Source organism: Phenylobacterium sp. P4_E10 (assembly GCF_056401675.1).
In genome coordinates this window covers 172,663-229,273 of sequence record NZ_JBFUIW010000006.1, presented here as the reverse complement: position 1 = coordinate 229,273, position 56,611 = coordinate 172,663, and the positions used below count along the sequence as shown (strand labels likewise).

The 56,611-nt window shown below is 67.9% G+C and carries 48 protein-coding genes and 1 pseudogene (2 of these 49 running past the window's edge); 30 read left to right on the top strand and 19 right to left on the bottom strand.

Annotated features, from left to right (window positions below; all coding sequences use genetic code 11):
• The 4 genes in view from flgH to flgF are tightly spaced (at most 14 nt apart) and all read right to left on the bottom strand, a layout consistent with a single transcriptional unit that may run on beyond the window.
• Positions 1-355 carry the beginning of a flagellar basal body L-ring protein FlgH gene (gene flgH / locus AC1DQJ_RS09590; protein WP_477602592.1) on the bottom strand. Its footprint begins 377 nt before the window's first position, so the window shows 355 of its 732 coding nt (coding positions 1-355); its start codon is at positions 353-355; the stop codon falls past the left edge of the window.
• 12 nt (positions 356-367) lie between these two features.
• Positions 368-1,108 (bottom strand): flagellar basal body P-ring formation chaperone FlgA, encoded by a 741-nt coding sequence (flgA, locus tag AC1DQJ_RS09585; protein WP_477602590.1) that lies wholly within the window; start codon positions 1,106-1,108, stop codon positions 368-370.
• A 2-nt stretch (positions 1,109-1,110) separates the two neighbouring features.
• Positions 1,111-1,899 carry a flagellar basal-body rod protein FlgG gene (flgG, locus tag AC1DQJ_RS09580; protein WP_477602588.1) on the bottom strand — a complete coding sequence of 263 codons (789 nt, stop codon included), beginning with the start codon at positions 1,897-1,899 and terminating at the stop codon, positions 1,111-1,113.
• A 14-nt stretch (positions 1,900-1,913) separates the two neighbouring features.
• Positions 1,914-2,651: a flagellar basal-body rod protein FlgF gene (gene flgF, locus AC1DQJ_RS09575; RefSeq protein ID WP_477602586.1), complete on the bottom strand. Its 738-nt coding sequence runs from the start codon at positions 2,649-2,651 to the stop codon at positions 1,914-1,916.
• A 216-nt stretch (positions 2,652-2,867) separates the two neighbouring features.
• Between flgF and AC1DQJ_RS09570 the strand changes: the two genes are divergently transcribed.
• The 5 genes from AC1DQJ_RS09570 to AC1DQJ_RS09550 all read left to right on the top strand — a co-directional run bounded on the left by AC1DQJ_RS09570 (position 2,868) and on the right by AC1DQJ_RS09550 (position 8,796).
• Positions 2,868-3,452, top strand: coding sequence for a flagellar basal body-associated FliL family protein (locus AC1DQJ_RS09570; RefSeq protein ID WP_477602584.1), 585 nt, complete (start codon positions 2,868-2,870; stop codon positions 3,450-3,452).
• 75 nt (positions 3,453-3,527) lie between these two features.
• A complete protein-coding gene (gene fliM / locus AC1DQJ_RS09565; protein ID WP_477602712.1) occupies positions 3,528-4,574 on the top strand; it encodes a flagellar motor switch protein FliM in 1,047 nt (348 codons plus the stop codon).
• Entirely contained in the window at positions 4,571-5,080 is a 510-nt protein-coding gene (locus AC1DQJ_RS09560; protein WP_477602582.1) for a DUF6468 domain-containing protein, read from the top strand. The genes fliM and AC1DQJ_RS09560 overlap by 4 nt, the downstream gene beginning before the upstream one ends.
• The gene (locus tag AC1DQJ_RS09555; RefSeq protein ID WP_477602580.1) at positions 5,077-5,874 is read left to right on the top strand and encodes a MotE family protein; all 798 of its coding nucleotides are present in this window, start codon (positions 5,077-5,079) and stop codon (positions 5,872-5,874) included. Before AC1DQJ_RS09560 ends, AC1DQJ_RS09555 begins: the two co-directional genes overlap by 4 nt.
• A gap of 3 nt (positions 5,875-5,877) precedes the next feature.
• Positions 5,878-8,796, top strand: coding sequence for a tetratricopeptide repeat protein (locus AC1DQJ_RS09550; protein ID WP_477602578.1), 2,919 nt, complete (start codon positions 5,878-5,880; stop codon positions 8,794-8,796).
• Between the two features lie 129 nt (positions 8,797-8,925).
• Here the strand turns inward: AC1DQJ_RS09550 and fliP are convergent, their stop codons facing one another.
• Together fliP and AC1DQJ_RS09540 are read right to left on the bottom strand one after the other, a co-directional pair.
• Positions 8,926-9,723 carry a flagellar type III secretion system pore protein FliP gene (fliP, locus tag AC1DQJ_RS09545; protein WP_477602576.1) on the bottom strand — a complete coding sequence of 266 codons (798 nt, stop codon included), beginning with the start codon at positions 9,721-9,723 and terminating at the stop codon, positions 8,926-8,928.
• Positions 9,724-10,012, bottom strand: a pseudogene (locus AC1DQJ_RS09540) (flagellar biosynthetic protein FliO).
• A gap of 104 nt (positions 10,013-10,116) precedes the next feature.
• Here AC1DQJ_RS09540 and flgB point away from each other — a divergent pair.
• The 10 genes from flgB (at position 10,117) to AC1DQJ_RS09490 (ending at position 18,971) form a co-directional block, all read left to right on the top strand.
• Complete coding sequence (gene flgB, locus AC1DQJ_RS09535; RefSeq protein WP_477602574.1) at positions 10,117-10,533, top strand: flagellar basal body rod protein FlgB; 417 nt, start codon at positions 10,117-10,119, stop codon at positions 10,531-10,533.
• An 11-nt stretch (positions 10,534-10,544) separates the two neighbouring features.
• Complete coding sequence (flgC, locus tag AC1DQJ_RS09530) at positions 10,545-10,964, top strand: flagellar basal body rod protein FlgC (RefSeq protein WP_477602572.1); 420 nt, start codon at positions 10,545-10,547, stop codon at positions 10,962-10,964.
• Between the two features lie 11 nt (positions 10,965-10,975).
• Positions 10,976-11,284 (top strand): flagellar hook-basal body complex protein FliE, encoded by a 309-nt coding sequence (fliE, locus tag AC1DQJ_RS09525; protein WP_477602570.1) that lies wholly within the window; start codon positions 10,976-10,978, stop codon positions 11,282-11,284.
• A gap of 57 nt (positions 11,285-11,341) precedes the next feature.
• On the top strand, positions 11,342-12,109 hold the full coding sequence (locus AC1DQJ_RS09520; protein WP_477602568.1) for an ATP-binding cassette domain-containing protein: 768 nt from the start codon (positions 11,342-11,344) through the stop codon (positions 12,107-12,109).
• Positions 12,106-13,650, top strand: a complete 1,545-nt coding sequence (locus AC1DQJ_RS09515) for a glycine betaine ABC transporter substrate-binding protein (RefSeq protein WP_477602566.1) — start codon at positions 12,106-12,108, stop codon at positions 13,648-13,650. Before AC1DQJ_RS09520 ends, AC1DQJ_RS09515 begins: the two co-directional genes overlap by 4 nt.
• A gap of 76 nt (positions 13,651-13,726) precedes the next feature.
• On the top strand, positions 13,727-13,990 hold the full coding sequence (fliQ, locus tag AC1DQJ_RS09510) for a flagellar biosynthesis protein FliQ (protein ID WP_183773444.1): 264 nt from the start codon (positions 13,727-13,729) through the stop codon (positions 13,988-13,990).
• A gap of 19 nt (positions 13,991-14,009) precedes the next feature.
• The gene (fliR, locus tag AC1DQJ_RS09505) at positions 14,010-14,765 is read left to right on the top strand and encodes a flagellar biosynthetic protein FliR (protein WP_477602564.1); all 756 of its coding nucleotides are present in this window, start codon (positions 14,010-14,012) and stop codon (positions 14,763-14,765) included.
• A 3-nt stretch (positions 14,766-14,768) separates the two neighbouring features.
• Positions 14,769-15,854: a flagellar biosynthesis protein FlhB gene (gene flhB / locus AC1DQJ_RS09500; protein ID WP_477602562.1), complete on the top strand. Its 1,086-nt coding sequence runs from the start codon at positions 14,769-14,771 to the stop codon at positions 15,852-15,854.
• A gap of 74 nt (positions 15,855-15,928) precedes the next feature.
• Positions 15,929-17,995, top strand: a complete 2,067-nt coding sequence (gene cckA / locus AC1DQJ_RS09495) for a cell cycle histidine kinase CckA (protein ID WP_477602710.1) — start codon at positions 15,929-15,931, stop codon at positions 17,993-17,995.
• Between the two features lie 49 nt (positions 17,996-18,044).
• Positions 18,045-18,971 (top strand): mechanosensitive ion channel family protein, encoded by a 927-nt coding sequence (locus AC1DQJ_RS09490; protein ID WP_477602560.1) that lies wholly within the window; start codon positions 18,045-18,047, stop codon positions 18,969-18,971.
• Here AC1DQJ_RS09490 and AC1DQJ_RS09485 read toward each other — a convergent pair.
• Together AC1DQJ_RS09485 and AC1DQJ_RS09480 are read right to left on the bottom strand one after the other, a co-directional pair.
• Positions 18,952-20,169 carry a BaiN/RdsA family NAD(P)/FAD-dependent oxidoreductase gene (locus AC1DQJ_RS09485; protein WP_477602558.1) on the bottom strand — a complete coding sequence of 406 codons (1,218 nt, stop codon included), beginning with the start codon at positions 20,167-20,169 and terminating at the stop codon, positions 18,952-18,954. The two genes, AC1DQJ_RS09490 and AC1DQJ_RS09485, sit on opposite strands and share 20 nt — an antisense overlap.
• Before the next feature lie 40 nt (positions 20,170-20,209).
• Positions 20,210-20,593, bottom strand: coding sequence for a hypothetical protein (locus AC1DQJ_RS09480; RefSeq protein ID WP_477602556.1), 384 nt, complete (start codon positions 20,591-20,593; stop codon positions 20,210-20,212).
• Between the two features lie 160 nt (positions 20,594-20,753).
• Here AC1DQJ_RS09480 and AC1DQJ_RS09475 point away from each other — a divergent pair, with 160 nt between their 5' ends.
• From AC1DQJ_RS09475 to AC1DQJ_RS09465, 3 genes are all read left to right on the top strand, one after another.
• The gene (locus AC1DQJ_RS09475) at positions 20,754-22,673 is read left to right on the top strand and encodes a DEAD/DEAH box helicase (protein ID WP_477602554.1); all 1,920 of its coding nucleotides are present in this window, start codon (positions 20,754-20,756) and stop codon (positions 22,671-22,673) included.
• 122 nt (positions 22,674-22,795) lie between these two features.
• A complete protein-coding gene (locus AC1DQJ_RS09470; RefSeq protein ID WP_477602552.1) occupies positions 22,796-23,527 on the top strand; it encodes a TVP38/TMEM64 family protein in 732 nt (243 codons plus the stop codon).
• 58 nt (positions 23,528-23,585) lie between these two features.
• Entirely contained in the window at positions 23,586-24,602 is a 1,017-nt protein-coding gene (locus tag AC1DQJ_RS09465) for an NADP-dependent oxidoreductase (protein ID WP_477602550.1), read from the top strand.
• A gap of 5 nt (positions 24,603-24,607) precedes the next feature.
• On the opposite strand, the gene AC1DQJ_RS09460 is transcribed toward AC1DQJ_RS09465, so the two are convergent.
• Both AC1DQJ_RS09460 and AC1DQJ_RS09455 read right to left on the bottom strand, forming a co-directional pair.
• Positions 24,608-26,239 (bottom strand): acyl-CoA synthetase, encoded by a 1,632-nt coding sequence (locus tag AC1DQJ_RS09460; RefSeq protein ID WP_477602548.1) that lies wholly within the window; start codon positions 26,237-26,239, stop codon positions 24,608-24,610.
• Between the two features lie 83 nt (positions 26,240-26,322).
• Positions 26,323-27,333: a fatty acid desaturase gene (locus AC1DQJ_RS09455; RefSeq protein ID WP_477602546.1), complete on the bottom strand. Its 1,011-nt coding sequence runs from the start codon at positions 27,331-27,333 to the stop codon at positions 26,323-26,325.
• A 190-nt stretch (positions 27,334-27,523) separates the two neighbouring features.
• On the opposite strand from AC1DQJ_RS09455, the gene AC1DQJ_RS09450 reads away from it, so the two are divergent.
• The 3 genes from AC1DQJ_RS09450 to AC1DQJ_RS09440 are packed head-to-tail and all read left to right on the top strand — an operon-like array spanning position 27,524 to position 33,105.
• Positions 27,524-29,383 carry a DUF885 domain-containing protein gene (locus AC1DQJ_RS09450; protein ID WP_477602544.1) on the top strand — a complete coding sequence of 620 codons (1,860 nt, stop codon included), beginning with the start codon at positions 27,524-27,526 and terminating at the stop codon, positions 29,381-29,383.
• A gap of 46 nt (positions 29,384-29,429) precedes the next feature.
• Entirely contained in the window at positions 29,430-31,241 is a 1,812-nt protein-coding gene (locus AC1DQJ_RS09445; protein ID WP_477602542.1) for a DUF885 domain-containing protein, read from the top strand.
• Between the two features lie 25 nt (positions 31,242-31,266).
• Positions 31,267-33,105 carry a DUF885 domain-containing protein gene (locus tag AC1DQJ_RS09440; protein WP_477602540.1) on the top strand — a complete coding sequence of 613 codons (1,839 nt, stop codon included), beginning with the start codon at positions 31,267-31,269 and terminating at the stop codon, positions 33,103-33,105.
• 54 nt (positions 33,106-33,159) lie between these two features.
• Here the strand turns inward: AC1DQJ_RS09440 and AC1DQJ_RS09435 are convergent, their stop codons facing one another.
• The gene (locus AC1DQJ_RS09435; protein ID WP_477602539.1) at positions 33,160-34,776 is read right to left on the bottom strand and encodes an EAL domain-containing protein; all 1,617 of its coding nucleotides are present in this window, start codon (positions 34,774-34,776) and stop codon (positions 33,160-33,162) included.
• 104 nt (positions 34,777-34,880) lie between these two features.
• Here AC1DQJ_RS09435 and AC1DQJ_RS09430 point away from each other — a divergent pair, with 104 nt between their 5' ends.
• Complete coding sequence (locus AC1DQJ_RS09430) at positions 34,881-35,378, top strand: NUDIX hydrolase (protein WP_477602537.1); 498 nt, start codon at positions 34,881-34,883, stop codon at positions 35,376-35,378.
• A gap of 66 nt (positions 35,379-35,444) precedes the next feature.
• A complete protein-coding gene (locus AC1DQJ_RS09425; RefSeq protein WP_477602535.1) occupies positions 35,445-36,530 on the top strand; it encodes a phosphatidylinositol-specific phospholipase C1-like protein in 1,086 nt (361 codons plus the stop codon).
• Here AC1DQJ_RS09425 and AC1DQJ_RS09420 read toward each other — a convergent pair.
• On the bottom strand, positions 36,527-36,928 hold the full coding sequence (locus tag AC1DQJ_RS09420) for a GFA family protein (RefSeq protein ID WP_477602533.1): 402 nt from the start codon (positions 36,926-36,928) through the stop codon (positions 36,527-36,529). The two genes, AC1DQJ_RS09425 and AC1DQJ_RS09420, sit on opposite strands and share 4 nt — an antisense overlap.
• A 96-nt stretch (positions 36,929-37,024) precedes the next feature.
• Here AC1DQJ_RS09420 and AC1DQJ_RS09415 point away from each other — a divergent pair, with 96 nt between their 5' ends.
• The 3 genes from AC1DQJ_RS09415 (at position 37,025) to AC1DQJ_RS09405 (ending at position 38,517) form a co-directional block, all read left to right on the top strand.
• Entirely contained in the window at positions 37,025-37,165 is a 141-nt protein-coding gene (locus AC1DQJ_RS09415) for a hypothetical protein (RefSeq protein WP_477602531.1), read from the top strand.
• 66 nt (positions 37,166-37,231) lie between these two features.
• Complete coding sequence (locus tag AC1DQJ_RS09410; RefSeq protein ID WP_477602529.1) at positions 37,232-37,381, top strand: hypothetical protein; 150 nt, start codon at positions 37,232-37,234, stop codon at positions 37,379-37,381.
• Positions 37,382-37,464: 83 nt separating this feature from the next.
• On the top strand, positions 37,465-38,517 hold the full coding sequence (locus AC1DQJ_RS09405; RefSeq protein WP_477602527.1) for an alpha/beta fold hydrolase: 1,053 nt from the start codon (positions 37,465-37,467) through the stop codon (positions 38,515-38,517).
• A gap of 3 nt (positions 38,518-38,520) precedes the next feature.
• Here the strand turns inward: AC1DQJ_RS09405 and AC1DQJ_RS09400 are convergent, their stop codons facing one another.
• From AC1DQJ_RS09400 to AC1DQJ_RS09390, 3 genes are all read right to left on the bottom strand, one after another.
• Positions 38,521-39,795 (bottom strand): dicarboxylate/amino acid:cation symporter, encoded by a 1,275-nt coding sequence (locus AC1DQJ_RS09400; RefSeq protein WP_477602525.1) that lies wholly within the window; start codon positions 39,793-39,795, stop codon positions 38,521-38,523.
• A gap of 89 nt (positions 39,796-39,884) precedes the next feature.
• On the bottom strand, positions 39,885-40,787 hold the full coding sequence (locus AC1DQJ_RS09395) for an aminoglycoside phosphotransferase family protein (protein ID WP_477602523.1): 903 nt from the start codon (positions 40,785-40,787) through the stop codon (positions 39,885-39,887).
• A gap of 11 nt (positions 40,788-40,798) precedes the next feature.
• Complete coding sequence (locus AC1DQJ_RS09390; protein WP_477602708.1) at positions 40,799-42,430, bottom strand: putative 2OG-Fe(II) oxygenase; 1,632 nt, start codon at positions 42,428-42,430, stop codon at positions 40,799-40,801.
• Positions 42,431-42,654: 224 nt separating this feature from the next.
• Here AC1DQJ_RS09390 and AC1DQJ_RS09385 point away from each other — a divergent pair, with 224 nt between their 5' ends.
• Positions 42,655-45,648, top strand: coding sequence for a TonB-dependent receptor domain-containing protein (locus AC1DQJ_RS09385; protein ID WP_477602521.1), 2,994 nt, complete (start codon positions 42,655-42,657; stop codon positions 45,646-45,648).
• Positions 45,649-45,825: 177 nt separating this feature from the next.
• Here the strand turns inward: AC1DQJ_RS09385 and AC1DQJ_RS09380 are convergent, their stop codons facing one another.
• The 4 genes from AC1DQJ_RS09380 to AC1DQJ_RS09365 all read right to left on the bottom strand — a co-directional run bounded on the left by AC1DQJ_RS09380 (position 45,826) and on the right by AC1DQJ_RS09365 (position 51,902).
• Positions 45,826-48,603, bottom strand: a complete 2,778-nt coding sequence (locus AC1DQJ_RS09380) for a M14 family metallopeptidase (protein WP_477602519.1) — start codon at positions 48,601-48,603, stop codon at positions 45,826-45,828.
• Positions 48,604-48,797: 194 nt separating this feature from the next.
• Positions 48,798-50,288 carry an amidohydrolase gene (locus tag AC1DQJ_RS09375; RefSeq protein ID WP_477602517.1) on the bottom strand — a complete coding sequence of 497 codons (1,491 nt, stop codon included), beginning with the start codon at positions 50,286-50,288 and terminating at the stop codon, positions 48,798-48,800.
• Between the two features lie 68 nt (positions 50,289-50,356).
• The gene (locus tag AC1DQJ_RS09370) at positions 50,357-51,376 is read right to left on the bottom strand and encodes a FecR family protein (RefSeq protein ID WP_477602515.1); all 1,020 of its coding nucleotides are present in this window, start codon (positions 51,374-51,376) and stop codon (positions 50,357-50,359) included.
• Positions 51,339-51,902, bottom strand: coding sequence for an RNA polymerase sigma factor (locus AC1DQJ_RS09365; protein WP_477602513.1), 564 nt, complete (start codon positions 51,900-51,902; stop codon positions 51,339-51,341). The genes AC1DQJ_RS09370 and AC1DQJ_RS09365 overlap by 38 nt, the downstream gene beginning before the upstream one ends.
• Before the next feature lie 294 nt (positions 51,903-52,196).
• Between AC1DQJ_RS09365 and AC1DQJ_RS09360 the strand changes: the two genes are divergently transcribed.
• From AC1DQJ_RS09360 to alaS, 3 genes are all read left to right on the top strand, one after another.
• Positions 52,197-54,644 carry a TonB-dependent receptor gene (locus tag AC1DQJ_RS09360; protein ID WP_477602511.1) on the top strand — a complete coding sequence of 816 codons (2,448 nt, stop codon included), beginning with the start codon at positions 52,197-52,199 and terminating at the stop codon, positions 54,642-54,644.
• A gap of 163 nt (positions 54,645-54,807) precedes the next feature.
• The gene (gene recA / locus AC1DQJ_RS09355) at positions 54,808-55,881 is read left to right on the top strand and encodes a recombinase RecA (protein ID WP_477602509.1); all 1,074 of its coding nucleotides are present in this window, start codon (positions 54,808-54,810) and stop codon (positions 55,879-55,881) included.
• A 250-nt stretch (positions 55,882-56,131) separates the two neighbouring features.
• Positions 56,132-56,611 carry the 5' portion of an alanine--tRNA ligase gene (gene alaS / locus AC1DQJ_RS09350; RefSeq protein WP_477602507.1) on the top strand. The gene runs 2,160 nt beyond the window's last position, so the window shows 480 of its 2,640 coding nt (coding positions 1-480); its start codon is at positions 56,132-56,134; its stop codon lies off the right edge, out of view.

Here is a 56,611-nt window from a genome sequence, read left to right as displayed (position 1 = left end):
CTTCCAGGCCGAAGAAGTTGTCGACCCCGGCGCTCATCCCGGCCGTGCGGCTGCTGGTCGAGGCGTTCCGGGTCTGGGCGCTGTCGTCGATGTCGATCTGGACGGTCAGGATGTCGCCGACCCGGTTGGCGCGCTGGTCGATGAAGAAGGCGCGGGCGCCCGAGCGCCACAGCGAGTTGGCCGAGGCGGCGCTGGGTGGCGGCTCGCGCGCGGAGGTGAAGGTCGGTTGGTCGTGGCCCATCAGCGTGGCTGGATAGCCGGCCGGCGCGAGCTCGGGCCCGACCACCGCGTCCCTGACGGTCGAGCAGGCGGCCAGCGGGGCCAGGGCGAGAACGGCGAGAAGCGTAAGGCGCATGGGCGGGGTTCCCTAACGAAGCGCGTACTGAGTGCGGGGCAGGGCCTTGAGCTGGTCGGCGGCGGGGCCGACCAGCGCCTGTCCCGGGCCGCTGGCGACGGCCTGGATGAGTTTCTTGGAAGTGGTGTTCAGGACCGGCAGGGTGTCGCCGAGGCCGGCGGCGGCCATGGCCTTGCCCTGCAGGGACAGCGAGATGCCGCCGTCCTCGTAGATGACGGTGATCAGGTCGCCGGACTTGATGACCTGCGGAGCCGAGACGTCGCGGGCCGAGACGCTCGTCCCGGCGCGCAGCGGGCGCTTGGCGGCCAGGCCGATGATCGCCTCGGCGTCGTTCGGCGCATCGGCGGGAGCGGCGGCGGCCTTGCCCCAGACCAGGTCCTGCGGCTGCACGATCTCGCCGGCCGACAGGCTGCGGGCGTAGGTCAGCACCTCGACATTGCCGCGCGCGGTGGGGCTGGCGACCGTCGCGCTCGCCTCGCCGCGCACCACGATCCGGCGGAAGCCCTCGGCGTTGGCCCAGTCCAGCCCTGCGCGCCGGGCCATGCCCTGCACGGCCAGCGCGTCCAGCACGGTGGAGGCGCCTGGCCTGGCCGCCACCGGCGTCTTGCCGGCCGCGCCGGCGCCGTCGAACAGGTCGGAGAGGGTGATCATGCCGTCGGTGTCGACGGGCTCGGCCTTCAGCGTCACCACCTGGGCCGCCAGGGCGGGGGAGGCGATGAGCGCGGCGGCCGCGGCGATCAGGAGGCGCTTCATGATCAGGACCGGATGTTGCTGGCGGTGCGCAGCATTTCGTCGGCGGAGGTGATGACCTTCGAGTTCATCTCGTACGCCCGCTGCGCCACGATCAGAGCGGTGATTTCGCTCACCGCGTCGACGTTGGAGGCTTCGGTGTAGCCCTGGTTCAGGACGCCGATCCCGTCCGTGCCGGGAATGCCGACGGTCGGCGCGCCCGAGGCGGCGCTTTCCTTCAGCAGGTTGTCGCCAATGGCGTCGAGGCCGGCCTCGTTGACGAAGGTCGCCAGTTCCAGGTTGCCGATCACGTCCTGGGCGGTCTGGCCGGCGCGAACCGCCTGCACCTGGCCGCTCTTGGAGATGGTGATGTCGGTGGCGTCGGTGGGAATGGTGATCGCCGGCTCGATCAGGTAGCCGTCCTCGGTGACGAGCTGGCCCTGGTCGTTGGGCGAGAAGTTGCCGGCGCGGGTGTAGGCGATCTCGCCGGTCGGCATCATCACCTGGAAGTAGCCGCGGCCGGAGATCGCCAGGTCGAGCTTGCCGCCGGTGGCGGTCAAGTTGCCCTGCTGGGTGACCCGGTAGACCGAGCCGGCCTTCACGCCGCCGCCGACCTGCACCCCGGTCGGCACCACATTGCCCTGGTCCGACGACTGCGCCCCGGCCCGCTCGATGGTCTGGTAGAGCAGATCCTGGAACTCCGCCCGCTGCTTCTTGAAGCCGACGGTGTTCATGTTGGCGATGTTGTTCGAGATGACCTCGACGTTCAGCTGCTGGGCGGCCATGCCGGTCGCGGCGGTGCGAAGCGCTTGCATCGACTAGACTTTCCTTAGTTCAGCTTGCCCATCCGCTCGATCGAGCGGCGGGAGAGTTCAGAGTTGGCGTCCATCATCTTGGCCATGGACTCATAGGCGCGGGTGACCTCGATCATCTTGGTGATCTCGGTGATCGGCTTGACGTTCGAGCCTTCCAACATCCCCTGGCGGATCACGGACTCGGCGGCCGCCTGAGGCTGGGCGTTGGAGGTGTTGCGGTAGCGGTTGTCTCCGACCTTCTCGAGCACCGAGAGCTCGGTGAACTTCGACAGGCCGATCTTGCCGAGCCGCTCGCTGCCCTGGCTGACCGTGCCGTCCTGGGCGATGGTCACCGCGCCCAGCTTGGGGTCGATGACGATCTCGCCGCCGCCTTCGTCGAGCAGCGGGTTGTCGTCCTCGCTGACCAGCTGGCCGTCCTGGTTCATGTGAAAGCGGCCGTCGCGGGTGTACTGCTCGCCGTCGGCCGTACGGATGCGGAAGAAGCCGTCGCCTTCGATGCCCAGGTCGAAGGTCGCGCCGGTCGAGCGCAGGGTTCCCTGGCCGAAGTCGCGGCCGACGCTGCGGTCGATGACGAACTTCACCGGGCGCGGCGCGCCGGCGGTGTGGGCCGGGGCCTTTGGCTCGGTCTCGACCATCAGGCTTTCGACCTTGAACCCGGTGGTGTCGATGTTCGCGATGTTGTTGGCCACGATGTCCATCTCGCGGCGCAAGGTCATCTGGCGCGAGAGTCCGACGTAGAGGGCGTTGTCCATGCGAGCGCTAAACCTGCGGCGTTTTCGTCACCGGTTTGGCTGCAAGGATCGGGCCAGTCTGAAAGCTCAATAAAAACAGCAAACAATAAGGTTAACGGCCACTGGTCGGCGGAAATTGCCCGGCATGAAAATCGCGCTCGTTAACACCTGTTAAAAACTTGTCCTTAACCATGCCTGGGCCATGAGACGGAGTAAGATTCTAAGGAGCGCGCGCGCGTGGCCAAGGACAAGGTGAAGGAAGCCCCCGACGGCGACGCCGAAGGCGAAGACGGCGAGGGCGGGCCCGCCAAGAAGAAGTTCACCCCGAAGATGATGATCATCGCGGGGGTCGCGGCGCTGCTCGTCCTGGGCGGCGGCGGGACCGGTGCGTTCTTCCTGCTGAAGCCCAAGCCGGACGCTGCTCACGCCGAGAAGGCTGAGAAGAAGAAGGAAAAGAAGGGCGAGAAGAAGGGCGAGGGCGAGAAGCTGGTCGGCGAGGTCCGCGAAGGCCCGGACGGCATCCTGTTCTACACGATGCCCAGCGTCGTCGTGAACATGCAGACCGCCGATGGCCGCACGACCTTCCTGAAACTCAAGCTGACGCTCGAAGTGCCTGACCAGGCCACGGTCGACCTGCTGGAGCCGAACATGCCCAGGCTCCAGGACATGTTCCAGACCTTCCTGCGCGAGCTGCGCCCCGAGGACCTGCAGGGTTCGCAGGGCTCCTACCAGCTGCGCATGGAGATCCAGCGCCGGGTCAACCTGGTGATCGCGCCGTCGAAGGTGAACGCCGTCCTGATCGAGGAGATGCTGATCAACTAGGGCCGCAAGGTCCTGGTCGATGCGTGACCCATGGAAGACGAAGAACCCCAGATCATCGGCGGGATGCAGGGCGCGATGAACCCCGACGATCCTGCCACATGGCAGAACCCAGACGCCAAGGTCGAGGGGCTGATCGGGTCCGAGCGCATCCTGAATCAGGATGAAATCGACAGCCTGCTCGGCTTCGATCTCTCTGAGGAGGAAGCCGCCGAACGCTCGGGCATCCGGGCGATCATCAATTCCGCGCTGGTCTCCTACGAACGCCTGCCGATGCTGGAGATCGTCTTCGACCGCCTGGTGCGGTTGATGACCACCTCCCTGCGGAACTTCACCTCCGACAACGTCGAGGTCAGCCTCGACAACATCTCGTCGATCCGCTTCGGCGACTACCTGAACTCGATCCCGCTGCCGGCCATCCTCTCGGTCTTCAAGGCCGAGGAGCTGGAGAACTACGGCCTGCTGACGGTCGACTCCAACCTGATCTACTCGATCGTCGACGTGCTGCTGGGCGGACGCCGTGGCACCGCGGCCATGCGGATCGAGGGGCGTCCCTACACCACCATCGAACGCGTGCTGGTCCAGCGGATGGTCGAGGTCGTGCTGGCCGACGCCCGCGCGGCCTTCGAGCCGCTCACCCCGGTGACCTTCACCCTCGACCGGTTGGAAACCAATCCGCGCTTTGCCGCCATCGCCCGTCCGGCCAACGCCGCCATCCTGGTGAAGCTGCGCATCGACATGGAAGACCGCGGCGGCCGCATCGAGCTGCTGCTGCCCTACGCCACGCTCGAACCGATCCGCAAAATGCTGCTGCAGCAGTTCATGGGCGAGAAGTTCGGCCGCGACAACATTTGGGAAAGCCACCTGGCGACCGAGCTCTGGACCACCCAGCTCGATGTCCGGGCCGTGCTCGACGAACAGCAGCTCTCGCTGCGCGAAGTCCTCGACCTGAAAGTCGGCGACACCTTGCTGCTGAACGCGACTCCCGACAGCCAGGTAGAGCTTCGCGCCGGCGCGATCCCGCTCACTCGGGGCCGCATGGGCCGACGCAACCACCACATCGCCGTGCGTGTGGACGGCCCGCTGTCGCCCCACGCCAAGAAAGCCATTTCGAGGTTCAAATGAGCGTCATCGCCATCGGCATGAACCTGATGCTGGCGGGGCTTCTGGTCGTGGCCCTGATCATGGGCCAGCGGCTGAACGCCCGCCTCAAGGCGCTGCGCGAGAGCCATGAGGGCTTCGCACGGGCGGTGGCCGATCTGGACGCCGCCGCGGCCCGCGCCGAACAGGGCCTGGCCGACCTGCGCGCCGCCACCGACGAGGCGCACGACGCCCTGGCCGACCGGATCGAGAAGGCTCGCGCCCTGACCGCCAAGCTCGACCGCCAACTGCAGTCCGCCCCGGCCCCGAGCGCCGCACGGCCCGGCACGGTGTCGGAAACCGATGTCGAGCGGGTCACCCATCGCCTCGGCAGCCTGCTGTCGGCCGCCCGCGAACCGCGCCCCGAACGTGAGGCTCCGCCCCGCCGTGAGCCGCCCGCGCCCCGCGCTCGGCCGGCCCTCGACGACGACCTCTTTGACCAGCCCACTGAGCGTCCCTCGCTCCGCGCCCGCCTGGGAGCCCGCCGATGAGAAACATGCCCCGCATCCTGCCCCTGGTGGGGGTCGCCATCGTCGGCGTCATCGGGCTGAACGCGCTTGCGGGCGCCGAAACCCTGCCCGACCTGGTCTCGGGCGCGCGCGCCTTCGCCGAGGAAACCGCCAAGGGCGTCAAGGCGCCCGCCGCGAAGGCGGCCTCCGCCGAGGGCAAGGACGCCGCGGCCACGGTCCCGAACCTGCCGCCGGCGGCCAAGCCGGCCGCCATCTGTGCGCCGACCGCCGCCGAGCTCGCCAAGGAAGCGGGCCTCTCGCCCGCCGAGCTGCAGGTGCTGCAGAGCCTGGGCGCGCGACGCGGCCAGCTCGACAAGCGTGAAGAAGACCTCGACGTGCAGCTGGCCCTGATGGCCGCGGCCGAAGCCAAGCTCGACGCCAAGATCAAGGCGCTGACCGGCATGAAGGGCGACATCGCCAAGCTGATGGTCGACGCCGACGCCAAGGAGCAGGCCGAGATCGACCGCCTGGTGAAGGTGTTCGAGATCATGAAGCCGAAGGACGCCGCGCCGCGCATGGTGCTGCTCGACGACTCCGTGCGCCTGCCGGTCGCGGCCAAGATGAAGGAACGCGCGCTGTCGCCGATCCTCGCCAACATGCCGCCGGCCGAGGCCAAGCGTTTGACCGAGGCGCTCGCCCGTCGCTTCACCGAGGTCAGGAAGGTCGCCGCCGCCGCCGAGGCCATCGCCCCGACGGCTCCGGCCGCCGGCGCGAGGCCGCCTGCTCAGGCTGCTGCGGCTCCGCCCAAGGCGGCTCCCCCAGCCAAGGCCGGGTAGTCGATGAAACTGCGTCAGGCCCTTCGGTCGAGCGTCGCGGCGATCACCATCGTCAGCGTCGCCGCGCCCGCGGGTCTGGCGGCGCCGGCGGCCCAGGTCGCGCCGCGCGGCGGACTGCAGGTGCAGGTCGCCCAGGCCAAGGACTTCTCGCGCATCGAGTTCTCCGGCGCTCGCGGCGTCGCACGTCGTAACGGCCAGACCCTGGTCCTGCAGTTCAACACCGCCGCCTCGCCCGACATCTCGCGCCTGCGGGTCTCGCCGCCGCGCTGGCTGAAATCGGCCGAGACACGCCGCGCCGGGGGCGGTCTCGAGCTGGTCCTGACCCTCGCCGACAACGCCGACGCCCGGGTTGGAAATGCTGACGGCGCGACCTACGTCAATCTGTTCGAAAAGCCGCCGGCGCCGGCCGCCACGGCGATCGCCGAAGCGCCGCCGCCCGTCGCCGCTCCGGTCGCGCCCCGCGCCAATCCGGTTCCGGCCGGCGGCGTGGTGCAGATGGCCGTCCAGCTTGGCGCCGGCCAGGTCCAGTTGAGCTTCCCGTGGGCCAATCCGGCCGGCGCTTCGGTGTTCCGTCGCGGCGGCGCGGTCTGGGTGGTGTTCGACGCCCCGGCCTCGATCGATGTCTCGCGCGCGCCGCGCGGCCTGCGCCAGATCGGCGGGGTCACCACCCATCGCGGCAATGACTACGCCGCCGTGCGGATCGAATCTCCGCCCAACACGCCGGTGTTTGCTGTCGCCCAAGGCTCGACCTGGACCGTCATCCTCGGCCCTGGCGCCCAGGTGCAGCCGGCCGCCCAGATCCGTGTGGTCCGCGATCAGGCCGGCGGCCCGGCCGGTCTGAAGGCCGCGGTCTCCGGCGCCACCAGGGTCGTGCGCGTGGCCGATCCGGTGGTCGGCGACACGCTGTCGGTCGTCACCGCGCTCGGCCCCGCCAAGGGCCTGCCCTCGCGCCGCGAATATGTGCAGATGGCGCTGTTGCCGTCCGCCCAGGGGCTGGCGGCGGAGTCCTATATCGAAGACCTGGCGATGAGCCAGGACGGCGATCTGGTCCAGATCGGCCGCCCCACGGGACTGACCTTGTCCCCGGCCTCGGCCGCGGTCGAGCGGGTCGAGGCGACGCTCGGCGCGCCGCAGCCGGCCAGCTTGCCGGGGCTGATCGACTACCAGAACTGGCCCAAGACCGGCTCGGGGGGCTTCCTCACCCGCTACAACGCCCTGCTGTCGGCCGCCAACGAGGAGGCCGCGACCGGCCGCGACGCGCCGGTGGCCGCGCGCATGGCGCTGGCCCGCTTCCTGGTGGGTTCCGAACTGTCATTCGAGGCGATCGGCGTGCTCAACGAGGCCGCCCGCCGCAGCCCGGCGATCATGGAGGACCCGGAGTTCCGCGGCCTGCGTGGCATCGCCCGGGTCATGGCGCGCCGCTACAAGGAAGCCGAAGCCGACTTCTCCGCGCCGATCCTGGCCGACGATCCGTCCGCCGCCCTTTGGCGTTCCTACATCGCCGCGCAACTGGCCCAATGGCCCGAGGCGCGCACCCAGTTCGGCGCCGGGGCCGAGGCCTTCAGCCGCTTCTCGCCGGTCTGGAAGGCCCGCTTCGCCCGCTCCGACGCCCTGGCCGCCCTGGCGCTGGGCGATGTCAGCGGCGCCGAGGCGCGCATCAAGCTGGCGCTGATGGACAAGACCGATCCGATGGAGGAGCTGGCCACCCGCATGGTCCAGGCCCAGGTGGTCGAGGCCCTTGGCCACAAGGACCGCGCCTTGCGCATCTATGCCGCTGTCGCCGGCGCGCCGACTGAATCCCTGGCCGCGCCCGCCACCCTGCGGGCCACCAAGATCCGGCTCGACACCGGCAAGATCACCCCGGTCCAGGCGGCCAACGTGTTCGCGGGCCTGCGCTATCGCTGGCGCGGCGACGCCACCGAACTGGAAACCATCCGCGCCCTCGGCCACCTCTATCTGAGCCAGGGACGATATCGCGAAGCGCTCGAGGCCCTGCGCGGGGCCGGCAATCGCATGCCCGATCTCCCCGAGGCGCTGCAGCTGCAGGCCGACCTCGCCGCCGCCTTCCGCGGCCTGTTCCTCGACGGCGCCGCCGATGGGCTGGAGCCGGTGCAGGCCCTGGCGATGTTCTACGATTTCCGCGAGCTGACCCCGCTGGGCGCCGATGGCGACCTGATGGTCCGCAAGCTGGTCCGCCGGCTGGTCGATGTCGACCTGCTCGACCAGGCCGCCGAGCTGCTGAAGTACCAGGCCGAGAACCGGCTGGACGGCGTGCCGCGCGCCCAGGTCTCGACCGACCTGGCGCTGATCTACCTGATGGACCGGCAGCCCGAGAAGGCTCTGATCGCCATCAACAGCTCGCGAACCACGGTCCTGCCCAGCACGCTGAACGCCGAGCGGCGGGTGGTCGAGGCCCGCGCCCTGACCGGCCTTGGCCGCTACGATCACGCCCTCGAAGTGCTGGAGCGCGACACCGGCCGCGAGGCTCAGGACGCCCGAGCCGATGTTTTCTGGAAGCAGAAGAATTGGGCGGCGGCCGGCGGCCTCTATGAGAAGGGGCTTGGCGATCGCTGGAAACAGCAAGGCCCGCTGAGCGCCGATGACGAGGGCAAGCTGCTGCGCACCGGCGTAGCCTACAGCCTGGCCGGCGACGACGCCGCCCTGGCCCGTCTTCAGCAGCGCTATTCAGGCTTCTACGACCAGGCCCGCAATCCAGACGCCCTGCGCGTCGCCTTGACCGGCGTGCAATCGGGACAGCTGAACGTCGGCGACTTCGGCCGCGTCACCGCCGACAACGAAGCCTTCGCCGGCTGGGTCGCCAAGATGAAGGTTCGCTTCCGCGAGAAGCCGGCCCCCGTCGGCCCGGCCAAGCCGCCGACCGCCAAGCAGGCCCAGGCCGTAGCGCCCGCGCGCGGCGACTGATGACAGACAGTTGCTCCCCCATCGGGGGAGCTGTCAGCCGAATGGCTGACTGAGGGCGCTTTCAGAGCCTGCTGCTTGAGAGCCGTCCGCCGATTTACCTCCCCCAGGAGGGGAGGACCTTGTCGTCCGTCAGCCCCCGCCGGCGCCGCGCTGGAAGCTCTCGACCAGGCTGCCGGCCACCAGCCGCCAGCCGTCGACCAGCACGAAGAAGATGAGCTTGAAGGGCAGGGACACCACCACCGGCGGCAGCATCATCATACCCATGCTCATCAGCACGCTGGCCACCACCAGGTCGATGACCAGGAACGGGATGAACAGCAGGAAGCCGATCTCGAAGGCGCGCTTCAGCTCCGAGATCATGAAGGCCGGGGTGACGACGCTGAGCGGGGTGTCCTGGGCCGTGGCGGGGCGCTCGATCTTCGAGAGCCGGATGAACAGCGCCAGATCCTCCTGGTCGACCTGACCCAGCATGAAGGTCTTCACCGGAGCGGCCGAGGCGTCGAACGCCGCCGGCAGCTCCATCTGCTGGTCCATCAGCGGCTTGATGCCTTCGTCGTAGGACTTCTGGAACGTCGGGCCCATGACGATGGCGGTCAGGAACAGGGCCAGGCTGATCAGCACCGCGTTGGGCGGGCTCTGCTGCAGGCCGAGCGCCGTGCGCAACAGGCCCAGCACCACCACGATCCGCACGAAGGACGTGGTCATGATCACGATCGAGGGGGCCAGCGACAGCACGGTCAGCAGGCCGACCATCTGCACCACGCGCTCGGAAAGGCCCGCGCCGGTGCCGAGGTCGATATTGATCGCCTGGGCGGCTGCCACGGCCGGGAACACCATCGCCGCTATCGTGGCCAGGACCGAAAGTCCGGCGGCCCGCCGCCAGTCTTCGGCGCGTAGGTGGAAGAGGGCGGTGAAAACCTTACGCATCTACGGGCGCCTTGGGCTTGCGGGCGGATTTTGCGGCGGCGTGCGACAGCAGTTGGCCTTCGCCCAGCAGGAGGAGCTTCTCTTCCCCATCAAATGACACCACGACCAGTCGTCGCGACGGGTCCAGAATCAGCGTCTCGACCACCGACAGCCGCCGCAGCTTGCGGGTCGGGGTCAGGCGGGCCAAGGCGTCCGGCCCGAACCGGCGCAGCGCTACGGCCCCCAGGCCGACGAGCCCCAGGGTGAGCGCCAGGGCGAAGACGGCGCGGAGGAAATCGGTCAGTTCCATCGGATGTTCGAAAGGGGTGGGGCGCGACTCGTGCGCCAGCCTTCCCCGTGTGCGCCGCAGGGTCTTAAGACGCGGTTAACCCTGTTTGTTCACCATCTTCAGCTATGAACCTGAACGAGATTCCGTTGTTCGCGATGCTCAAGGGGCGCTTCAGTCACCTGAACGAGCGACAACGCCTAATCTCTCAGAACGTCGCGAACTCCGACACGCCGGGCTACACGCCGGGCGACCTCAAGCCCTACACCTTCGAGGCCCAGGTCAAGGCGGCGCAGGCCGGCGGAGCTTCGGCCCAGGCGGTCACCCAGCCGGGCCACATGACCCCGGCGTCGAGCCGCCGCAGCCCGTACAAGACGGTCAAGGCCAAGGACTCCGAGACCACGCTCGACGGCAACTCCGTCGTGCTCGAGGAGGAGATGCTGAAGATGACCGAGGCGCGGATGAACTACGACGCGGCGATCGGCTTCTACCAAAAATCCATGGGCATGCTGCGGCTGGCCAGCCGCGCGCCCGGCCGCGGCTAAGGGGCGAGTAGATGGCTGACATCAAGCCCATGACCGGCGCCACCCAGGCGATCGCTGCGACCGCACTGCGGGCCCAGCAGGCCCGCATGCGGGTCATCGCCGAGAACATGGCCAACGCCAACTCGGTGTCGCGCCAGCCGGGCGGCGATCCCTACCGCCGCCAAATTCCAGTGTTCACGCCGTACAAGACCGACGCCGGCCAGGGCGTGCGGGTGGCGCGCGTCGAACCGGACCGCAAGGACTTCCGCAGCGTCTACGACCCCAGCCATCCGTCGGCGGACGACAAGGGCTACGTGAAGCTGCCCAATGTCGACACCCTGATCGAGACGCTCGACATGAAGGAGGCCCAACGGGCCTACGAAGCCAACCTCAACGTCATCGAGACGGCGCGGGCCATGGAGCAGCGCACCATCGATATCCTCAAGAAATAGGGGATTAGGTCATGATGACCGCTCTCGCCGCCGCCAAAGCCTACGCGGCGACCCAGAACAGCGCTCCCATCAAACCGCCGTCGGCGGGGCAAGAGGAGGGCGGGCTCGATTTCGGCTCCATGGTCAAGTCGGCCATGAACGACGTGATGAGCAACACCAAGAAGGCCGAACACCAGATCGCCGCCCAGGTCGCCGGCAAGGCCGAGCTGATCGACGTGGTCACCGCCATCTCGGCGGCCGAGGCCAGCCTGGAGACGGTGATGGCCGTCCGCGACCAGGTGATCAACGCCTACCAGGAAATCATGCGGATGCCGATCTGACGGGGGCGCGGGGCGAGCGGGGGTTTCCCTTCCACCTCGCCGTGTTACGGCTAGAGCATGTCGGCGATCGAGCTTTCGAAAATCGAGAAGCGGTTCGGAGCCCACGCGGCGCTGGCCGGCGTCGACCTTTCGATCGAGCCCGGCGAGTTCGTGGCGCTGGTCGGTCCGTCCGGCTCGGGCAAGACCACCCTTCTGAAGACCATCAACCGCCTCTCCGCCCCTGACGCAGGTTCCGTGCGGGTGGAGGGCGAGGACGCCGCCGCCCAGCCGCCGCATCTGCTGCGCCGACGGATCGGCTACGTGTTCCAGGAAATCGGGCTCTTCCCCCACCTGACCATATCCGAGAACATCGACGTCACGCCGCGGCTGCTCGGCTGGGACAAGGCGAAGATCTGCGCCCGCATCGACCAACTCCTCGACCTGGTCGACCTGCCGCGCGAGGTCGCCGCGCGGATGCCGTCGGCGCTCTCCGGCGGCCAGCGCCAGCGGGTGGGCGTGGCCCGCGCCCTGGCGGCCGAGCCGAAGATCATGCTGATGGACGAGCCGTTTGGGGCGCTCGATCCGCTGACCCGCGACGCGCTCGGAACCGACTATCGCGCCCTGCACGACAAGCTCGCCCTGACCACCGTGATGGTCACCCACGACATGGCCGAGGCGGTGCTGCTGGCCGACCGCATCGTAGTGCTGACCGGCGGCAGGATCGCCGCCGACGGTGCGCCGGCCGAGCTGTTGGCGACTGTCCGCGACCCTGAGGTTCGCGCCCTGCTCGAAGCGCCTCGGCGCCAGGCCGAGCGGCTGAGCGAGCGCCTGGGGGCGACGAGGTGAGCCCACGCATCGCGCAGGCCCTCGCCCTGCTTCCCGACTACCTGGCCTGGCACGTGCTGCTGTCGGTCAGCGCCCTGATCCTCGGGGTGGCGATCAGCCTGCCGCTGGCGGTGGCGGCGAGCCGCAGCGCCCGGTTGCGCTGGCCGGTCCTGGCCTTCGCCGGCCTCATCCAGACGATCCCCAGCCTGGCCCTGCTGGCGCTGTTCTATCCGCTGCTGCTGGGGCTCTCGGCGGCCAGCCAGACGGCGTTCGGGCAAGGATTCTCGGCCCTCGGCTTCCTGCCGTCGCTGCTGGCCCTGACGCTCTACTCGATGCTGCCGATCCTGCGCACCGCGACCACCGGCATCCTCGGCGTGGATCCAGCCGTGCTCGAGGCGGCTGACGGCGTGGGCATGACCTCACGCCAGCGCCTGTTGCAGGTCGAGCTGCCTCTGGCCATGCCGGTGATCATGGCGGGCATCCGCACCGCCGCCGTCTGGACCATCGGCGCGGCCACGCTCTCGACCCCGGTCGGGCAGACCAGCCTCGGCAACTACATCTTCGCGGGCCTGCAGACCGAGAACTGGGTGTTCGTGCTGTTCGGCTGCGCGGCCTCAGCGGCGCTGGCGATGATCGTCGACCAGCTGCTGGGCCTGATCGAGACCGGGGCCGCCACCCGCCGCCGCGGCCTGGTGATCGCAGGCGCCGCCCTGCTGGTGGTCGGCGCCCTGGCCGCTATGCTTCCGCTTGCCGCCATCGGCAAGCCGGCCAGCTACGTGGTCGGAGCCAAGAATTTCTCCGAGCAATACATCCTCGCCGAGCTGATGGCCGAGCGGCTGGAGGCGACCGGCGCGCGCGTGTCGCGCAAGGAGGACCTCGGCTCGGCGGTGGCCTACCGCGCGCTCGCGGCGGGCGAGCTGGACGTCTATGTCGACTATTCCGGCACCCTCTGGACCAATGTCCTCAAGCGCGAGGACAACCCGGGCCGCGCCCAGGTCCTGGCCGAGCTGACCACCGAGCTTAAGAAGCGCGACGGGGTGCTGGTGCTGGGCTCGCTGGGCTTCGAGAACGCCTACGCCTTCGCCATGCGGGCCGACCGCGCCCAGGCGCTGGGCGTCGTCAGCCTCGGCGATCTAGCCCGCCAAGCGCCGCAGCTGACTTTGGGCTCGGACCTTGAGTTCCTGTCGCGGCCGGAATGGAAGGCGGTGGACGCCGCCTATGACTTCCACTTCAAGCGCGAGCGCTCGTTCCAGCCGACGTTCATGTACCGAGCGCTGTCGGGCGGCGAGGCCGACGTGATCTCGGCCTTCTCCTCGGACGGGCGAATCGCCGCCGACAAACTGGTGGTGCTGACCGATCCGAAAGGGGCGTTGCCGCCCTATGACGCGGTGATCCTGGTCTCGCCCAAGCGGGCGAGGGACGAGCGGCTGCTCTCGGCGCTGCGTCCGCTGGTCGGCTCGATCACGGTCGAAGCCATGCGCGCGGCCAACTACAGCGTCGACCGCGATCGCGACAAGGCGACGCCGGCGGAAGCCGCCAAGACGCTGGAGCCGCAAAGGTAGCTCTTCGTTAACCATAACTAGGCAATTTCGACCTAGCTGGTTTCCAGCATTTCACGCGTACCCAAAGAGGCCACCGATGAGCGGCGCCGAAGTTCTGGACGTCGGTCGCGACGCCATCTGGCTCACCATCCAGCTCTGCGCGCCCGTGCTGATCGTCGGCCTGGTGGTCGGGGTGGGCGTGGGCCTGATGCAGGCCCTGACCCAGATTCAGGAAGCGACCCTGGTTTACGCGCCGAAGATCGTGGCGATCTTTCTCTCGCTGCTGCTGTTCCTGCCGCTGATGGGCGCGCTGATGAGCGGCTTCATGCGCCAGATCGCCGCCCGCATCGCGGCGATGTAGCGGCCGTCTGGCCGGCCCCATGGAAAGCTTCGCCGCCGCTAATCAGGTCTACGCCGCCGGGTTGATCTTCGCCCGGGTGGCCGCGATCATCATGCTGCTTCCCGGCTATGGCGACACCAGCGTGCCGCCGCGCATCCGACTGGCCTTCGCCTTCCTGATGTCGCTGATGCTGATGCCGGTGATCGCCAAGGGCCTGCCGGTGCCTGGCGCGGTTTCGGGCGTCGGCGGGGCGGTGATCAAGGAGGTGCTGCTGGGCCTGATGATCGGTGGGATCCTGCGCATTTTCCTGTCGTCGCTGGCGACTGCCGGCGAGATCATTTCAATCCAGACCACCCTGTCCTTCGCCCAGACCGCCGCACCAGGCCAGGCGCAGCCCTCGACCACGCTGGGCACCTTCCTTGGCTTGATCGGGATCACCCTGATCATGACCACCGACCTGCATCACATGTTCCTCTCGGCCATCGTGCGGTCCTACGCGATCTTCCCCTTCAGTCGCGCCGTGCCGATCGCCGACAGCGCCCAGATGGCCGTGGAGACGGTGGCCGGCTCTTTCCGCCTGGGCCTGCAACTGGCCGCCCCGGTGGTGGTGTTCTCGATCATCTTCAACGTCGCCGCCGGCCTGGTCGGACGGGTGATGCCGCAGTTCCAGGTGTTCTTCGTCGCCACGCCGCTGATCGTGTTGCTCGGCCTGTCGATCTTCGCCCTCAGCCTGGGGGTGATCGGCACGGTCTGGCTCAACCGCTATCGCGAGCTCGTCTCGCTGTTCCTCGGCTAGCCCATGGCCGACGAACAGGACGCAGCATCAAAAACAGAAGAGGCGACGCCCCAGAAACTCGCCAAGGCGCGGGAGAAGGGCGATGTCGCCAAGACGCCGGACCTGGCCATGCTGGCCTCGTTCACCGGCGCGGCGGCGGTGATCGCCATCGCCGGCGGCTGGATGTCGCGCAATCTGGCGGCCGAGCTGCTGCCGTTCATCTCCCATCCCGACAACATGAGCCTCGAGGGCCATGGCGCGATCGACGTGGCGCGACATGCCGCGCGCGCCGCCGCCCCGATCCTGCTCGGAGTCATGTTGGTCGCGGCCCTGATGGGGGCGGGCGGCAATCTGGTCCAGACCGGCTTCATGTTCAGCCCGGAGAAGATCAAGCCGGACTGGAAGAAGGTCTCGCCGATGAGCGGCTTCAAGCGGATCCTCGGCCCCGACGGGCTGATGCAGTTCGTGAAGTCGCTGCTGAAGATCGTCATGGTCGGCTGGGTCGGCTGGGTGGTGATGAAGCCGTACATCCACCCGCTGAAGGAGCTCGCAGCGCTCGATCCGGCGGCCATGCTGCCGCTGATGGTCGAAATCCTGCGCAAGCTGGTCTTCGCCACCGCCGCCTTGATGCTGGCCATCGCCGGGCTCGACTGGTTCTGGCAGCGCTCACGCTTTCTGCAGCGCATGCGCATGACCAAGGAAGAGCAGAAAGAGGAGTTCAAGAACTCCGAAGGCGACCCCCACATCAAGGCCAAGCGCCGGCAGATCGCCATCCAGCGCTCCCGCCGCCGGATGATGGCCGCGGTGCCCAACGCCACCATGGTGATCATGAACCCGACCCACTACGCGGTGGCCCTGCGCTACGAGGCCGGCGAAACCAATGCGCCCCAGTGCGTGGCCAAGGGCATGGACGCTGTCGCCCTCAAGATCCGCGCCCTCGCCGAGGAGCACGACGTGCCGGTGATCGAGGACCCGCCGCTGGCCCGCGCGCTCTACGCGGCGGTCGAACTCGACGATTTCATTCCGCCTGCTCACTACGAGGCCGTCGCCAAGCTGATCGGCTTCATCATGCAAAGCAGCGCCCGCGTTACCGCACGCGCCCACCACTAAGACTATGAGAAGATTGCGTGACTGATTCGCCGGAGGCGCAGGCCTCCACGTTCGAATTCAACCGGGACCGTCCCATGGCCAAGCCCAAGACGCAGGACCGCGCGGTTCGCCGCTTCGACCCGATGACGGCGATGGCCGTGCTGTGCTTCCTGGCCGCGGTCGGGTTTGCAGCCGTGCCCGCCTTCAACGCCGGACCGGCGACCCGCGCCGGCGTGATGCTGCTGGTCGGACTGTTCGGCGTGGCGTGCCTTGGCCTGTTCGCGCTACGCGGTTCGGCTGAGCCGGCGGTGGCCGGTGAGGCGGGCGCCGACAAGTTGGTCGACGCTCTGACCGAACCGGCGGCCATCGCCGCCGCCGACGGCCGCATCCATGCCGCGAACGCCGCCTGGCGCTCAATGCTGGGCGCGGCGGCGCGCCTGCCCAAGGGCGGTCCCTCGGCCGCCAGCCTGTTCTCAGCGCTCACTGCCGCCCGCCGCGGCGAGACCGCCCAGGCCTCCATCCGCAACAACGGCAGCGAGCACTCAGCCACCGTCGCCCCGCTGGGCGAGCGCCGCTTCCTGGTCCGCTTGGCCGAGGCGCCGCCGTTGGCGCTGCCGCCCGCCGCCGCCGAGGTGCTGGCCGCTTTCAGCGCCGCCAAGCCGCCGCCGCCCAAGGTCCTGGACGCCTTCGCCGCGGCCTCGCCGTTCGGCGCCGCCCTGCTCGAAGGCGAAGACCCGTTCGAGGCGACTGTCATCGAAGCCAATCCCGCGCTGTCGGCTGTGGCCGGCGGCGGCGCGGCCGGCACGCGGTTCGGCGACCTGATCGACCCGGCTTCGCGCACAGACGCCGCCCTGAAGCTGGCCGAGGGCCATGTCGGCGCGCTGGAAGTGCGCCTGGCCCGCGACCCGACCAAGGTTGCGCACCTCTACCTCTCCAAGAGCGACGGTCGCTGGGTCGCCTACCTGGTCGACGTCTCCGAGCAGAAGCAGATCGAGCTGCAGCTGTCGCAGAGCCAGAAGATGCAGGCCATCGGCCAGCTGGCCGGCGGGGTGGCGCACGATTTCAACAACCTGCTGACCGCCATCTTCTTCCAGCTCGACGTGCTGGCCCAGCGCCACCCGGTGGGCGATCCCTCCTATGAGGGCCTCAACGAGATCCGCTCGACCTCGACCCGCGCCGCCGACCTGGTCCGCAAGCTGCTGGCCTTCTCTCGCAAGCAGACCGTCCAGCGCGAGACCCTCGACCTCGGTGAACTGATCAGCGAGTCCGAAGTCCTGCTGCGCCGCGTGCTCTATGAGGACGTGAAGCTGGAGACCGAGTACGGTCGCAACCTGCCGCACGTGCGGGCCGACCGCAGCCAGATCGAGACCGCGGTCATGAACCTGGCCGTCAACGCCCGCGACGCCGTGCGCGCCCATGGCGGCGGCGTGGTCCGTATCCGTCTGGCCCGCCTGACCCAGGACGAGGCGCAGGCCGCGGGCTATCCGGCCGCCAAGGGTGACCAGGCCCTGATCGAGGTTTCCGACGACGGTCCCGGCATCACGCCTGAGGTCATGGACAAGATCTTCGACCCGTTCTTCACCACCAAGCCGGTGGGCGAGGGGACGGGCCTGGGCCTGGCCACCGTCTACGGCATCGTCAAGCAGTCGGACGGCTGGATCAGCGTCGCCTCCAAGCCCGGCGAGGGCGCGGCCTTCCGTATTTTCCTGCCCGTGCACGTGCCGACCGCGGCCTCGCCCGCGCCGCCGCCGACCGTAAAGACGCCGCACAAGGTCCGCGACCTCTCCGGCGCTGGCCGCATCCTGTTCGTCGAGGACGAAGACGCCGTTCGCACCGTCGCCGCCAAGCTGCTGCGCGCCCGCGGCTACGAGGTGATCGAGGCGGGCTCCGGCGAAGAGGCCCTGGAGCTGGCCGAGGTCCATGCCGGCCAGATCGACTTGATGATCTCGGACGTGGTCATGCCTGGAATGCAGGGCCCTGACCTGCTGAAACACGCCCGTGTCTACCTGGCCGGCGCGCCGGTGATGTTCATTTCGGGCTATGCCGAAGCGGAGTTCTCGAACCTGCTGGAAGGGGAGGAGAACGTCTCCTTCCTGCCCAAGCCGATCGACATCAAGACCTTGGCTGAGCGGGTGAAGCAGGAACTTCAGAAGGCGGCTTAGCGTATAGCTGCATTGGCCTTCGAGGGGGCGTGAGTGCTAAGCGGACCGCATGCAGGGTATTGAGGCTGAGATTGCGACCCGTCTGAACCAGACGGTGCGGGGCGACGAAAACGTCTTTCATAAGTTTGCCGACGCTGCTGGCGATCTGGCGGTGAACCTGGTGGTGGCGGTCCTCATCCTGACCGTCACCTGGTGGGCGTCCGTCTGGGCCTCGCGGCTGGTGAAGCGCCTGATTTCGCGGGTGCACCGCGGCGGACCGCCGGACGTCACCTTGCAGGGCTTCGTTGGATCGGCGACCCGCTACGTCGTGATGGTCGTCGGCCTCATCGCCGTGCTGCAGCAACTCGGCGTTCAGACCACCTCCATCCTTGCGGTCCTAGGCGCGGCTTCGCTGGCGGTTGGTCTGGCATTGCAGGGCACGCTCAGCAACGTCGCGGCGGGCGTGATGCTGCTGCTGTTTCGGCCTTATCGGGTCGGCGACGTGGTGGAGATCGGGGGCCGCGTCGGTTCGGTCCGCACCCTCGACCTCTTCGTCACGGAGCTGACCACGCCCGACAACCTCAAGGTCGTGCTGCCCAACGGCAAGGTGTTCGGCGACGTGATCGTCAACACCAGTTTCCACAATCGCCGCCGCGTCGATGCCGTGACCCGGGTGGACACCAAGCGCGAGATCGCCCCGCTGATGGCCTCGCTGAAGGCCCGAGCCGAAGCCAATCCACTGGTGCTCGCCGACCCGGCCCCGACCGTCGAGCTCACTGGCCTGTCGGAGGCGTTTGTCGAGCTGACCGTCCGCGCCTGGACCCAAGGCGGCGATTTCGCCGCCGTGAAGGCCGACCTGATGCTGGCGGCGAGGCTCTATGCCGAGGGCGCCCAGACCTTGCCGGAACTGCCCAAGCCGCGCGCCAAGCCGGCGTCCGCGGCCCGCAGCAGCCGCAAGAAGTCCCTGCGCGAGCGGCTCACTCCGCCGGCGGAGTGAGGATCGATCGGGCCGCCGCCACGCCGGTGGCGAGGCAGGCTTGCAGCAGGTAGCCGCCGGTCGGCGCTTCCCAATCCAGCATCTCCCCGACCGCATAGACGCCGGGCAGGGCGCGCAGCATCAGGTGGTCGTCGAGGCTCTCGAACGCTACGCCGCCGGCGGACGAGATCGCCCGCTCCAGTGGTCGGGCGGCGGCCAGGCGCAGCGGCGTGGCCTTGATCATCCGGGCGAGGACGCCAGGGTCGCGAGGCAGGGCCAGGCCGTGACCCTCGCGCAGCAGATTGACCTCCACCGGCGTCAGGCCGGCGGCCTTGCGCAGCAGATTGGCGGTCGATTGGCCGGCGGGCGCCTTGTGCAGGCGGTCGGCCAGCTTGGCGCGGCTGAGGTCGGGGCGAAGGTCGATCTCGAGGATCGCCTCGCCGCCGGCCGCGATTGCGTCGCGCAGGCCGGCTGACAGCGCGTAGACCGCTCCCCCCTCGAGACCATAGTCGGAGACCATCGCCTCTCCGCGAACCGTGCGGCCCTCGAAGCTCAGCGCGATGTTCTTCAGCGGCTGGCCGGCGAACTGGTCGGCGAAGACTTTGCTCCAGGCGATCTCGAACCCGCTGTTGGCCGGCCGCCACGGGGCGACCGTCACGCCGCGGTCGGCGAGCAGCTGCGTCCAGCCGCCGGTTGAGCCGAGACGCGGCCAGCTCGCTCCGCCCAAGGCCAGGATCGTAGCGTCCGGTTTTGCCGTTTCCTCCGCCCCGTCATGCGCAAAGGTCAACTCTCCTGCGGCGTTCCATCCGGTCCATTCGCGGCGCGGGCGGAACTCCACGCCCTTGTCCGCCAACCGCGCCAACCAGGCGCGCAGCAGCGGTGAGGCCTTCAGGCTGCGGGGAAAGATCCGGCCGCTGCTGCCGACGAAGGTTTCCTGACCAAGGCCCTCGGCCCAGGCGACAGTGTCTGCGGGCATGAACGCCTCCAGCAGCGGGCGCAAATGCGCGGCCCTCTCGCCGTAGCGGCCGACGAACGCCTCGAAGCCTTCGGAATGGGTGAGGTTCAACCCGCCGCGTCCGGCCATCAAGAACTTGCGCCCCAGGCTGGGCATCTTGTCGTAGATGCTTACCTTCGCGCCGCCGGTGCACAGCACCTCGGCCGCCATCAGGCCCGCGGGGCCGCCGCCGATGATCGCTACGCTCTTCGCCGCCTGTGTCATGGGCGCGGGTCAGACGCGCTTTGACGCGCGATGTCCAGCCTTACGGCGCGAAGCTCGACCGCGCCTTGACGCCCCAATGGCCGCCTTCGCAGGTGATCACATAGATGGAATCGAAGCCGCCAATGACGCCGCCGTCCTTGCGATAGCGGGTGAAGCGGGTGTCCAGGTGCACCTTGTCGGGTCCCGCATGGATCACCTCGCGCCGCTCCCAGGCCGAATGATCCCATTCGCTGAGCGGGCCTTTCTCGAACATCTGCGGCTGGTGATAGCCGGGCTCGATCACCGTCAGAGTATTGGAGGCCAGCCGCACGCTGGGGAAATTGAAGGTCTTCTCGAAGGCGGCCAGATCGCGGGCGTTGAACGCATCCATAAAGGCGTCGGTGACGGCCAAGGCTGCGGCGATCTCAGTTTCGTAGTCAGACATCACATCTCCCTTTGCAGAGGCAGCTTGGCACGTTTATTTCTGCGACGCTTGCGCCCTGGAGCAAGTTTTCCGCGTTGTAAGGCTTGCCGTAGACGCTTGCTTGGCCTCTAAGGCGCGCCCGCGCTCTTTTTGTGTGTGGCGCGAACCTTCAAGGACGACCATGGCCTTCCCCGACATTCATCCCGCCTTGGCGCGCGCGCTCGCGAGCCAAGGATACGAAGAACCCACTCCCGTCCAGGCGGCGGTGCTGACCGAAGAGGCCGACGGCCGCGACCTGCTGGTTTCCGCCCAGACGGGGTCCGGCAAGACGGTGGCGTTCGGCCTGGCGGCTGGTCCGACCCTGCTGGGCGCCGAGCAATGGTTCGGCCAGGCTGGGCCGCCGCTGGCCCTGGTCATTGCGCCCACCCGCGAACTGGCCATTCAGGTCAGCCGGGAACTGGGCTGGCTCTACGGCCAGTCGGGCGCGAAAGTCGAAACCTGCGTCGGCGGCATGGACCCGCGGCGCGAACAGCGCGCCCTGGCCGCCGGTTGCCACATCCTGGTCGGCACGCCCGGCCGCCTGAAGGATCACCTCGAGCGCGGCAATCTCGATCTCGGCAATATCCGCGTCCTGGTCCTCGACGAGGCCGACGAGATGCTCGACATGGGCTTCCGTGAGGACCTCGAGGAAATCCTCGACTCCTCGCCGGTCGATCGCCGCACGCTGCTGTTCTCCGCGACCATCGCCAAGGACATCGCCGCTCTCGCCAAGCGCTACCAGAAGAACGCGCTGCGCATCGACACCGTGCGCCGCGACGAGCCGCACGGCGACATCGAGTATCGCGCCATCCGCGTTGCGCCCAACGAGGTCGAACTGGCGGTGGTCAACGTCCTGCGCTTCTTCGAAGCGCCCGGCGCCCTGGTCTTCTGCAATACCCGCGAAGGCGTGCGCCACATGCATGCGGCCCTGCGCGAGCGCGGCTTCTCGGTGGTCGGACTGTCGGGCGAACTCGGTCAGCGCGAGCGCTCGGAGGCCCTGCAGGCGCTGCGCGACGGTCACGCCCGCGTCTGCGTCGCCACCGACGTTGCCGCCCGCGGCCTTGATCTGCCGGACCTGGGTCTCGTGATCCACGCCGACCTGCCGATCAACAAGCCGGGTCTGCTGCACCGCTCGGGCCGCACCGGCCGCGCCGGCAAGAAGGGCGTTTCCGTCCTGCTGGTCCCCTACACCCGTCGCCGCAAGGCTGAGCAACTGCTGGCGTCGGCCGGGGTCGACGTCCAGTGGCAAGGCCCGCCGACCGCCGACGAGATCAAGCTCAAAGACCAGGCGCGGATGCTCGAGGATCCGATCCTCACCGACGAGCCGGGTGAAGAGGATCTGGCCCTGGCCAAGCTGGTTCTGGAGAACCGCACGCCCGAGCAGGTCGCCGCCGCCCTGACCCGCCTTTATCGCCAGCGCCTGCCCTCGCCTGAGGAACTCTATGACGACGCGCGTATGCGCGACTCCCAGGCCCGCGACCGCGAACGCCCCCAACGCACCGAGCGTTGGGATCCGTCGGAACGCGGCGAGGGCGCCGTCGGCCGGCCGCCGCGCCTGTCGCCGGACGAGGTTTCGTGGTTCCGCATCAACCTGGGCCGCGACAAGAACGCCGACCCGAAGTGGTTGATCCCGATGATCTGCCGCCTGGGCCATGTCACCAAGAAGGACATCGGCTCGATCAAGATCTTCGACCGCGAGACCAAGTTCGAGATCTCCAAGGAAGCCGAAGGCAAGTTCGCCGCCGCCGTGAAGGCGACGGTCAATGACGAGATCCGCATCGAAGGCTCTTCGCCTCCGGGCGGCCCGTCCTCGCCGCCCCGCGGCGGCCCCCATCGCAAGGGTCCGCCGAACAGCGGCGACCGTCCCTTCCGCAAGGGCCCGCCCGGCGAAGGCAAGCCGCCGTTCCGCAAGGGCGCGGCCAGCGAAGATCGTCCCCCGTTCCGCAAGGGCCCGCCGCGCGATGGCGACAAGCCTGCCTTCAAGGGCCCGCCCGGCTCGCCGGGCCCCAAGGACGGCAAGCCGCCGTGGAAGAAGAAGGCGATCGACAAGCGTCCGCGCTGATTGGTCGTCTTGGCCCGGTCAAATTGATCGGGCCTTTCCGCCCTATGCGGAGCCTTTGCGGCGACCCAGCGTTCAGGGTCACCAGGGGTTTCGGCGGGGAGAAGGCCTATGAGCCAAGCCCAATGACCGATGTGGGCAGCGAGCGCCGCAAGGCGCTGCGCGTTGCGGCGCGCTGGATTCCGGCCGTGCTGCTGATCGGCGCCGCCATCGCCCTCTACGCCAGCGGGATCGCGACCGACATCTCGCTGGACAACATCCAAGGCAACGAGATCCGCCTGCGCGCCGAGGTGACGGCTGCGCCGATCGCCGCCCTCGCGGTGTTCATCCTCCTCTACGCCGTGGCCACGGGGGCGTTCGTACCCGTTGGCCTGGTTCTGATGCTGGCCGGCGGCTTCCTGTTCGGTCCGCTGATCGGGACGTTCGCCACCATCGTCGGCTCCACCCTGGGCGCGATCATGACCTATCTCGCCGCCCGGTTTGCGGCGGGCGACCGCGTCCGTCGAATGCTCACGCAGGGGCGCCTCCGCCGCCTTGTGGAAGGTTTCGAGAAGGCGCCGTTCCGATACCTGCTGACTCTGCGCCTGGTGCCGCTCAGTCCGTTCGGCCTTGTTAATGTCGCCGCCGGCTGCGCGCGGACCCCGTTTCGCGCCTATGTGGCGGCCACGGCGATCGGCGCGGCGCCCCATTCTCTGATCTACAGCTATCTCGGCGCCGGGCTCGGTCAGGCTTTCCTCCGCCGCGGTTCGCCCGACGCCAGCCTGCTGCTGCGGCCCGAGGTCGTCTGGCCGCTGCTTGCCTTGGCCCTCCTGGCCTTGCTCGGCGGCCGTCTGAAGCCGCGCCGGCAGGCAGTCTAACCACTCGACTTCCCCGAGTTCGCAGGCTCATGATCGTCCCATCAGGGAAGGGACTGTCATGCCGATCAATCGTCAGTGGATCCTGCGCCATCGTCCGGAGGCCGAGATCGGGCCCGGCGATCTTGAGCTGGTCGAGACGCCCACGCCGGAGCTGACGGACGGAGAGGTCCTAATCCGCATCATCTACCTCTCCCTGGATCCGACCCATCGCATCTGGATGAGCGATCAGGACCAGTACCTGCCCCCCGTGCAGATCGGCGAGGTGATGCGCGGCGGCGTCATCGGCGTGGTCGCGCAGTCGCGCGCCGCCAGCCTGCCCGAAGGCACCATCGTCAATCCGGGCCTTGGCGGCTGGCAAGACTACATGGTCTGCCACGAAGAGCATGTGCGGCGGGTGCCGCACCTCTCCGGCGTGCCGCTGACAGCCCATATGAGCGTGCTCGGGGCGACTGGGCTAACCGCCTTTTTCGGGCTGATGGACATCGGCAAGCCGCAGCCGGGCGAGACCGTGGTGGTGTCCGCCGCCGCCGGCGCAGTGGGTTCGATCGTCGGCCAACTCGCCAAGCTGCAGGGCTGCCGCGTCATCGGCATAGCCGGCGGTCCCGACAAGTGCCGTTGGCTGACCGAGGAGCTCGGCTTTGACGGGGCCATCGATTACAAGGCGCAGGACGTCGGCGCAGAACTCGCCCGGCTCGCGCCCAACGGCGTCGACATCAACTTCGAGAACGTCGGTGGCGCGGTGATGGACGCCGTGATGGCGCAGATGACCACCTACAGCCGCATGCCGCTCTGCGGGATGATCTCGACCTACAACACGGAAGGGCCGGTGGCCGGGCCGCGCGACTTTGCTCGGGTGCTGATGCACCGGATCCTGATCAAGGGCTTCATCGTCATCGACTATCTGCCTCGCGCCGCCGAAGCGATGGCCGAGCTCATGCCGCTGGTGGCGAGCCACCAGCTCAAGTGGAAGGTGCACGTTGAACAGGGCCTGGAGAACGCGCCCACGGCGCTGCGCCGGCTGTTCACCGGCGCCCACGACGGCAAGCTGTTGGTCCAGGTCTCCCCGGAGCCCTGAGCGGTCTAGGCGCTGACCCCCAACGCCGCCAGGGCGCGATCTCGGCTGGCCTTGTAGTCGACCTTGCCGTTCGGGGCTCGGCCGATGCTCTCCACGATCACCAGTTCGCGCGGCGCCTTGTAGGCGGCGAGCTTGCTGCGGACGTGTCCGGCCATGTCTTCCAGGCTTGGAGACTGCGCGGCCGGATCGAGCTCGACCACCGCGCAGATCCGCTCGCCGAAGCGGGCGTCGGGCACGCCGACCACCACCGCGTCGCGCACCGAGGCGTGAGTCTTCAGCGCCTCTTCGACCTCTTCGGGGAAGACCTTCTCACCACCGGTGTTGATGCACTGGCTGCCCCGGCCCAGCAGTTTCAGGGTGCCGTCGGCATTGACCTCGGCCCAGTCGCCCGGGACGCTCCAGCGCTGACCCTCCATGGTCTTGAAGGTCTTGCCGGTCTTCTCGGCGTCCTTGTAGTAGCCCATCGGCAGGAAGCCGCAGACCGCCACCAGTCCGCGCTCGCCGGACCCAGGCTCGACCCGGCGGCCATCCTCGGTGAAGACCGCGCAGTTGGGACCCAGCATGAAGGCCGCGGTGGCCGCTTCGGCGCCAGGCGCCGAAGCCGAAGCTCCCAGGCCGACCGCCTCGGACGAACCGAACGAGTCCATGATCATGGCGTTGCGGGCGTGGCTCAGCAGGCCGCGCTTGTTCTCCTGGCTCCACATCGAACCGGACGAACTCATCGCCTTGACGTGGCTGAGGTCCCAGCGACCGGGGTCGGCTTCCAGCGCTTCCAGCATCGGCGTCGAGAAGGCTAGGCCGACGATGACGATGTTGTCGGCCTTGAGCCGCACCGCCTCGTCCCAGAGTTCCGCGGCGCTGAAGCTGCGTGAGGGCAGGGAGGCGACCGCGCCGCCGATGTTGAGGGTGATGAAGGCCGAGAACTGGCCGGTGCCGTGCATCAACGGGCAGCAGACCAGGGTCGTCGGCCGCGGATAGGTCCCCAGCCGCGTGGCCAGGTCGCTGACCTGTTCCAGCGGCGGCAGGCCCATCAGCGCATGGCCGCCGGATCCGATGACATTGAACAGGTCGTCCTGGCGCCACATCACGCCCTTGGGCATGCCCGTCGTGCCGCCAGTGTAGAGCAGCAGCAGATGCTCGGGAGAGCGACCCCACGGCGATCTGACCGGGCGTTGGGCCGGGGTCTTGGCGACCACGCTCTCATAGTCGTCGGCCCAGGCCGGGGCAGGATGCCCAGGCTCGGCCACAGCGATCCAGCGCTTGACGGTCGGCAGCTTGGCGCGGAGCGGGGCAAGGGTGTCGGCGAAGCCGGCGTGGAACACCACGGCCTCGGCGTCGGCGTTGTCGAACAGGTAGACCAGCTCGTCGCCGCCGTAGCGGTAGTTGGTGTTCAGCGGCGCCATGCCCGCCTTGAAGGCGGCGTAGTAGGTCTCAAGGTATTCCGGCCCGTTGAAGAGGTAGGCCGCGACCTTGGCGTCGGGCGAGAGGCCGCTTTCGATCAGGTGCGCGGCCAGGGCGTCGGCTCGTACGTCGAACTGGCCCCAGGTGACGACGCGATCGCCCTGGATCAGGGCCGGTTGGTCGGGTTGCCTGGCGGCGATCGCCTCCCAGACATCAGCGAATGTCCACGCGCTCACCACGTCCTCCCTTATTGTTTTATGGGAGGAAGTTGGGGGTCACCCGTCGACGGGTGTCAATGTTGACCCCAGGGCAGGGGCGCTTAGGCGGCCCGCGCCAGGTGTCGGATTTCGCGGAACGACACCAGCCGTTCGGCCGCCTCGTCCCACAGCGCCAGGCGAGCGTTGCGGAAGCTTTCCCACAGGCCGATGCGGCTGATGCCCTGCAGTTCGGGATGGTCCTTCAGCACCTGCGGCAGCCGGTAGAAGGGAATGCGGGCCGACAGGTGGTGCACGTGGTGGATGCCGATATTGGCCGTCAGCCAGCGCAGCGGTTGAGGCAGGTCGTAGTGCGAGCTGCCGTGCAGGGCCGCGTCGTCGCGCTTCCAGTCCTTGTTCCGGGACCAGGCGACGCCCTCGTACTGGTGCTGCACGAAGAACAGCCAGACCCCGATGGTGGCGGCGATCACCATGGTGCTGAAGTTGACCAGGATCACCGGCGTCACGCCCAGCAGCCACATCATCAGGGTGATGCCGGCGGCCACCAGGGCGGTGTTGCCGAGGGTCGAGACCCAGGGACGCCACTCCTTCATCATCCCGAGCGGGATGCGCTGCTGCAGGAAGAACACGAAGGTTGGGCCAAGGCCGAACATCACGGCCGGGTTGCGGTAGAGCCGGTAGCCGAGGCGCTTCATCTTCGGCAGGGCGAGGTATTCGTCCACCGTCAGCATCTCGATCACGCCCAGGCCGCGGCGATCCAGGTTGCCCGAGGTGGCGTGGTGCATGGCGTGGGTGCGCCGCCAGTAGTCATAGGGCGTCAGGGTGAAAAGGCCGATGGCGCGGCCGACCCAGTCATTCGCCGCCTTGGCCTTGAAGAATGAGCCGTGGCCGCAGTCGTGCTGGATCATGAAGAGCCGGACCAGAAAAGCGGCGGCCGGTAGGGACAGCAGCAGGGCCAGCCACCAGAATCCGGCGTGGAACGCAACCCAGCCGAGGGTCCATAGCGCGACCAGCGCCGAACCGGTCAGCGCCAGCTCGAAGATGCTGCGGGCCAGGTTCGGGCGCTTGTAGTCGGCGAGCCTACGGCTCCAGTCGGCGGGCTTGGCTTCGGTCACGTCGTCTAGATCCAGCTGGGGGAACTAAGTTTTGCCGTCAGAATGCGGTGGTTCTGCGACAGGGCGTTGAAGGCGCGCGTTTGCATTACGGCGAATTAACCCACGACGCCATGGCCATGTCTTGCGACCGGCGATCGCGTCCCAATAGGGTCCGCGTCACATTGTGACGAGTCCTGGGGAGGGGCGCTACATGCAAAGCCGCCGGCAGATTCTGTTCTCGGCGGGGGCGACGCTCGCCCTGGCTGGTTGCGCCACCAAGCCTGCGGCCGTCGCCGCGCCGGCCGCCCCGCCGCCAGCGCCGCCGCCGCCGCCCGCTCCTAGCGCCGCCGAGCAACTGAACGCCTATCTCGAGAAGATCTTCGAGCAGGCGCTCGACGATTCACCGCAACTGGCGACGGGGCTTGGGCTCGACAAGGGCGCGCGCGCCCAGGCCAAGTTCAAGCTCGACGACGCCTCACTGACCGACAAGGCCAAGGACCGGGCGCTGAACACCGCGCAGTTGCGCGAACTGAAGGCCATCGATCGCGCCCAGCTCTCGGGCATGGCCGCGGTGAACTATGACAGCACCCTGTTCAACCTGGAGACCGCCGAGGCCGCCAACCAACGCTTCGACTACGGCTATCTGGGCGCCGGCCAGCCGTACATGCTGTCCCAGCTGACCGGCTCCTATCAGTCGACGCCGGACTGGCTGGACAACCAGCACCGCATCGAGACCAAGGAAGACGCCGACGCCTATCTTTCGCGTCTGGCCGACTTCGGCGCCGTGATCGACCAGGAGGTTGAGCGGGCCCGCAAGGATGTCGGCGCCGGGGTGATCCCGCCCGACTTCATCATCAGCCGCGCCCTGCCGCAGATGCAGGGCATGCTGGTGAAGCCGGAAGCGTCCACCCTGGTCGCCTCGGTCGCCGGCCGCGCGAAGGAAAAGGGCATTCCCGGCGACTATGCCGGCCAGGCCGCGAAGATCTATGCCGAGAAGGTGGCTCCGGCGCTGGAGCGCCAGGTAGCGCTGTTCAAGGAGATCCAAGGCAAGGCCTGGCACGACGCCGGCGTTTGGCGCCAGCCGGATGGCGAGGCCTACTACGAGCAAGCCCTGCATGGTTCGACCACGACCCGGCTGACCGCCGACGAGATCCACGACATCGGGCTGGATCAGGCCAGGTCGCTGCAGTCGCGAGCCGACGTCCTGCTGCGCGGCCAGGGCCTGACCAAGGGCACGGTCGGGGAGCGGATCCAGGCGCTCTACAAGGACAAGCGCTACCACTATCCGAACACCGACGTCGGCAAGGAGAAGCTGATCGCCGACCTGATGGATCTGGTCGCCGCGACCAGCAAGCGGCTGCCCGACTATTTCGGCGCGCTTCCCAAGGCGCCGCTGCAGATCAAGCGGGTGCCGAAGGCGATCGAGGCGGCCGCGCCGGGCGGCTACTACAACCAGGCGAGCCTGGATGGCTCGCGGCCGGCCATCTACTGGCTGAACCTGCGGGACACGGCCGAGTATCCCAAGTGGGCGCTGCCGACGATCACCTACCATGAGGGCGTCCCGGGCCATCACCTGCAGCTTACCCTGCAGCAGGAGGCCGATCTGCCGATGATCCGGCGGGCGACGTTCCTCTCGGCCTACGGCGAAGGCTGGGCGCTCTACGCTGAGGAGCTGGCCCGGGAGATGGGGGTCTATGAGAACGACCCTCGCGGAGAGATCGGCTACATCCAGTCCTCGCTGTTCCGCGCCGCGCGCCTGGTGGTCGACACCGGCATGCATTCCAAGCGCTGGAGCCGCGAAAAGGCGATCGCCACCATGAACGAGATCAGCGGCACGCCTACGACCGCCTCCACCACCGAGATCGAGCGCTATGTGGTCTGGCCGGGCCAGGCCTGCAGCTACATGGTCGGCAAGCTGGAATGGCTGCGCCTGCGCGCCAAGGTGAAGGCGGCGCTGGGCGACAAGTTCGACATCCGCAAGTTCCACGACGCGGGCCTGCTGTCGGGGGCCATGCCGCTGACGGTGCTGGAAAGCGTCATGGACCAGCACGTCGCCGCGATGCGGGCCTAGATCCGCGCCAAACCCTCAGCCTCACGACCGGGATGAAGAACCACTGATGGATCGTCGTAGCTTTCTGGCCTCAGCCGCCGCCCTGGCGGCCAGCCCAGCCTTCGCCCAATCGAGTGCGGGGCACACGCCCGAGGACGCCAAGATGCGCGCCCTCTTCGACCAGTTCTTCGAGGCGCGGCTGGACAATTCTCCGCGGGCGGTGACCAGCCTCGGGCTCGACAAGGGCGCGCGCGCCGCGGCCAAGTCAAAGCTGGACGACGCCTCGCTGGCGGGCCTGGCCAAGGACAAGGCGCGCACCGCCGAGCAGTTGAAGCAGCTCGGGGCCATCGACCGCGCCAGGCTGTCGGACATCGACAAGCCGAACTACGACGCGGTGCTCTTCACGGCGACCAACACCGCCGAAGCCGGCGCGCGCTTCCAGTTCGGCGGCGAAGGAACGGGCGAGCCCTACGTCCTCTCGCAACTGACCGGCGCCTACCAGGACATCCCAGACTTCCTGGACTCCCAGCACGCCATCGAGACCAAGGCCGACGCCGACGCCTATCTGGCCCGGCTGGAAGCCTTCGCCGGGGTGATGGATCAGGAACTCGAGCACGCCCGTCACGATGTCGGGCTCGGCGTCATCCCGCCTGACTTTGTCGTCGAGCGCACCCTGACCCAGATGCGCGGCCTGAAGACCGATCCCGCATCGTCGCCCCTGGTGAACTCGGTGGTGCGTCGCGCCAAGGAAAAGGGGCTGGCGGGCGATTACCAGTCGCCGGCGGCGGCGATCTACTCGGGCAAGGTGATCCCGGCGCTCGAGCGCCAGATCGCCCACATGGAGAGCCTGAAGGCCAAGGCGACGCATGACGCCGGCTGCTGGCGCCTGCCGGACGGCGAGGCCTACTACCGCCTGTCGCTGAAGAGCTCGACGACGACCACCCTCTCGCCGGACGAGATCCACGAGCTGGGCCTGGAGCAGGCCCGCCAGCTCAGCGAACGCGCCGACACCCTGCTTAAGGGCCAGGGCTATTCCAAGGGCTCGGTCGGCGAGCGCATCGCCGCCCTCTACAAGGCGCCCGACCAGCTCTACGCCAACACCGATGAGGCCAAGGTCCAGCTGATCGCCGACCTCAATGCCCTGGTGAAGGCCATGCAGCCGCGCCTGCCGCAGGCGTTCGGGGCGCTGCCCAAGGCGCCAGTGGAGATCCGCCGGGTGCCGAAGTTCATCGAGGCTGGCGCCCCGGGCGGCTACTACAATCGCCCCGCCTTGGACGGTTCGCGGCCGGGCATCTACTGGATCAATCTTCGCGACAGCGGCGAGAACCCCAGGTGGACGCTGAAGACCCTGACCTATCACGAGGCGATCCCCGGGCATCACCTGCAGCGCTCGCTTCAGCAGGAAGCCGACCTGCCGATGATGCGGCGGGTGGCCGGTTTCCCGGCCTATAGCGAGGGTTGGGCGCTCTATTCCGAGGAGCTCTCCAAGGAGATGGGCCTCTACGAAGGTGATCCGCTCGGCGAACTCGGCATGCTGCAGGCGGCGCTGTTCCGCTCGGCGCGCCTGGTCGTCGACACCGGCCTGCACGCCAAACGCTGGAGCCGCGAGAAGGCCATCGAGACCATGAGCTCCATCGACGGCTCGCCGGCCTCGGCCGCGGCCACCGAAATCGAGCGCTACTGCGTCTGGCCCGGCCAGGCCTGCAGCTACATGGTGGGCAAGCTGACCTGGCTGCGCATCCGCGCCAAGGCCAAGGCGGCGCTGGGCGAGCGTTTCGACATTCGCCAGTTCCACGACGCCGCCCTGCTTTCGGGCGCCATGCCGCTGACGGTGCTGGAAAGCGTCATCGACCGCTACGTGACGACCACCAAGGTCTAGCGTCCGCGCAATTGTTTTGGGGGAAATGGACTTGAACCATTCGATCGACCGTCGCGCATTCCTCGCGACCACCGCCGGCGCCGCGCTTGTGGCCGCCACGCCCGCCCTGGCGCAAGCGTCCTCCGAGGACGCCAAGCTGCTGACACTGCTGGACAAGATCTTTAACGAGCAGGTCGACGACAGCCCTGAGCGCGCGACCTCGCTCGGCCTCGACAAGGACGCCCGCGCGGCCGCCAAGTCCAAGCTGGACGACTATTCGATCGCCGGCCGCGACCGCCGCCTGGAGCGCACCGCCGCGCGGGTGACGGCGCTGAAGGGCATCGACCGCAGCGCGTTGTCGGCCGCCTCCAAGGTTGATCTCGACACCGTGGTCTATGGCCAGCAGAACGCCCTCGACGCGGGGCAGCGTTTCAAGTTCGGCAATATCGGCGGCCGCTTCAGCCCCTACATCGTCAGCCAGCAGACCGGGGTCTATCAGGACATCCCGGACTTCCTGGACAACCAGCACCGCGTGACCAACGCCGCCGACGCCGACGCCTACCTGTCGCGGCTCAAGGCCTTCGCCGTGGCGCTCGACCAGGACCTGGAACGCCAGAAGGCGGACGTGGCGGCCGGCGTCTTGCCGCCCGACTTCATCTGCGACATGGCCATCGCCCAGATGAAGGCCCTGCGCGACCAGGCGCCGGAAACGACCATCATGGTCACCTCGATCGCCGGCAAGGCCAAGAAGGCGGGCCTCCCCGGCGACTATGCCGGCCCGGCGACCAAGATCATGGCCGGCGAGATCTTCCCGGCTCTCGACCGCCAGATCGCCGCCATGCAGGCGATCCGCGCCAAGGCGACCTCCGACGCCGGCGTCTGGAAGCTGAAGGACGGCGCGGCCTATTACGCCGGTGGCCTGCGCACCTCGACCACCACCACGCTCAGCGCCGAGCAGATCCACCAGATGGGCCTGGACCAGGTGGCCGAGATCAGCTCTCGGATCGACGTGATCCTCAAGGCCCAGGGCAAGACCCAGGGCACGGTGGCCGAGCGGCTGAAGGCGCTCAACGAAGACCCGGCCCAGCTCTACGCCAACACCGACGAGGGCCGCGCGGCCCTGATCGCCGACCTCAACGTCCAGGTGGCGGCGATCGCGGCGCGGCTGCCGCAGGCGTTCAACACCCTGCCCAAGGCCGAGGTGACGGTGAAGCGGGTGCCGCCCTTCATCCAGGACGGCGCCTCAAACGGCTACTACCAGAGCGCGGCGCTCGACGGCTCGCGGCCGGCGGCGTTCTTCATCAACCTCAAGGACACCCACGAGTGGCCTAAGTACAATCTGCCGACCCTGGTCTATCACGAGGCGACTCCGGGCCATCACCTGCAGATCGCGCTGAGCCAGGAGAGCAACCGGATCCCGATCATTCGCCGGGTCGGCGGCGGCTTCTCGGCCTACTCGGAAGGCTGGGGCCTCTATGCCGAGCAGCTGGCCGACGAGATGGGCGTCTACAAGGACGATCCCTACGGTCAGGTCGGCTTCCTGCAGTCCTTCCTGTTCCGCGCCTGCCGCCTGGTGGTCGACACTGGGCTGCACCACAAGCAGTGGAGCCGCGACAAGGCCACGGACTACATGGTCTCGGTCACCGGCTACGCGCGCAGCCGCGCCCAGCGCGAGGTCGACCGCTACTGCTGCTCGCCCGGCCAGGCCTGTTCCTACAAGGTCGGCCACACGACCTGGGCCCGCCTGCGCGAGGACGCCAAGACCAAGCTCGGCCCGCGCTTCGAGCTGAAGGCCTGGCACGACGCCGCCCTGCTGTCGGGCTCGATGCCGCTGACAGTGCTGGAAGGCCACCTCAACGACTGGGTGGCGACCAGGCAGGCCTGAGCGGCCTAGGTCAGCCGGCGGCGGAGGTGCTCGCCCCTGCCGGCGGTCCCTGGTTCAGCCCCAGGTGTCCGTCGCCCCGACGCGCCGGGCGGCCGGCTTCACATAGGTCAGGCGGTCACCGGCGGTCTGCGGCGCCTCCGCAGGCGCCCCGTAGTACCAGCCCTGCGCATAGTCGACGCCGGCGCGCCGGACGGCGTCCTCGGCCACGGAGTTCTCGACCATCTCGGCGATGGTCTTGACCTTCAACTCTGCGCACATGCGCACCAGGTGGCGGATGAAGGTGCTCTCGCGCCCGCCATGCTGCAGCTCGCGGATGTAGCGTCCATCGATCTTCACGATGTCCAGGGTCAGCTGCTGCAGATAGGCCAAGGAGGCGGCCCCCGCCCCGAAGTCGTCGAGGCAGATGGTGCAGCCTTCCTGGCGCAGCGCGCAGAGGTGGCGATCGGCCAGCGCCAGATCGTCGATGGCGGCGCTTTCCGTGATTTCCAGCAGCAGCCGGCCTCGCACGGTCGGGTTCTTGCCCAGCAGGCTGCGCACGGCCGTCACGAAGGCCGGGCTTATGATCGTGCGGCCGGAGATGTTGGCCGCGAGCTTCAGTTTCGGATCGGCCGCCAGGCGGGCGACGGTGTCCTCGACCACCGCGATGTCGAGCGGCTCGATCATGTCGAGCTCCTCGGCCATGCGGATCATCGGGTAGGGGCTGGCGTCGTCGCCGAACCGCACCAGGACTTCGTGGTGGTGCACCGCCGACTTGGCCTTCAGGTCGACCACCGGCTGGAAGACGAGCCGGAACTGCCGGTCGTTCACGGCCTTGCCCAGGACGCCGGCCTCGCTGAGGGTGCGCCGGATCGAGCGGTCGACCGCCTCGTTGAGGGTCAAGGGGCCATCGGCGTTCGGGCCGCCCTTGATGAAGCTGTCCAGCGAGTAGCGCAGCGCGCGGAGCACCTGCGGCGAGGCTGTGTCGGTGGTGAGGGCGACGGTCCGGCCCTTGCCGTTCAGGTCGCCCGCGCCGTCATTGGTGACCAGGGCGATCAGGCGTTGGACCAGCGCTTCGACCGGGTCGCCCTTCTGGCGGACCAGGGCGAAGCGTTCGGCGCCCAGGGAGGCGGCCGCCGCGCCGCCCACGGACTGCGAGCGCAGCGCGCCCACCAGGCGATCCTGCAGGGCCTTTGACTGCTCTGGTCCGAGCCGTTCGAGCAGCAGGTTCAGGCCGCCGAGCTCCAGCAGCGCCATTTCCAGCTCCAGACCGGTGGCCTTGGCGCTTTCGATCAAGGCGGCGGTGGCGGCCTCGAACGACGCCTTGTCGTGCAGGCCGTGTCGATTCTGGTTGGCCGCGCGGCTGAGCGCGCACGAGATCGCCCCGCCGTTGCCTGGCATGCGGAAGGCTGTCATCGCCGCGGCGCGGACGCCATCGCCGGCGGCCAGACTGACCACGATGGGGCCGCCGCGGCCGCCGTCTCGCAGTCCGCCGAAGAGCGACTCGACCATCAATCGGTCGCGCTGATCGATGAAGTCGCGCCAATCACGGCCCACGAGGTCGGTTTCCGGCGCGCCGGACAGCGCCTCGCTGGCGCCGATGGCCAGGCCGATCTTTCCGTCCGGAGCCACCTCCAGAAGGAGGTCGGCGCTCGCAAAGGCGAAGCCTAGCAAGCGCTGAGGGGCGAGCGACAAGGCGGATCTCCATCCCGCGGTGGAGCAACATCCTGTCGAGGCTCGATTAATTTCGAGTTGAGAGCAGTGTTCGGCTAGAAGGGTGGCCCAGCCCGGAGCCTCAAGTGCGTGAGAGACTGACCGCCCGCGTCCTATTGTTCGACGACTCGGGGCGTATCCTCCTGCTGAAGGGGCGCTTGCCGAACCGTCCGAAGCACACCGCCTCCTGGTTCACGGTCGGCGGCGGCGTGGAGCCTGGCGAGACCCTGTTGGAAGCTGCTCGTCGTGAGATCGCCGAAGAGACCGGTTTCGTCGAGGACGTGGAGCTCGGCCCAGTGGTCTGGATGCGCGAGGCCGTGAGCATGCTCGCCAGCGGCGAGATGGCGCTGTTCAAGGAGCACTATGTGGTCGCCCGCTGTCGTGGCGATGAGCCGTCCCGCGCCGGCTGGGAGCCGCACGAGAACGACCTGATCGACGACATCCGCTGGTGGAGCCTGACGGAGATCGCCGCCACGTCCGACCGGATCTATCCGGAGCGTTTTGTCGAACTGGTCGGGGCGATCGCCCGGGGCGACTATCCGACCAAGCCATTGGAGATCAGCGTGGCGCGTACGGCAGGCTGAGCCGTTGTCATCGCGGCGACGTCAGATCGCCTTAGAGCGACCGGAGAGGCTCCTAGGGGAGGGGACATGATCATCACCATTCTCGCCGCGGCTGCGGCGCTGTCGGCCGGCTGCGATCTGGAGACGCCTTCAGGGCAGGGCCGATGCACGCGGGCCGCCGTCGATGCGCTGAAGTTCAACGACCTTCAGGCCGTCGGCACCCACAACTCCTACAAGCAGGCGATCTCACCGGCCCAGATGAAGCTGCTGCGCGGCGCCGACCCCAAGCAGGCGGATGGCCTCGACTATGCCCATCCGCCCCTCACCGAGCAGCTCGACGCCGGTGCGCGCCAGCTGGAGCTCGACCTGCTGAACGATCCCGAAGGCGGCCGCTTCGCCGATCCGCTGGCCATGAAGATCGCGCCGGACCTGCCCTACGATCTGGCGCCTCTGAAGGGGCCGGGCATGAAGGTCATGCACGCCCAGGATATCGACTACCGATCCAGCTGCCCTCAGTTCACGACTTGCCTGAAGGAGGTCGCCGCCTGGTCCAAGGCGCATCCCGATCATCTGCCGCTGCTGATCTTGCTGAACCTCAAGGAGGGCGGCCTCAAGCTTCCCGGCGCGGTCCAGGCCCTGCCGTTCGACGCCAGGGCGATGGACGCCGTCGACGCCGAGATCCGTTCCGTCTTCGCCCCTGGCCAACTGATCACCCCGGACGTCGTGCAAGGCCGCCATGGGACCCTGCGCGAGGCGGTGCTGGCCGGCGGCTGGCCGACCCTGGGCGCCGCCCGCGGCAAGGTGATGTTCGCCCTCGACGCACCCGAGGATCAGGTCGCGCTCTATCGCGGCGGCCGCAAGTCGCTGGAAGGCCGGGCGATGTTCGTGAACGCCGGCGAGGACTCCCCCTCCGCCGGCTACATCACGCTCAACGAACCCAAGGAGCAGGCCGCCCGCATCCAGGCCGCGGTGAAGTCCGGCCTGATCGTCCGCACCCGCGCCGACGCAGACACCACCGAGGCGCGCACCGGCGACCACAGCCGCCAGGCCGCGGCCTTCGCCTCAGGCGCCCAGTTCGTCTCGACCGACTACATGCGCCCCGACCCGCGCCTGGGGCCGTACGAGGCGCACCTCCCGGGCGGCGGCGTGGCGCGGCGCAATCCGGTCCGCTAGCTGGGCCGCGCGTCGGGATACTGCGGCAGGTCGTCGGTGATCGTCCACCAGTCGGCCTTCGACGCCACATAGAAGTGGAAGCCGAGGCCCGCGCCGCTCGGCGCATCGAGCGTTCCAGCCCGCAGCCGGATACGGTCGGGCAGGGCGGTCAGGCGGCTGAACAGCGGGCCGCCGCAGCGACGGCAAAACACCCGTTCCTTACCGGGTGAGGACTCGAAGGCGGTCATTTCCGCCTCTCCTGACAGCAGCCGGAAATCCTTAACGGTTACCGGGATGTTCGCGCCGAACGGACCTCCCTGCGCCTTGCGGCAATCGCCGCAATGGCAGAGCTGGATCGGCGCAAGTTCCCCTGAGACCTCGAATTGTACGGCTCGGCACAGGCAGGACCCGGTATGCATCGATGCATCACTCCACTTTGCGAACATGGTTAACCGCGGCGAAACTAACCAAATTCGTTTACGAGACCTTGAGGGAACATTGTTATTCCCGAAAGCATGACGCGTTTCTCCATCAACTATGAGGAACCCTCGCCAGGGAAGCCGCCTCCGAGCCCGTGGGTGGTGCTCCGCGTGTTCATGTGGACGCTGCTGCTGGCCTGTGTCTGCCTCTGGGCCTGGACGATGCTCGCCGCCTGATCCATTTGGCCCGCCGCTTGCGAGACGCCGCCTCTGGCAGGACGAATTGTCCCGGCGGAGGACACAATGCGATTCACTTATGCAGAAGTTGATGCGCCTCAGCGGCGCAGCGGCCTGCTGATCTGGGCGCGGCGCGCCTTCGACATGGTCGTGATCGGCGCCATGCTGTTGGCGACCGTCGAGACGGTCAACTTCATGCGCGCCCTCTTGGCCTAGAGGCCCGGGCGCTGCCCAAAGGGCGCCCTGGATTTGCGCGGTGAACTCGGCCAACTCCTTGTCGATATCAAGGGGAGCAAGCCGTGAAACTGCCTTCGAAGATCTTGGGCCTAGCCCTCGCCGCAGGTCTATCGACCGGCGTATCCGCCGCCGAGCCGCCTACCGTGGCCCAGGTCGGCGATCTTCCGGTCGCCTTCGATGATCTCGGTCCGGCCGTGCAGTCCCTGAAGACCCCCGACGGCCGCACCGTCTACTTCGCCGACACGGGAGAGGCTGGCTTCCGCCCGGTGCTGTTCGTCGGCGGCACGGGCACCAGCGCTCGAGCTTTCGGGATGACCGAGTTCCTGAAATCGATGCGCAAGCAGCTGAAGCTGCGCTTCATCAGCGTCGAGCGGAACGGCTTCGGTGATACGCCGATCATCCCTGGCTGGGGTTATGGCGACTACGCGACCGAGGTGCGCGCGGTGCTCGATCACCTTGGCGTCCAGCGGTTCTCCGGCGTCGCCATCTCCGGCGGCGGCCCCTACATGGCGCAGGTCGCAGCGGCGATGCCCGAACGCCTCATCTCGGTGCACATGCTGGCCGCGGCCACCCAGCGTCCGGCGACCGATGTCGTCTGCAAGCTCACGCCCGAACAGCTCAGCGGCGCGATGAAGCCCCAAGTGCAGAATCCCAAGGTCTGGTGGGGCTTCCCGAAGGACAGCCCCACGGCCCAGATCCCCGGCTTTGCGGACCGGGCCTACGAGGAGGGCGCGCGGGCCTTTTTCATCCGCGGGCAGATCGGCGATCCGGCTCCGGAGACCGCGGAGATTTCGCGCTACTGCGGGCGTTTGGCCGACCTCGCGGCGGTCAAGGCTCCGGCCTATGTCTATCAGGGGACCGCCGATCCGCTGGTGACCATGGCCAGCGCAGAGTACTGGCGCGATCACTTCCCGAACATGGCGGCCATGCGGGTCTATCCTGGCGAAGCGCACGACGTGCAGTACCGGCACTGGGACCAGTTGCTGCTGGACGTTGCCGGCCACGGCGAGCTGACCGTGGTCTGCGCGTCCGGCCGCTCGCGCGCCCTGCCCCAGGCTCAGGCCGACAAACTGCTCAAGGCCGGCGCAAAGCTCGGGGTCTGCGCCTGGAAGTAGGCCCTATGCGCCGACCTTGACCGGTTCGCCGCCGACATCGGCGTCCTCGGCCGGAATGTCCTCCAGCTCGCCCTCCCACTTGGCGACCACCGCGGCGGCCACCGAGTTGCCGACCACGTTGGTGGCCGAGCGGCCCATGTCGAGCAGATGGTCGACGCCGAGCACCAGGGCGATCCAGGCCTCGGGCAGGCCGAAATAGGTGAGGGTGGCCATGATCACCACCAGCGAGGCGCGCGGCACCCCGGCGATCCCCTTGGAGGTCACCATCAGCAGCAGCAGCATGAAGATCTGCTGCTGGACCGTCAGGTGCACGCCATGCGCCTGGGTGATGAAGATGGTGGCGAACGTGCAGTACAGCATCGAGCCGTCGAGGTTGAACGAGTAGCCGAGCGGCAGCACGAACGAGACGATGCGGCGACGCACGCCGACCTTCGGCAGGGCGTCGAGGATGCGCGGGTAGGCGGCCTCGGAACTGGCCGTGGAGAAGGCCAGCAGGGCCGGGGTGCGGATCACGCCGAACAGCGGAACCACGCGCTTTCCGATCACCAGGAAGCCGGCGATGAACAGCAGCACCCAGAGCACGCCCATGGTGGCGTAGAAGCCAAGGACGAACTTCCCGTAGACCGCCAGCATCGACAGCCCTTGGGTGGCGATGGTCGAGGCCAGCGCCGCGAAGATGGCCAGCGGGGCCAGCTTCATCACGAACTCGGTCACCTTCAGCATGATCTGCGCGCCCTGTTCGACCAGCTCGAGGATGGCCGGCGCCTTCTTGTCGAGGGCGGCCACGGCGGTGCCGACGAACAGCGAGAAGACGACGATCTGCAGGATCTCGTTCTTGGCCATGGCGTCGACGATCGAAGTCGGCACTAGGTGGGTGACGAAGCCCTTCAGGGTGAAGGCCTCGGTGCTGGCCGTCGGGGCCGCCGCAGCGGCCGCCGTCTGCATGTGCAGCCCGGCCCCGGGCTGCAGCAGGTGCACCATCAGCAGGCCGACCAGCAGCGAGACGATCGAGGCGCAGATGAACCAGCCCATGGTCTTGGCGCCGATCCGGCCGACCGCGGCGGCGTCTTCCATGTGTGCGATGCCGGCCACCAGGGTGGTGAACACCAGCGGCGCGATGATCATCTTGATCAGCCGCAGGAAGATGTCGGTGACGAGCGAGAGATTGTCCGCCGCCTGCTTGGCCTGATCGGGGCTGAGGAACTGGTTGCAGATCCAGCCGACGCTGACGCCCAGCACCATGGACAGGACGATAAGCAGGGCGAAGCGACGATTCATGTACGGCTCACGGCAGGAAAGGCGATCGTCGGGACGGCGCCCGACTGCCGATCAAGACGCACCCGCGCGCCGCTGCCTCAGCAGAATTCTCAGCCGTTCTCCAAGGCGTGATCGGCGATCACCGCCGCCAGAGCCCGCTTCTGGAACTCGACCTCGGCGGTCTTGGCCTCGCCCTGGCGCGCCAGCACGATCAGCGCTTTCCACAACACCCAGCCGCGGCCGCGCGCCCAGGTGGCGGCGTCGACCGCCAGGGCCTGGCGGAACGCCTGCCGGCTGTCGGCGTCCAGCAGGGTCCAGGCGATGGCGAGGTCGCAGGCTGGGTCGCCGACGCCCATGATCCCGAAGTCGATGACCGCGCTCAGCCGTCCGTCCCGGACCAGCAGGTTGGTGGCCGCCACGTCGCCGTGCACCCACACCGGCGCCTGGTCCCAGCGGCTGGCGAGGGCGTCTTCCCAGATCGCGCTCGCCGCGCCCCGCTCGATCGTGTGGCCCAGGGTTTCGATCGCCGCCCAGGTCTCGGCGTCGTAGGTGCGCAGGGCCCCGCCGCGATGGAAATTGTGCGCGCCGGCCGCCGGCCCCTGCGTGGCGTCGATGGATTGCAGCGCGCGGAGGAACCCGGCCACCGAAACCGCGAACTCGTTCAGGTCGGCGATAGCGGCCTGGGCCGCCGTCTCGCCCTCGATCCAGCCATAGATCGACCAGGCCCAGGGGTAGCCCTCGCCCGGCGCCCCCTTGGCCAGCGGAACCGGGATGGGCAGCGGCAGGTCGGGCGCCAGCCTGGGCAGCCAGGCGTGCTCCTTCTCGACCTGCGCGACATAGGCCTGCCATGATGGCAGGCGCACTGTCATTTTCGGGCCGAGGTGGAAGGTGCGATTGTCCCAGCCGCCCTGCGCGACCCGGCTGACCGGAAGGTGCGACCACTGCGGGAACTGCGCGGCCACCAACCGTTCAACCAACTTCACATCAATCGTCACCCCCGGCGCGCCGGTCATAGCGATGGCTCCTAGGCGGGGACCACATCGAAGGCGATGGTCATCCGGGGCGCATCGCCCCCGAACGGCACAGTGCCATGCCACATATAGGAGGGAAACAGCGCCAGGAGACCTGGTTCGGGCCGGACGAAATGCTCGGCCTCGAGGCTTGGCCGGGTCGGGATCGGCGGCGCGCCGAAACGCAGCCAGCCCGCGTGATCGTCCGCTCCGATCGCTGGCGGCACGTCGATGTAGCAGGCCGAGGAAATCCATCCCTGCGGGTGGATGTGATCGACGTGAAAGCCATTGGGAGCCAGCCGCACCGACCAGGCGCCCAACACTCGGTGGCCGCCGCCGTTGCGGGCGCGGAAAATGTCGTCCCCGCCGCCGACCACCTGCCGGTAGGCGAGGATCGGGCCCTGAACCGCCTGGAAAAAGGCCGCGATCACCGGGCTCTCGGCGGCCAGCAGGTTCTGGGAGGTCTGAGTGCCGCCGCGCACCGACTGCTCGATCGGATGCGCCGACAGGGCGTGCAACTCCACCAAGGCAGTCCGCAGATCGGAGAGGTAGGCGGACAAGCTCGACCAGCCTTGTGGGGTGTCGATGGCCTGGGCCCGCACGAGCGCTCCGTAGTCCCAGAGCTGGCGATAGCGCTCGTCGCCCGACAACCGCCAGGCCGTGGCCAGCGAGGCGGCCGCCTCCTGGTCGATCGGGTTTTCGCGCAGTAGCCCCTGGGCAAGTTCGGCTGCGGCGGCCGCCTCGCCAAGCGCCAGTTGCGCATGGGCCATGGCGCGCCGCGCTGAGGCGTCGCGCGGATTGCGGGCCAAGACCTCGCCGATCAGCCGGGCGCTGAAGTGCGGGTCGCTTCGCAGCGACAGTTGCGCCGCCTCCAGCGACAAGCGCGGGTCGCCGGGAAATTGGTCGAGCGCGCCGCGAACAAAGGCTAGTGCCTCGGCCTCCCCGGCGACGTGGGTCAGGAGGCGCACCTTCAGTCCCGCCAGCGCGGCGCCTTGAGAGCCAGCCGTGGTGAGGGCTGTCTCCAGCGGAGCCAGCGCCGAGCCGGCGTCGCCGCTGCGCATCCAGATCAGTTGCCCAAGATCACGCAGGGCGTCTGCATAGCCGGGCCGGCGCTCTACGGCCCCGCGAAGGGCGCGTTCGGCCTCCTCGAAGCGGCGCAGTCCCTGCAGGGCGCGACCGTAGACCAGCCAGGTCTCCGGCGCCTCCAGACCGAGGGCGAAGGCACGCTCGCACTCGGCGGCGGCTTCTCGGTCGCGGCCGGCGTCGCCGAGCCCGGAGGCGACATTGTGGGCCGCCACGCCGCTCCGGGGATTGAGCTGCGCCGCCTGCTGGTAGTCGGCCAGCGACTCCGCCTTGCGGTCCATCGCCTTCAGGGCCGCGGCCCGCGCCGACAGGGCCTCCGGCCAGACCCTCTGCGCGTGGGCGAACGGGCGAATGAGCGCCTCGGCTTCCCCGGCGCGGCCGCTGGCGGTCAGCAGTCGGGCCAGGGCGGCGGCGGCCGGCGTGCAGCTCGGCTCGCGCTGCAGCAGGGCGCGATAGGTCTGGATGGCGTCCTCGGGACGTCCGGCGCGAACCAACACGCGCGCGCGATCCAGTTCCTGGGCGGCGGCGGGAGAAACCTGCGGCGTCGCCTCGATCTGCTGCACGTTCGGCAAGTCTGGAATCCACGCAACTGCGGCCCTGCAGAACCGCCTGGGCGCCGCCCCATTGTGCGGGGCGACTGCGCGGCGTGTCCAGTAGGCGCCACTTTCAAGGTCCCGTGGCGCCCACGTGAAGAAATCTTGAACAACCGCCTGTGGGTAGCTGGTGCGCCTGCGTCTTGGGGACCGGACGCGCGAGGGGTGCGTCGCGTAATATCAAGGGGCGGTTTATGAGTTCCAGTAAGTTGAAGTGGTTGATGGTGGGCGGCGTCGCCTATGGCGCGCTGCTGGCCGGCGTCGCCCAGGCCCAGACCAACGCAGAGGCCGGCGTCGCCGTCGAAGAAGTCGTCGTCACCGGTTCGCGTATTGCCCGTCCCGACTATGTCGCCAACAGCCCGATCGTCTCGGTCGGCCAGGCGGCCATCGAAAATACCGGACAAGTGACCGTCGAAAAGTCGCTGTCGCAGATGCCCCAGTTCTCCGGCTCGTTCGGCCAGGGCAACACCGGCTCGACTTCGACCGGCCTCAACGGCGGTCAGTCCTACGCCTCGCTGCGCGGGCTTGGCGCCAAGCGCACCCTGATCCTGATGGACGGCCGCCGCCTGCAGCCCTCCAACCCGGACGGCTCGGTCGACCTCAACACCATCCCTGAAGCTCTGATCGAGAACGTCGAAGTCATCACCGGCGGCGCCTCGACGGCCTATGGTTCGGACGCCACCGCCGGCGTGGTGAACTTCCGTCTGAAGCGGTCCTTCGACGGAATTACCCTCGACAGCCAGTACGGCATCTCGGAGCACGGCGACGGCGAGTCCTTCAAGGTCTCGCTGACAGCCGGCCGAGCGTTCGACGAGGGCCGCGGCCGCGCCGTGATGTCGGTGGACTACACCAACCGCGACATCGCCCTGCAGAGCGCTCGCGACTGGTTCGTCTTCCGCCTGACCCAGCCGGGCCTGTCGACCATCCCGCAAGGCACCGTGCTGTTCGGCGCGAACCTGCCGACCCTAGCGTCGGTCAATGGCGTGTTCGTCGGCAAGTACGGTACGCCCGCCCTGCCGGGCAACGCCGCTGGCCGCTACACCGGCCAGATCGGCTTCAACACCGACCAGACGATCTTCTCCACCGCCGGCGTGATGGTGCAGAACTTCCGCGATCCGGAAACCAACGACGCCTACATCGTCAATTCGAACGCCGCGGGCACCCAGCAGCAGGTCAACTTCGGCTACGACGGCGCCTCGATGCAGTCGGACCTCGACCGCTACGCCGTGTTCGGCAAGATGGACTACGACTTCACCGACAATCTGCGCGGCTTCGTCCAGTTCACCTTCACGGACTACGAGTCGGTCGGCATCACCAACCCGACCCTGGCCTCGAACGTCTACGGCCTGACAGTGCCGGTTTCGAACCCGTTCATCCCGGCCGACTTCCGCGGCATCCTGGCCTCGCGTCCGACCCCGGGCGGCGACTTCACCTTCTACAAGGCGCTCAACATCCTGGGTCCGCGGATCCAGAAGTACTCCTACACCGTCTATCAGCTGACGGGCGGCCTCTCGGGCGACGTCGGCTTCAAGGACTGGACCTGGGACGCCTACGCTTCGTTCTCGAAGGCGAACTTCGACAACGAGCAGACCGGCGGCGCCAGCGCCAGCGCGGTCAACCGCCTGCTCCGCAGCCCGACCGGCGGGACTGAGTATTGCGCCGGCGGCTGGAACCCCTTCGGCAATCTGACGCCGTCGGCGGACTGCATCCGCTACATCAGCCGCCGTACGCTGAACCAGAACGAACTGGAACAGCGCATCGTCGAAGCCAGCGTCCAGGGCGGCCTATTCGAACTGCCCGCCGGCGAAATCCGCTTTGCGGCCGGCGTCGACTACCGCTCGAACGAGTACACCTTCACCCCGGACAGCCAGCTGAACCAGCCTGACGGCACCTCGGACGTGCTGGGCTACAGTGTTCTGCGTGACGCCGCCGGCTCGGTCGACACGTATGAAGCCTTCGGCGAACTGCTGGTCCCGATCCTGAAGGACCTGCCATTCGTCAAGGAGCTGAACACCAACCTCGGCTACCGGTTCTCGGACTACTCGTCGGTCGGCGCGATCAGCACCTACAAGGTCGACTTCGACTGGTCGGTGATCGACAGCCTGCGCTTCCGCGGCGGCTACAACCGCGCCATCCGCGCCCCCAGCGTCGGCGAACTCTACGCGCCGGTCTCGACGGGCTCGGTCGCGATCGGCACCGCCGGCCCGACCAACACCGACGGCGACCCCTGCGACACCCGCTCGTCCTTCCGTCGGGGCGCGGAAGGCGCTCAGGTCCGGGCGCTCTGCCTGACCCAGGGCGTTCCGGCCGCGATCATCGACAGCTACCAGCTCGGCACGGCCCAGGTGTTCGCCCTCACCGGCGGCAACCCAGACCTGCTGGAAGAAACCGCCGACACCTTCTCGTTCGGCGCGGTGCTCACCTCGCCGTTCGAGCAGCCGCTGCTGAGCCGCATGTCGGCCTCGATCGACTACTACAGCATCAAGGTGAAGGACGCCGTCGGTAGCCTGCCGGTCAAGAACTCCTTCCAGTTTTGCTACAATGCGGGCGGCGCGAACCCGACCTACGATCCGAGCAACTACTACTGCCAGCTGATCGCCCGTAACACGGCGTCCGGCGTGCCGCTGAACCCCGTCCAGCCGCTGCAGAACCTCGGTCAGTTCGAGACCACCGGCATCGACTTCCAGTTCGACTGGACCATCGATCTGATGGATGTCGGCCTGGGCGATGACGCCGGCTCGTTGGCGGTCAACGTCTCCGTCGGCTGGCTGGACCAGTTCAAGATCCAGAACCTGCCAAACGCGGCCACCTACGACTACGCCGGCACCTGGGGTACGGCGGTCGAGACCAGCGCTGGTCAGGCTCACCCGGAATGGAAGTCGGTCACCTCTGCGACCTATACCCGTGGTCCGGCGAGCCTGGGTCTGCGCTGGCGCTATATCAGCGAGATGAAGAACTCGGCCGTGGTCGTCACCCCGACCAGCACCGCGCGCGGTGTGAAGGCCTACAACATCTTCGACCTGAACGGCCGCGTGAAGCTGCCGTGGGAGACCGACTTGCGCTTTGGCGTGAACAACCTGTTCAACCAGAACCCGCCGCAGGCTGGCGACACCGAGTACAACTACGACCAACAGAACTACGACGTGATGGGCCGCACCTACTACGTGGGCGTCCGCAAACGTTTCTAACCTCCCCCCCGGCGGAGTGCGGCCCCACCGTTCTCCACCAACCCGCTGTCCGTGGCGGTCGAGGCGCCGGTCGAAAGACCGGCGCCTTTCTTTTTGGCCAATTAGGTCCGGACGAGGCGCAAAGAAAAAGCCCCGGGACCGAAGTCCCGGGGCTCGTTTGTCGTCTGGCCTTGCGGATTACTTCTTGGCCGCCGCCGGGCCGTAGAGCAGGCCGTTGAACAGGAACTTGAAGGTCCCGTACGACTGCGCCCGCTGGGTGACTTCGGGGCCCATGACCAGCACCTTGCCCTTGCCGACATCGATGTCGAGCACGGCGGTGGTGCCGTTCAGCTTCTCCTGGCCGACCGCCCAGCCGCTGCGAAGCGGGGTGGCGCTGTCAAACCACGAGACCTTGGCAACGCCCTGGGCCGAGGCCGAAACGTTGAAGGTCGGGCTGCGGTCGAAGAACACGTCCACATCCTGCGGCAGGCCGTAGGCGAGGGGCTGACGGTTGTCGACCTTGGCGCGCAGGACCGAACCGGGGATGTAGAATTCCTTGGTCGAGAACGCGGTCAGCTTGTCGCCGTCCTTCTTGGCCACCGCCACCTCGACCGGCGCACCCAGCAGATTCGCCAGGCGCGAGGACGAACCGATGGTGATCACCGTGCCGCCGTTCTTGGTGAACTCGGCGATCTGCGGGACGGTCTTGTCGTCGCTGACCTTGCCCAGCCACGGCCGGAACTCGGCCGGGATGTCCTCGGCTTTCGGCTGCGGGAAGCTACGGCCGCCGCGGAACGGGCCGCCCTGCGGCGCTGGCACCACGCCGTCGGCGAACACCAGGACGTCGTAGTCCTTGGCGATGTCGCCGGCGTCGAGACGCTGCGGATAGACCACTTCGAAGGGCGCTTCGAACTGCTCGAACAGCCAGCGGTTCCAGCCCGAGGGCATCGAACCGCCGTAGACGTCGACCAGACCGATGCGCACCGGCTTCAGCGGCATCGCCTCACCTGCGGGCTTGGCGCCCACGGCGTAGGCATCGATGCCGAGGTCCTTGACGCCCTGGGAGATCACCGTCTGGGCCTGGGCCGAGGCCGGCACCCAGATCGCGCCGGGACCGAAGCTGGCCTTGCCGGCCTTGGCGCCGTCCTTGAGCCAGAACACCGGCGCGCCGGCCTTCAGCAGGCGGTTGGTCAGGGTGAAGCTCTTATTGGTCTCGTGGCTGACGAGCCAGCCGGCCTTGCCCGATCCCTTCACCGAACCCGGTTGGACCGCGATCAGGTCGGGGACCCGCTCGGTCGGCGCCTCGAAACCGTCCAGGATGCGGTCGTACTTGATCCCGGTCTGGTAGGCCAAGGTGTAGCCGGTGACGTCGTACGGCGCTTTAGGCGGACCGCCCGGATACTCGGTGTCGTGCGGGTGGTCCTGCGGCTCGAACATGTCGAGCACGTGCGGGCGGTAGGCCTGGGCGGTCTTCACCACGTAGGAGCCGGCCGGATAGGTCTTCTCGCCGACCTTGAAGGCTTTGGTCGCCTTGTCCACGTCCACGCCCGCCTTGATCAGCGCATTGAGGAACGCGGTCACCGTCGGCATGTCGGCCTGGTCGGATGGGATGATGTAGCCGCGCGGGTCGCGCGATTCCGGCGTCTGCAAGACCTTCTTGTAGATGGTCGGATCGACGGCGCCGCGGCCGAGGAACTCGGCCATCACCGGATCTTCCGACACCGGCTTGGCGGCCTTGGCCGCCTCGTTCATGGCGTCGACCTTGGTCGGGGTGATCGTCCAGCTGTCACGCGAGCCGCGCTCGATGCTGTTGGCGCCCATCTTGTAGATGTTGGACAGCAGACGTTCGCGATTGCGCGAGGCGTAGTCGATGACCGCGCGGTCCAGGCTCCACTGGTACTCGACCGTCTGGGCGAGGTGCCAGGGCTGCGGCTCGATCGGCATCGGACGGTCGCCGTTCGGGAGCTGCAGGTTGGGCACCAGCTTCACGCTCTCGGGGGTCGGGCCGCCGATGATCTCGGTCAGCAGGCCGACCGAGTTGTGGAAGTAGGCGATCGAACGCTCCATCCCGTTGTGCCAGGTGGAGTAGGCCGCCGCGCTGCGGGCGCCCGAGCCGGGCTTGTCCTCGGCGACCAGGCGGCTGTGCATGGCCATGCCCACCTCTTGCAGCGAGGTCATGACCAGCGGGTCGTAGTTGAAGTTGAACGGGTCGCGGAACGGCGGGACGAACACCACCATGCCCGTCGGGCCGGTCTGGTGCTGGTTGAAGATGATCTGCGGATACCACTCGCGGAACAGCTGCTTGTTGACGTTGGTCGTCTCAGCCATCTGCGACATGTAGCTGTCGCGGTTGTTATCGTGGCCCACGTACTTCTGGTAGAGGCGCGGGATCGAGTTGAACTCGCGCTTCTTCGGGTCCTCGTGGCGCATGTACCAGTCGGAGACCAGTTCCATCCCGTCCGGATTGTCGTGCGCGAAGATGATGATCACATCATCCAGCATCCGCATCGTCTCGGCGTCGGTCTGGGTGAGCATCCGGTAGAGAACCTGGATCTGACCCTGGGAGGTCACCGTCTCGGTCGCGTGCAGGCCGGCATCGATCCAGACGATCGCCTTGCCCTCTGTGGCCAGCTTGGCGGCCTCTTCCTTCGACAGGCCCTCAGCCTTAGCCAGGCGCTTGGAGATCGCCTTGTAGTGATCGAGCTTGGCCAGGTTCGCCGGCGAGGAGACGATGGCCATCCACTGGGTACGGCCTTCCTCGGTCTTGCCGAAGTCCACCAGCTTCATGCGGTCGGACTGGGACGCGAGGGTCTTCAGATACGCCTCATAGGCCGTGTAGTCGGCGAGGAAGTAGTCGCTGCCGGGGTTCTGAGCGAAGGCTTCGCTCGGCGGCGTAATGGTGGCGGCGTTCGCGCCGGCCCCCATCACCATGACCAGCGCCAGAGCAGCGCTCGCCATTGCGGTTCTTCGCTTCATTTCTTCCCCCGTCTCTCACCTGAACTGGCGACCCCACAAGCAGGCCTGCCTCAGTAGGTGAGACGCAAGGGCGCGTCGATTCCGCACCGGAGGTTGCGCCGCAAATTTCGGGAGGCGGAGGATACCGGGGCCTTGAAGAAGCGCCGGTGGTTGGGACCCGGCGCTCGCGCCCCGGGTCCCAACGCCAGTGCGGCTTACTCTGCGCCGCCGGCCTTGCGGTAGTCGAGCGGCGGCTTCCGATCGCCGACCATCGCCTTGTACTTGAAGTCGGCGCCTTGGCGCTGCTTCAACTCGGCCTTGGCCTGGGCGATCAGCTCGGGGTTGGAGAGCAACTCGGCGCCCGTCAGTGACAGCGTCTTGGCCGCCACGGCCGCGCCCTTGAGGCCGATGCTCATGCCAGCGGCCGCCACGTTCTGCCAGCTGTGGCCGGCCGATCCTGGCACGAAGGTCGCGGTCGACAGGCCGACGGTCGGAGTGACCCAGCTGATGTCGGCCACGTCGGTCGAACCGCCGCCGGCGTCGCCCGAGGTGTCGGCGTCCTTGTAGGTCTGGATGCGGCCGACCGACGACAGGTCGCCGCCGCCGTTCGGCAGGGACTTGGCCAGCTCTTGAGCGAACTTGGTCTCTTCCGGCGTCCAGCTAATGCCGCCGACCGTGTTCAGCGACTGGTACATGACCTTGCCCAGCACGTCGTTGGGCAGCAGGTTGTAGACGCCGCCGGTCTGTTCGAACTCGACCTTGGTGCCGGTGATCATCGCCGCGCCTGTGGCGGCGGTCTTCACACGGTCCATCACGTCGACGACGATCTTCGGGTCGGCGTTGCGGACGTAGTAGTAGACCTCGGCGAAGTCCGGCACGACGTTCGGAGCCTTGCCGCCGTTGGTCACCACGTAATGGATCCGGGTGCGGTCGGGGATGTGCTCACGCAGGTAGTTGTTGGCGACGTTCATGATCTCGACGCCGTCCAGCGCCGAGCGGCCGGCCCACGGGGCGCCCGAGGCGTGGCTGGATTGGCCATAGAAGCGGAACTTGCCGCTCATGTTGGACATCGAAGTGCCCTGGTTGGCCGAGTTGGTGTTGCCCGGGTGCCAGTGCAGAGTGATGTCGACATCGTTGAACAGGCCGTCGCGGACCATGTAGACCTTGCCCGATCCGCCTTCTTCAGCGGGGGTGCCGTAGACGCGGACTTCGCCCTGCACCTTGTTGGCGATCATCCACTGCTTCAGGGCGATGGCGCTGGCCACCGAGGCTGCGCCGAACAGGCTGTGGCCGCAGCCATGGCCGGCTTCCTGCCCGGGGATCGGCGTCTTGGTCGGGACCGCCGCCTGGCTCAGGCCCGGCAGCGCGTCGAACTCGGCGAGGATGGCGATAACCGGGCCCGCGCCGTTCTTGAAGCTGGCGACGAAGCCGGTCGGCTCGCCGGCCACGCCGGCCTGCACCTTGAAGCCGGCAGCCTTCAGTTGGTCCTGGAGGACCGCGGTGCTCTTGGTTTCCTGGTAGCCGAGTTCGGCGTAGCTCCAGATCTTCAGCGCCGCGTCGTTCATCTTCGGCGCGTAAGCGTCGACCGCGGCGGTGAGCTGGGTCTTGTCGGCAGCGGTCAGGGGCGCGGCGCTGGCCGTGCTCGCCGCAAGAAAAGCCGTAGCGCAGAGCGCGCTGGTCGCCAGCGCTTTCGAGATCATCTTCATGGGTCCTCCAGCCGCCGGCGCGTACTGGCGCCGGCCCTGCGTTCAAGACGCAGGGCTGAAGGAAAACCTCACTCGCCGGTGGGGGCGTGAAGCTCGATGGTCGCTGCGTCGGAGCGGCCGGCCTTGGCCATGCCATAGGCCTCGAGCGTCGCGACGAACCCGGCGACGTCGCCGGACTTGAAGCGGCCGCTAAGCGGCGTAGCGGCCAGGCGCGTGTCGGTGATCTGCACCTTGCGGGTCGAGTAGCGGTTCATCTCCTCGACGATGGAGCCGAGCGGACGGTTCTCGAACACCAGGCTGCCTTCGCGCCAGCTGGTCAGGTCGGCGAGGTTGCGGGTCTGCAGGCTCCAGGGCGCGTCGCCCCGCTGCACCAGGTGATGGCCCGGGGTCATGTCAACGCTGGTGTCGGCGCCGACCACGCGGACCTTGCCCTCGACCAGGCTGACCGACCAGCGGCCGGGGTCGACGCGGACGTCGAATGCGGTGCCCAGGGCGGTCACCGTGCGGCCGGCCGCAGTGACAACGAACGGCCGTTCCGGATTCTTCGCGACCTCGAAATAGGCCTCGCCCTTGACCAGGGTCAGGCCCCGGCGGCGGTTCCAATCGGTGAGGCGCACCTCGGTGTCGGTGCTGAGCGTGACCTTGGAGCCATCCTCGAGCGTTACGACCCGCTGGCCGCCGACCGGGGTGCGATAGACCGCCAGGGCCTGGGGCGCTGCGGCGATCACGGGAGAGTCTGACTGCTGCGTCTGGCGCCAGTCGCCGATGCCGAGCGCAGCTGCGGCGGTGACGGCGAGCGCGGCGATGCCGGCGGCCCAACGCATCTGCGGGCGACGATGATCGGCCGCCAGCTCGGCCATCAGCGCCTCGCGCGCGACCAAGACCTGGGGATCGTCCTTGAGTTCGCCCATGCGCTCCCAGGCGCCGCCCACGGCGTTCCAGTCGGTGCGGTGATTGGGGTCGGCCGCAAGCCAGGTGTCGAAGGCGCTGCGCAACTCCCCGTCGTGGGGATTACGTTGCAGCCTAACGAACCACGACGCGGCGTCCGGGCTACCGGAAGGACCGTCTTGTCGTTGGTTGTCGTTCATCGATTTCCTGCAGACGGATCGAGACGATCCGCAGAGCCTTTGTGACGTGCTTCTCGACGGCGCTCACCGATATCCCAAGTTGAGCCGCAGTCGACTTGTAGCTCAACCCCTCAAATCGCACGAGCATGAATGCCGCGCGCGTCCTGGGCGAGAGTTGGTTGAGGGCCTCAAGGGCCACCGAGGCCTCCTGTTTCGCTTGAAGAATACGGTCCGGGGACAGCTCGTCGAGCGGATGGTGGGCTTCCTCGAGCTCGCAGTGAGCGCCCCGGCGCCTCACTGTGTCGCGGCGTCGGCGATCGAGGAGGACGTTGGTCGCTGTCTGGAAGATGAAGCTGGAGAGGTTCGTGACCTCGCCGCCGTGGCGGCGATTGTGCAGCCGTAGAAGCACTTCCTGGACCAGATCGTCGATCTCGTGCCCGTCGGCTCTGCGCCGGAAAAATGCCCGCAGAGCTTGCTGGTAGGGGAGCGAGGCATGCGCCAACCCCTCCGGCTCGCTCCTGGCGCCGGTCGTTTCCGCCCAAGCCATTGAAAATTCCCGAACGCCCCGATTTGTCTTATTGCCGTCATCGTTGTTGATGGCGCCCGCGCGGTCAATGACGTTTGGGAAGGTGCGGCGCCTAAGCCATGGCGTGCCGGAAAATCGTGCACGAATGGACCAGCGCTATCGCCAAGGGAGCTGAGAGGGGCAAAGAACACCTCGGAGCATGCGTAGGGCTGGCCTTTCGCGCGCTGCAGGTGAATGGCGTGCGTCGGTACGGAGCCTTTGGGGGCGTTGAGTATCTTCCGCTTGGGGATTGTTGCTTATGCGGCGAGCGCGGTGTTGGCCGCCGCTCCGGCCGAGGCCGCCCAACCGCGCCCGCACTTCTCGCTCCCCGCCGGCCTGCCGCTCGACCGCGCCCTGACGGCGTTCTCGGCCCAGAGCGACCGCGACATCCTGTTCGCGCCGGGCATGGTTTCGGGCCTGCGCTCGCGTCGCGTCGCCGGCCGGATGGAGGCAGATGACGCGCTAGGCGAACTGCTCCGCGGCTCTGGGCTGACCTGGCGTGAATTCCAGGGCCGCTTTCTGATTGAGCGGGAGACGGTCGCGCAGCCCGATCCGCCGCCCCCTGAGACGGCGTCGGAGGTCGAGGGCGTGGTCGTCACCGCGTTGCGCCGCCCCACCCTCGACCGGCTGACCCCGATGTCGGTGCGGGCGCTGTCGGGCGACGACCTTCAGCGTGCGGGGGCGGTGACCTTCACCCAGGCCGCCAGTCTGCTTCCCGGGCTCACCCAGTCGAGCACCGGCACCGGCCGCAACCGCTTCAGTCTGCGCGGGGTGTACGGTTCGGGGGAGGCCACAACCGCTCTCTACTATGACGACATCCCGGTGACCGGTCCCAGCGGCACCACCGCCGACCCCGGCGGCTCGGCCCCCGAGCTTCTGCTGGTCGACGTGGAGCGGCTGGAGCTGCTGCGCGGGCCGCAGGGGACGCTCTACGGCGCCAGCGCCATGGGCGGGGCGATGAAAGTGGTGTTCAAGCGCCCCGACCTCGACACGGCCAGCAGTTCGCTGACCGCGGAGGTTTCCACCAATTCCAGCCAATGGGGCGCGGCCCAGACTCTGGTGGTCAACCAGCCGATCCAGCCGGGGCGTCTGGGCGTGCGCCTCACCGCCTATCACCGCGACGAACCCGCCTATGTCGACAATGCCCGGCTCGGCATCCAGGACATCAATGAGAGCGAAACCTGGGGCGTGCGTCTGGGCGTCGGGGCTCAGTTGACCGACGACATCCAGCTCAACCTCTCGGCCTCCTACCAGGACGCCCAGGATGACGACACCAGCGCCGGGGCGCTGGCCGCGCCTCCGAACGTCTCGCTGAACTACGTTCGTACGCCATTCGACAGCCGGATGGCTCTCTATGACGGCGTGCTCAACTGGCGCTTCTCGGGCATGCGGCTGACTGGGACCGTCGCCAGCTACACTTGGAGGAGCACGCGTCACATCGACTACACCGGCGTGCTGCAGGCCGAGCGGCTCAGCCCGGAGGGTTGCGGCCGCTATCTAAGCCTGCCCAGCTGCACCCCCGCCGAGCTGGGCGTCTATACCGCCTATGTCGACAGTCGCGGACCGGGCCTGCTGTACCAGCCGATCGACTTGGAGGCCCATGTCCAGGAGCTGCGGCTGCAGTCGGACACGCCGGGGTTCCTCGCCTGGACGGCCGGGCTCTTCAACGAGGTGCGCAGGGACACCATCGACAGCCAGGTCGTGGTCGGGGACACGATCAGCGGTGCGCCGCGCATGGACCTTGGCTTCACCGGGCGGCGGATCGTCGACAGCCGGCTCGGCCAGCGCGCCTTCTACGGCGAGGTGACCTTCGGCGCTGACCGGGACACCAACTTCGTGCTTGGGGCCCGGCGGTTCGAGTACGACAAGCGGACCGAGGGCCGGGCCTTGGTGGTCAACGTGATCTCCAACACCTCCGAGGCCAATTTCCGCGCCACCACCGGCGAGACCGGCTGGAGCCTGAAGATGCTGGCCAGTCATCGCTTCGGTCCGCAGGTCATGGGCTACGCCCAGGCGTCGCAGGGATTCCGGCCGGGCGGGATCAACACCGTGCCGGGACTGCCGCCGAACCTGGCGTCCTACGGATCGGACAGTTTGTGGAACTATGAGCTGGGTCTGAAGAGCGCCTGGCTCGACAACCGGCTGGCGCTGAACGCCGCGCTCTACCGGATCGACTGGCGCGACATGCAGTACACCGCCAACAGCACCAACGGCGCGTTTTCATTCATCACCAATCTCGGCCAGGCGCGGGTCATCGGCCTGGAGGCGGACGCCACCTACGTGCTCAACGCGGCGGTGCGCAGCGGGGCCAATCTGGCGATCACGGACGCCATCCTGACCAAGGACCAGTCCAGCGACGACGGCGTCGGCATGGGCGCGGCGGGCGACCGCATGCCGGTGATCCCCAAGGTCTCGGGGGACGCCTGGATCGAATACCGCCGCGACGTTGGCCGGGGGCTGGAGCTGACGATGCGGGGCGACGCGGCCTATGTCGGCCTGTCCCACAGCACCTTCGATCCGGGCGTGGGCGTCGACGCCAAGCTCGGCGACTTCTGGCTGCTCAACGCGCGGGCGGTGGTGCGGGGACCGACCTGGAGCCTGGGCGCCTACATCGAAAATCTCACCGACACCGACAGCGCCACCTTCGCCACCACCGGGCGCCAGCCGCAGGTTTTCGCCCCGCGGCCCCGACGCTTTGGACTGACCGCTTCCTACGATTTTTGAACCTTTCCGGTCGTGCGTCAGTTTCGGACGCATGGCGCCCTTAGGGCCCAAAAGAACATCTTGTGAACTCAGAACAAAGCGCGTACGCCTTGTCCATCGGCCGGCCAGACCTGAACGGGTTCGGACCGTCGGGTTGGAATCATGAAACAAGGAGCGCCTTGCAATGAGTCAGTCGGCGTTAAAGCTCGTGGGACGAGAAGAAGGCGATAAGCAACGCGCTCTTGAAGCAGCGATTGCGCAGATCGATCGGGCCTTTGGCAAAGGCTCGGTGATGAAACTTGGCGAGAAGAGCCATATCGAGGTGGAGGCGGTTTCGACCGGCTCGCTCGGGCTCGATCTCGCCCTCGGGATCGGCGGTCTGCCCAAGGGGCGGATCGTCGAAATCTATGGGCCGGAAAGCTCCGGCAAGACCACGCTCGCCCTGCACGTGGTGGCCGAGGTTCAGAAGGCCGGCGGCAACGCGGCGTTCGTCGACGCCGAACATGCGCTCGACCCGCAGTACGCCAACAAGCTGGGCGTGAACCTGGACGATCTGCTGGTCTCGCAGCCGGACACCGGCGAGCAGGCGCTGGAGATCACCGACACCCTGGTCCGCTCGGGCGCGATCGACGTCATCGTCATCGACTCGGTGGCGGCGCTGACGCCGCGCGCCGAAATCGAAGGCGAGATGGGCGATCAGCTGCCGGGCCTGCAGGCCCGCCTGATGAGCCAGGCGCTGCGCAAGCTGACCGGCTCGATCTCCAAGTCCAAGACCCTGGTCATCTTCATCAACCAGATCCGCATGAAGATCGGCGTGATGTACGGCAGCCCGGAGACGACCACGGGCGGCAACGCGCTGAAGTTCTACGCCTCGGTGCGCCTCGACATCCGCCGCACCGGCTCGGTGAAGGTCCGCGACGAAATTCTCGGCAACAACGTCCGGGTGAAGGTGGTCAAGAACAAGGTCGCCCCGCCGTTCCGCGAGGTCGAGTTCGACATCATGTACGGCGAAGGGATCTCCAAGCTGGGCGAGATCATCGATCTGGGCGTCAAGGCCGGGGTGATCGAGAAGTCCGGCTCTTGGTTCTCCTGGAACTCCACCCGCATCGGCCAGGGACGCGATAACGCTCGGGAATTCCTCAAGAATAACCCCGACATCGCCAACCAGATCGAGAAGCAGGTCCGCGGCGCCAAGGAGGTGATCGAGGAAGAACTGCTGGTCGGCCCGACCGGGGAAGAAGGCTCCGACGAGGAGTAAGGCGACCGCGCCCTCGAGCGCCGCCACGGCCCTCGGACCCGGACGCGTCCAACCCGACGTCCGGACCCGCCGACCCGGCCGAGCCCCCGCGCGACCGCTCGAAGACGCACAAGGACGCTTGGACGCACGCCGTCCAAGCGTCCTTTTCCTTTGCGGGCGGCGCCAAAATCCGTAAACGGTCGCCCGCGGGGCCAGCGCTAAGCGCGCGAGACCCCATATCTATTTCCCCGTTTTCAGTGTCCGACGAGCCATGCCGAGCCTCAACGAAATCAGAAGCGCGTTCCTGGGCTATTTCGAGAAGAACGATCACTTGATCGTCCCTTCCGCACCGCTCGTGCCGCAGAACGACCCGACCCTGCTGTTCGTCAACGCGGGCATGGTGCCGTTCAAGAACTACTTCACCGGCGCCGAAACCCCGCCCGCCGCGCGCGCGGCCTCGTCGCAGAAGTCGGTCCGCGCCGGCGGCAAGCACAACGACCTCGACAATGTCGGCTACACCGCGCGCCACCACACCTTCTTCGAGATGCTGGGGAATTTCTCGTTCGGCGACTACTTCAAGGCCGGCGCGATCGAATACGCCTGGAACCTGCTGACCAAGGAATTCAAGATTCCGGCGGAGAAGCTGTGCGTCACCGTCTATCACACCGACGACGAGGCGGCGGAGCTGTGGAAGAAGATCGCCGGCCTGCCGGACGAGAAGATCATCCGCATCGCCACCAGCGATAATTTC

What these genes read in the sequence shown, in the direction of transcription:
- flgA (WP_477602590.1), bottom strand. Translation starts at nt 1,108, where the DNA reads ATGAAGCGCCTCCTGATCGCCGCGGCCGCCGCGCTCATCGCCTCCCCC.
- flgG (WP_477602588.1), bottom strand. Translation starts at nt 1,899, where the DNA reads ATGCAAGCGCTTCGCACCGCCGCGACCGGCATGGCCGCCCAGCAGCTG.
- flgF (WP_477602586.1), bottom strand. Translation starts at nt 2,651, where the DNA reads ATGGACAACGCCCTCTACGTCGGACTCTCGCGCCAGATGACCTTGCGC.
- fliM (WP_477602712.1), top strand. Translation starts at nt 3,528, where the DNA reads ATGAACCCCGACGATCCTGCCACATGGCAGAACCCAGACGCCAAGGTC.
- AC1DQJ_RS09560 (WP_477602582.1), top strand. Translation starts at nt 4,571, where the DNA reads ATGAGCGTCATCGCCATCGGCATGAACCTGATGCTGGCGGGGCTTCTG.
- AC1DQJ_RS09555 (WP_477602580.1), top strand. Translation starts at nt 5,077, where the DNA reads ATGAGAAACATGCCCCGCATCCTGCCCCTGGTGGGGGTCGCCATCGTC.
- AC1DQJ_RS09550 (WP_477602578.1), top strand. Translation starts at nt 5,878, where the DNA reads ATGAAACTGCGTCAGGCCCTTCGGTCGAGCGTCGCGGCGATCACCATC.
- fliP (WP_477602576.1), bottom strand. Translation starts at nt 9,723, where the DNA reads ATGCGTAAGGTTTTCACCGCCCTCTTCCACCTACGCGCCGAAGACTGG.
- flgB (WP_477602574.1), top strand. Translation starts at nt 10,117, where the DNA reads ATGAACCTGAACGAGATTCCGTTGTTCGCGATGCTCAAGGGGCGCTTC.
- flgC (WP_477602572.1), top strand. Translation starts at nt 10,545, where the DNA reads ATGGCTGACATCAAGCCCATGACCGGCGCCACCCAGGCGATCGCTGCG.
- fliE (WP_477602570.1), top strand. Translation starts at nt 10,976, where the DNA reads ATGATGACCGCTCTCGCCGCCGCCAAAGCCTACGCGGCGACCCAGAAC.
- AC1DQJ_RS09520 (WP_477602568.1), top strand. Translation starts at nt 11,342, where the DNA reads ATGTCGGCGATCGAGCTTTCGAAAATCGAGAAGCGGTTCGGAGCCCAC.
- fliQ (WP_183773444.1), top strand. Translation starts at nt 13,727, where the DNA reads ATGAGCGGCGCCGAAGTTCTGGACGTCGGTCGCGACGCCATCTGGCTC.
- fliR (WP_477602564.1), top strand. Translation starts at nt 14,010, where the DNA reads ATGGAAAGCTTCGCCGCCGCTAATCAGGTCTACGCCGCCGGGTTGATC.
- flhB (WP_477602562.1), top strand. Translation starts at nt 14,769, where the DNA reads ATGGCCGACGAACAGGACGCAGCATCAAAAACAGAAGAGGCGACGCCC.
- cckA (WP_477602710.1), top strand. Translation starts at nt 15,929, where the DNA reads ATGGCCAAGCCCAAGACGCAGGACCGCGCGGTTCGCCGCTTCGACCCG.
- AC1DQJ_RS09490 (WP_477602560.1), top strand. Translation starts at nt 18,045, where the DNA reads ATGCAGGGTATTGAGGCTGAGATTGCGACCCGTCTGAACCAGACGGTG.
- AC1DQJ_RS09485 (WP_477602558.1), bottom strand. Translation starts at nt 20,169, where the DNA reads ATGACACAGGCGGCGAAGAGCGTAGCGATCATCGGCGGCGGCCCCGCG.
- AC1DQJ_RS09480 (WP_477602556.1), bottom strand. Translation starts at nt 20,593, where the DNA reads ATGTCTGACTACGAAACTGAGATCGCCGCAGCCTTGGCCGTCACCGAC.
- AC1DQJ_RS09475 (WP_477602554.1), top strand. Translation starts at nt 20,754, where the DNA reads ATGGCCTTCCCCGACATTCATCCCGCCTTGGCGCGCGCGCTCGCGAGC.
- AC1DQJ_RS09470 (WP_477602552.1), top strand. Translation starts at nt 22,796, where the DNA reads ATGACCGATGTGGGCAGCGAGCGCCGCAAGGCGCTGCGCGTTGCGGCG.
- AC1DQJ_RS09465 (WP_477602550.1), top strand. Translation starts at nt 23,586, where the DNA reads ATGCCGATCAATCGTCAGTGGATCCTGCGCCATCGTCCGGAGGCCGAG.
- AC1DQJ_RS09450 (WP_477602544.1), top strand. Translation starts at nt 27,524, where the DNA reads ATGCAAAGCCGCCGGCAGATTCTGTTCTCGGCGGGGGCGACGCTCGCC.
- AC1DQJ_RS09445 (WP_477602542.1), top strand. Translation starts at nt 29,430, where the DNA reads ATGGATCGTCGTAGCTTTCTGGCCTCAGCCGCCGCCCTGGCGGCCAGC.
- AC1DQJ_RS09440 (WP_477602540.1), top strand. Translation starts at nt 31,267, where the DNA reads ATGGACTTGAACCATTCGATCGACCGTCGCGCATTCCTCGCGACCACC.
- AC1DQJ_RS09425 (WP_477602535.1), top strand. Translation starts at nt 35,445, where the DNA reads ATGATCATCACCATTCTCGCCGCGGCTGCGGCGCTGTCGGCCGGCTGC.
- AC1DQJ_RS09420 (WP_477602533.1), bottom strand. Translation starts at nt 36,928, where the DNA reads ATGCATACCGGGTCCTGCCTGTGCCGAGCCGTACAATTCGAGGTCTCA.
- AC1DQJ_RS09415 (WP_477602531.1), top strand. Translation starts at nt 37,025, where the DNA reads ATGACGCGTTTCTCCATCAACTATGAGGAACCCTCGCCAGGGAAGCCG.
- AC1DQJ_RS09410 (WP_477602529.1), top strand. Translation starts at nt 37,232, where the DNA reads ATGCGATTCACTTATGCAGAAGTTGATGCGCCTCAGCGGCGCAGCGGC.
- AC1DQJ_RS09400 (WP_477602525.1), bottom strand. Translation starts at nt 39,795, where the DNA reads ATGAATCGTCGCTTCGCCCTGCTTATCGTCCTGTCCATGGTGCTGGGC.
- AC1DQJ_RS09395 (WP_477602523.1), bottom strand. Translation starts at nt 40,787, where the DNA reads ATGACCGGCGCGCCGGGGGTGACGATTGATGTGAAGTTGGTTGAACGG.
- AC1DQJ_RS09385 (WP_477602521.1), top strand. Translation starts at nt 42,655, where the DNA reads ATGAGTTCCAGTAAGTTGAAGTGGTTGATGGTGGGCGGCGTCGCCTAT.
- AC1DQJ_RS09380 (WP_477602519.1), bottom strand. Translation starts at nt 48,603, where the DNA reads ATGAAGCGAAGAACCGCAATGGCGAGCGCTGCTCTGGCGCTGGTCATG.
- AC1DQJ_RS09375 (WP_477602517.1), bottom strand. Translation starts at nt 50,288, where the DNA reads ATGAAGATGATCTCGAAAGCGCTGGCGACCAGCGCGCTCTGCGCTACG.
- AC1DQJ_RS09370 (WP_477602515.1), bottom strand. Translation starts at nt 51,376, where the DNA reads ATGAACGACAACCAACGACAAGACGGTCCTTCCGGTAGCCCGGACGCC.
- AC1DQJ_RS09365 (WP_477602513.1), bottom strand. Translation starts at nt 51,902, where the DNA reads ATGGCTTGGGCGGAAACGACCGGCGCCAGGAGCGAGCCGGAGGGGTTG.
- recA (WP_477602509.1), top strand. Translation starts at nt 54,808, where the DNA reads ATGAGTCAGTCGGCGTTAAAGCTCGTGGGACGAGAAGAAGGCGATAAG.